This is a genomic window from Prevotella veroralis DSM 19559 = JCM 6290 (assembly GCF_000377625.1).
GTDB lineage: Bacteria > Bacteroidota > Bacteroidia > Bacteroidales > Bacteroidaceae > Prevotella > Prevotella veroralis.
The window spans coordinates 1-57671 of sequence record NZ_KB898332.1 but is presented as its reverse complement, the minus strand read 5'-3'; the positions used below and the strand labels follow the sequence as shown (position 1 = coordinate 57671).

At 42.8% G+C, this 57671-nt stretch carries 49 protein-coding genes and 3 tRNA genes (1 of these 52 running past the window's edge); 25 read left to right on the top strand and 27 right to left on the bottom strand.

Annotated features, from left to right (window positions below):
- Positions 1 to 932: the 3' portion of a KUP/HAK/KT family potassium transporter gene (locus D464_RS0108215; protein WP_018910978.1), read on the top strand. 1057 nt of this gene lie to the left of the window's left edge; the window shows 932 of its 1989 coding nt (coding positions 1058-1989); its start codon lies off the left edge, out of view; its stop codon occupies positions 930 to 932.
- A gap of 183 nt (positions 933 to 1115) precedes the next feature.
- On the opposite strand, the gene D464_RS0108210 is transcribed toward D464_RS0108215, so the two are convergent.
- The 5 genes from D464_RS0108210 to D464_RS0108190 all read right to left on the bottom strand — a co-directional run bounded on the left by D464_RS0108210 (position 1116) and on the right by D464_RS0108190 (position 6184).
- The gene (locus D464_RS0108210; protein ID WP_018910977.1) at positions 1116 to 2375 is read right to left on the bottom strand and encodes a porin family protein; all 1260 of its coding nucleotides are present in this window, start codon (positions 2373 to 2375) and stop codon (positions 1116 to 1118) included.
- 14 nt (positions 2376 to 2389) lie between these two features.
- Positions 2390 to 2944 carry an RNA polymerase sigma factor gene (locus D464_RS0108205; RefSeq protein WP_004384590.1) on the bottom strand — a complete coding sequence of 185 codons (555 nt, stop codon included), beginning with the start codon at positions 2942 to 2944 and terminating at the stop codon, positions 2390 to 2392.
- A gap of 28 nt (positions 2945 to 2972) precedes the next feature.
- Positions 2973 to 3653 (bottom strand): NigD1/NigD2 family lipoprotein, encoded by a 681-nt coding sequence (locus D464_RS0108200; RefSeq protein WP_018910976.1) that lies wholly within the window; start codon positions 3651 to 3653, stop codon positions 2973 to 2975.
- A gap of 125 nt (positions 3654 to 3778) precedes the next feature.
- Positions 3779 to 4339 (bottom strand): pilus assembly protein N-terminal domain-containing protein, encoded by a 561-nt coding sequence (locus D464_RS0108195; RefSeq protein ID WP_018910975.1) that lies wholly within the window; start codon positions 4337 to 4339, stop codon positions 3779 to 3781.
- A gap of 147 nt (positions 4340 to 4486) precedes the next feature.
- Positions 4487 to 6184 (bottom strand): RluA family pseudouridine synthase, encoded by a 1698-nt coding sequence (locus D464_RS0108190; RefSeq protein WP_018910974.1) that lies wholly within the window; start codon positions 6182 to 6184, stop codon positions 4487 to 4489.
- 201 nt (positions 6185 to 6385) lie between these two features.
- Here D464_RS0108190 and D464_RS0108185 point away from each other — a divergent pair, with 201 nt between their 5' ends.
- Positions 6386 to 7381: a patatin-like phospholipase family protein gene (locus D464_RS0108185; RefSeq protein WP_018910973.1), complete on the top strand. Its 996-nt coding sequence runs from the start codon at positions 6386 to 6388 to the stop codon at positions 7379 to 7381.
- Here the strand turns inward: D464_RS0108185 and D464_RS0108180 are convergent.
- The 3 genes from D464_RS0108180 to D464_RS0108170 form a co-directional block, all read right to left on the bottom strand.
- Positions 7344 to 8153: an ADP-ribosylglycohydrolase family protein gene (locus D464_RS0108180; protein ID WP_018910972.1), complete on the bottom strand. Its 810-nt coding sequence runs from the start codon at positions 8151 to 8153 to the stop codon at positions 7344 to 7346. The two genes, D464_RS0108185 and D464_RS0108180, sit on opposite strands and share 38 nt — an antisense overlap.
- Positions 8154 to 8178: 25 nt before the next feature.
- Positions 8179 to 8250 (bottom strand) — tRNA-Arg (locus D464_RS0108175).
- 146 nt (positions 8251 to 8396) lie between these two features.
- Positions 8397 to 9839, bottom strand: a complete 1443-nt coding sequence (locus D464_RS0108170) for a C69 family dipeptidase (RefSeq protein ID WP_018910971.1) — start codon at positions 9837 to 9839, stop codon at positions 8397 to 8399.
- Positions 9840 to 10468: 629 nt separating this feature from the next.
- Between D464_RS0108170 and D464_RS0108165 the strand changes: the two genes are divergently transcribed.
- From D464_RS0108165 to D464_RS0108155, 3 genes are all read left to right on the top strand, one after another.
- Positions 10469 to 12409, top strand: a complete 1941-nt coding sequence (locus D464_RS0108165; RefSeq protein WP_018910970.1) for an AAA domain-containing protein — start codon at positions 10469 to 10471, stop codon at positions 12407 to 12409.
- Positions 12410 to 12506: 97 nt separating this feature from the next.
- A complete protein-coding gene (locus D464_RS0108160; RefSeq protein WP_018910969.1) occupies positions 12507 to 12920 on the top strand; it encodes a hypothetical protein in 414 nt (137 codons plus the stop codon).
- 75 nt (positions 12921 to 12995) lie between these two features.
- Positions 12996 to 14285 (top strand): L-cysteine desulfidase family protein, encoded by a 1290-nt coding sequence (locus D464_RS0108155; RefSeq protein WP_018910968.1) that lies wholly within the window; start codon positions 12996 to 12998, stop codon positions 14283 to 14285.
- A 4-nt stretch (positions 14286 to 14289) separates the two neighbouring features.
- Here the strand turns inward: D464_RS0108155 and ribD are convergent, their stop codons facing one another.
- Positions 14290 to 15270: a bifunctional diaminohydroxyphosphoribosylaminopyrimidine deaminase/5-amino-6-(5-phosphoribosylamino)uracil reductase RibD gene (gene ribD, locus D464_RS0108150; RefSeq protein WP_018910967.1), complete on the bottom strand. Its 981-nt coding sequence runs from the start codon at positions 15268 to 15270 to the stop codon at positions 14290 to 14292.
- Between the two features lie 27 nt (positions 15271 to 15297).
- Between ribD and prmC the strand changes: the two genes are divergently transcribed.
- The 9 genes from prmC (at position 15298) to D464_RS0108105 (ending at position 22312) form a co-directional block, all read left to right on the top strand.
- Positions 15298 to 16161: a peptide chain release factor N(5)-glutamine methyltransferase gene (gene prmC / locus D464_RS0108145; protein ID WP_018910966.1), complete on the top strand. Its 864-nt coding sequence runs from the start codon at positions 15298 to 15300 to the stop codon at positions 16159 to 16161.
- Positions 16158 to 16664, top strand: coding sequence for a regulatory protein RecX (locus tag D464_RS0108140; RefSeq protein WP_004384607.1), 507 nt, complete (start codon positions 16158 to 16160; stop codon positions 16662 to 16664). Before prmC ends, D464_RS0108140 begins: the two co-directional genes overlap by 4 nt.
- The gene (locus D464_RS0108135) at positions 16661 to 17368 is read left to right on the top strand and encodes a ComF family protein (protein ID WP_024985890.1); all 708 of its coding nucleotides are present in this window, start codon (positions 16661 to 16663) and stop codon (positions 17366 to 17368) included. Before D464_RS0108140 ends, D464_RS0108135 begins: the two co-directional genes overlap by 4 nt.
- Positions 17369 to 17454: 86 nt before the next feature.
- Positions 17455 to 18090, top strand: a complete 636-nt coding sequence (pyrE, locus tag D464_RS0108130; protein ID WP_018910964.1) for an orotate phosphoribosyltransferase — start codon at positions 17455 to 17457, stop codon at positions 18088 to 18090.
- Positions 18091 to 18112: 22 nt separating this feature from the next.
- Positions 18113 to 18562 (top strand): polyketide cyclase, encoded by a 450-nt coding sequence (locus D464_RS0108125; protein WP_018910963.1) that lies wholly within the window; start codon positions 18113 to 18115, stop codon positions 18560 to 18562.
- Positions 18563 to 18572: 10 nt separating this feature from the next.
- The gene (locus D464_RS0108120) at positions 18573 to 19157 is read left to right on the top strand and encodes a hypothetical protein (protein WP_026284666.1); all 585 of its coding nucleotides are present in this window, start codon (positions 18573 to 18575) and stop codon (positions 19155 to 19157) included.
- A gap of 503 nt (positions 19158 to 19660) precedes the next feature.
- Positions 19661 to 19746, top strand: a tRNA-Leu gene (locus D464_RS0108115).
- 17 nt (positions 19747 to 19763) lie between these two features.
- Positions 19764 to 20759: a DUF4369 domain-containing protein gene (locus tag D464_RS0108110; RefSeq protein ID WP_036908819.1), complete on the top strand. Its 996-nt coding sequence runs from the start codon at positions 19764 to 19766 to the stop codon at positions 20757 to 20759.
- 11 nt (positions 20760 to 20770) lie between these two features.
- Entirely contained in the window at positions 20771 to 22312 is a 1542-nt protein-coding gene (locus D464_RS0108105) for a YifB family Mg chelatase-like AAA ATPase (protein WP_018910960.1), read from the top strand.
- Positions 22313 to 22886: 574 nt separating this feature from the next.
- Here the strand turns inward: D464_RS0108105 and D464_RS14180 are convergent.
- The 9 genes from D464_RS14180 to D464_RS0108060 form a co-directional block, all read right to left on the bottom strand.
- Entirely contained in the window at positions 22887 to 24428 is a 1542-nt protein-coding gene (locus tag D464_RS14180) for a hypothetical protein (RefSeq protein ID WP_018910959.1), read from the bottom strand.
- Between the two features lie 41 nt (positions 24429 to 24469).
- On the bottom strand, positions 24470 to 24685 hold the full coding sequence (locus D464_RS0108095) for a hypothetical protein (RefSeq protein ID WP_018910958.1): 216 nt from the start codon (positions 24683 to 24685) through the stop codon (positions 24470 to 24472).
- A 563-nt stretch (positions 24686 to 25248) separates the two neighbouring features.
- Positions 25249 to 26004, bottom strand: coding sequence for a toxin-antitoxin system YwqK family antitoxin (locus D464_RS0108090; protein WP_024985921.1), 756 nt, complete (start codon positions 26002 to 26004; stop codon positions 25249 to 25251).
- Between the two features lie 20 nt (positions 26005 to 26024).
- The gene (locus D464_RS0108085) at positions 26025 to 27416 is read right to left on the bottom strand and encodes a TFIIB-type zinc ribbon-containing protein (protein WP_018910956.1); all 1392 of its coding nucleotides are present in this window, start codon (positions 27414 to 27416) and stop codon (positions 26025 to 26027) included.
- Between the two features lie 33 nt (positions 27417 to 27449).
- Positions 27450 to 28862, bottom strand: coding sequence for a TFIIB-type zinc ribbon-containing protein (locus D464_RS0108080; RefSeq protein WP_018910955.1), 1413 nt, complete (start codon positions 28860 to 28862; stop codon positions 27450 to 27452).
- 22 nt (positions 28863 to 28884) lie between these two features.
- The gene (locus D464_RS0108075; RefSeq protein ID WP_018910954.1) at positions 28885 to 29220 is read right to left on the bottom strand and encodes a hypothetical protein; all 336 of its coding nucleotides are present in this window, start codon (positions 29218 to 29220) and stop codon (positions 28885 to 28887) included.
- The gene (locus D464_RS0108070; protein ID WP_018910953.1) at positions 29217 to 30203 is read right to left on the bottom strand and encodes an SPFH domain-containing protein; all 987 of its coding nucleotides are present in this window, start codon (positions 30201 to 30203) and stop codon (positions 29217 to 29219) included. Before D464_RS0108070 ends, D464_RS0108075 begins: the two co-directional genes overlap by 4 nt.
- 938 nt (positions 30204 to 31141) lie before the next feature.
- Positions 31142 to 31214, bottom strand: a tRNA-Pro gene (locus D464_RS0108065).
- A 77-nt stretch (positions 31215 to 31291) separates the two neighbouring features.
- The gene (locus D464_RS0108060; RefSeq protein WP_018910952.1) at positions 31292 to 32614 is read right to left on the bottom strand and encodes a UDP-N-acetylmuramoyl-tripeptide--D-alanyl-D-alanine ligase; all 1323 of its coding nucleotides are present in this window, start codon (positions 32612 to 32614) and stop codon (positions 31292 to 31294) included.
- 332 nt (positions 32615 to 32946) lie between these two features.
- Between D464_RS0108060 and D464_RS0108055 the strand changes: the two genes are divergently transcribed.
- The 4 genes from D464_RS0108055 (at position 32947) to cdaA (ending at position 39951) form a co-directional block, all read left to right on the top strand.
- Positions 32947 to 36030 carry a SusC/RagA family TonB-linked outer membrane protein gene (locus D464_RS0108055; RefSeq protein ID WP_026284665.1) on the top strand — a complete coding sequence of 1028 codons (3084 nt, stop codon included), beginning with the start codon at positions 32947 to 32949 and terminating at the stop codon, positions 36028 to 36030.
- 25 nt (positions 36031 to 36055) lie between these two features.
- Complete coding sequence (locus D464_RS0108050; protein ID WP_018910950.1) at positions 36056 to 37591, top strand: RagB/SusD family nutrient uptake outer membrane protein; 1536 nt, start codon at positions 36056 to 36058, stop codon at positions 37589 to 37591.
- Positions 37592 to 38314: 723 nt separating this feature from the next.
- Positions 38315 to 39157 (top strand): dihydropteroate synthase, encoded by an 843-nt coding sequence (gene folP, locus D464_RS0108040; RefSeq protein WP_024985922.1) that lies wholly within the window; start codon positions 38315 to 38317, stop codon positions 39155 to 39157.
- 20 nt (positions 39158 to 39177) lie between these two features.
- Positions 39178 to 39951, top strand: a complete 774-nt coding sequence (gene cdaA, locus D464_RS0108035; RefSeq protein ID WP_018910948.1) for a diadenylate cyclase CdaA — start codon at positions 39178 to 39180, stop codon at positions 39949 to 39951.
- Between the two features lie 365 nt (positions 39952 to 40316).
- Here the strand turns inward: cdaA and D464_RS0108030 are convergent, their stop codons facing one another.
- Positions 40317 to 42062: a GNAT family N-acetyltransferase gene (locus tag D464_RS0108030; RefSeq protein WP_018910946.1), complete on the bottom strand. Its 1746-nt coding sequence runs from the start codon at positions 42060 to 42062 to the stop codon at positions 40317 to 40319.
- A gap of 176 nt (positions 42063 to 42238) precedes the next feature.
- On the opposite strand from D464_RS0108030, the gene pta reads away from it, so the two are divergent.
- Together pta and D464_RS0108020 are read left to right on the top strand one after the other, a co-directional pair.
- Positions 42239 to 43285 (top strand): phosphate acetyltransferase, encoded by a 1047-nt coding sequence (gene pta / locus D464_RS0108025; protein ID WP_004384635.1) that lies wholly within the window; start codon positions 42239 to 42241, stop codon positions 43283 to 43285.
- A 226-nt stretch (positions 43286 to 43511) separates the two neighbouring features.
- Positions 43512 to 44717, top strand: a complete 1206-nt coding sequence (locus tag D464_RS0108020; protein ID WP_004384636.1) for an acetate kinase — start codon at positions 43512 to 43514, stop codon at positions 44715 to 44717.
- Between the two features lie 644 nt (positions 44718 to 45361).
- Here the strand turns inward: D464_RS0108020 and D464_RS0108015 are convergent.
- Together D464_RS0108015 and D464_RS0108010 are read right to left on the bottom strand one after the other, a co-directional pair.
- Positions 45362 to 46126, bottom strand: coding sequence for a UDP-2,3-diacylglucosamine diphosphatase (locus tag D464_RS0108015; protein ID WP_018910945.1), 765 nt, complete (start codon positions 46124 to 46126; stop codon positions 45362 to 45364).
- A 46-nt stretch (positions 46127 to 46172) separates the two neighbouring features.
- On the bottom strand, positions 46173 to 46493 hold the full coding sequence (locus D464_RS0108010) for a metal-sulfur cluster assembly factor (protein ID WP_009433903.1): 321 nt from the start codon (positions 46491 to 46493) through the stop codon (positions 46173 to 46175).
- A gap of 212 nt (positions 46494 to 46705) precedes the next feature.
- Between D464_RS0108010 and D464_RS0108005 the strand changes: the two genes are divergently transcribed.
- Complete coding sequence (locus D464_RS0108005) at positions 46706 to 47473, top strand: hypothetical protein (protein WP_018910944.1); 768 nt, start codon at positions 46706 to 46708, stop codon at positions 47471 to 47473.
- 33 nt (positions 47474 to 47506) lie between these two features.
- On the opposite strand, the gene radC is transcribed toward D464_RS0108005, so the two are convergent.
- From radC to D464_RS0107990, 3 genes are all read right to left on the bottom strand, one after another.
- Entirely contained in the window at positions 47507 to 48205 is a 699-nt protein-coding gene (gene radC / locus D464_RS0108000) for a RadC family protein (protein WP_018910943.1), read from the bottom strand.
- Positions 48206 to 48281: 76 nt separating this feature from the next.
- Positions 48282 to 48674 carry a four helix bundle protein gene (locus D464_RS0107995; protein WP_018910942.1) on the bottom strand — a complete coding sequence of 131 codons (393 nt, stop codon included), beginning with the start codon at positions 48672 to 48674 and terminating at the stop codon, positions 48282 to 48284.
- 129 nt (positions 48675 to 48803) lie between these two features.
- On the bottom strand, positions 48804 to 49844 hold the full coding sequence (locus D464_RS0107990) for a glycosyltransferase family 2 protein (protein ID WP_018910941.1): 1041 nt from the start codon (positions 49842 to 49844) through the stop codon (positions 48804 to 48806).
- A gap of 169 nt (positions 49845 to 50013) precedes the next feature.
- Here D464_RS0107990 and D464_RS0107985 point away from each other — a divergent pair, with 169 nt between their 5' ends.
- Entirely contained in the window at positions 50014 to 51213 is a 1200-nt protein-coding gene (locus D464_RS0107985) for a 1-acyl-sn-glycerol-3-phosphate acyltransferase (RefSeq protein ID WP_018910940.1), read from the top strand.
- Between the two features lie 6 nt (positions 51214 to 51219).
- Complete coding sequence (locus D464_RS0107980; RefSeq protein WP_018910939.1) at positions 51220 to 51906, top strand: NigD1/NigD2 family lipoprotein; 687 nt, start codon at positions 51220 to 51222, stop codon at positions 51904 to 51906.
- Positions 51907 to 52210: 304 nt separating this feature from the next.
- Here the strand turns inward: D464_RS0107980 and kbl are convergent, their stop codons facing one another.
- The gene (gene kbl / locus D464_RS0107975; protein ID WP_004384645.1) at positions 52211 to 53398 is read right to left on the bottom strand and encodes a glycine C-acetyltransferase; all 1188 of its coding nucleotides are present in this window, start codon (positions 53396 to 53398) and stop codon (positions 52211 to 52213) included.
- A 184-nt stretch (positions 53399 to 53582) separates the two neighbouring features.
- Between kbl and D464_RS0107970 the strand changes: the two genes are divergently transcribed.
- The gene (locus tag D464_RS0107970) at positions 53583 to 54536 is read left to right on the top strand and encodes an NAD-dependent epimerase/dehydratase family protein (protein WP_018910938.1); all 954 of its coding nucleotides are present in this window, start codon (positions 53583 to 53585) and stop codon (positions 54534 to 54536) included.
- A gap of 109 nt (positions 54537 to 54645) precedes the next feature.
- Here D464_RS0107970 and D464_RS0107965 read toward each other — a convergent pair whose 3' ends face one another.
- Entirely contained in the window at positions 54646 to 55575 is a 930-nt protein-coding gene (locus D464_RS0107965; protein ID WP_026284663.1) for a M48 family metallopeptidase, read from the bottom strand.
- Positions 55576 to 55709: 134 nt separating this feature from the next.
- Positions 55710 to 56438: a Bax inhibitor-1/YccA family protein gene (locus D464_RS0107960; protein ID WP_018910936.1), complete on the bottom strand. Its 729-nt coding sequence runs from the start codon at positions 56436 to 56438 to the stop codon at positions 55710 to 55712.
- Between the two features lie 455 nt (positions 56439 to 56893).
- Here D464_RS0107960 and D464_RS0107955 point away from each other — a divergent pair, with 455 nt between their 5' ends.
- The gene (locus tag D464_RS0107955; protein WP_018910935.1) at positions 56894 to 57370 is read left to right on the top strand and encodes an arginine repressor; all 477 of its coding nucleotides are present in this window, start codon (positions 56894 to 56896) and stop codon (positions 57368 to 57370) included.
- Positions 57371 to 57671: the final 301 nt, after the last annotated feature.

Sequence of the window (57671 nt, the reverse complement as noted above, 5' to 3'; positions counted from 1 at the left end):
TTCTCTTCTTCGAGAGTTCTGAGCGAATGGAGGCTGCTTATGGTTTGTCTATCACGATAACCATGCTCATGACCACCTTCCTCTTGAGTGCTTATCTTACTATTCGTCGGGTAAATCTTTGGCTAATCTCCTTGTTCCTCATCGTCTTTGTGGGGTTAGAGAGTATCTTCTTTATAGCCAATATGGCAAAGTTTATGAATGGTGGATGGGTTACCATGCTTCTTGCCAGTGTGATGATCATCATCATGTATGTATGGTACAATGCCACAACCATTCGTAACGCACAGATTCAGATACGTGATATTCGCAAATCATTTAGTATCATCTCCGATATAAAGAACGATGATTCTATTCCCAAGTATGCCACGAATATAGTCTATCTAAGCAAACTTGGTGGTAAATATGACATCGAACAGAAGATTCTCTATTCGATAATTAATAAGCACCCAATGCGTGCTGACCATTATTTCTTGCTGCATATAGACTATCAGGACAGCCCTTCAACACTGGAATATGATGTTACGATGCTGATTCCTGATGCCCTTTACCGCATCAACTTACGTTTAGGATTCCGTGTTCATCCACTTGTTAATCGTTATTTTAGGCAGATAATCGAGGATATGGTGGCTAAAGATGGCTTTTCACTAGCGTCATCTTATCCGTCATTAGCTAAGCATGATGTTATGGGAAACTTTGTCTTTGTACTGATTAATAGGATCTATGCCACTTTCACCTCTTTCTCTTTTAAGGAGCGCCTTATCATGGATGCCTATGAATGGATCGACCGATTGAAACTAAGTATGATCCGTTCTTTAGGATTGAACACCAGTAATGTTTTAATAGAGAATGTTCCACTAGTGGTGAGGTCACATGCAAAACAAGCGAAGAATGGTATTCCTAGAGTTGAAAGGATAGAGGAAGACGCAGAGTAACTTGCTTTGATAACTTTGAGGATTCTAGAAAGGTGTTTAACACCCTTGGACAAGAGTGTTTTTAACAGTTACGCCCTGGAACTTAACAGTCTTTTATATTTTAGGTATGAGGATAGATTCGGAAGGTCCTGTAAAGAGATTCGATCTACAGCGAGGAAGACATCATTCAGCCTCTTTAACGCATTACTTATTTAGGTTGACTCTGATTCCAATATTGAGATTGAGGTTGGTGGGCTTGGCTTTATAGATATTCTCCACGTCGCTACCATTGTTGAAATGGTGGCTAACTCCAGGCTCTATATAGGCGCTGACATCCTTTGTAACCTTGTATTCTGCACCAATGGCGGCATTAACAGAGAAGACGGGGCGATGCTCTTTGATTGTCGTGTTGGGTGAAAGGGCAGGATTGGTTCTATCTACCGCTTGCTTTAACTCACCTTTTACGAGCTTCTCAACCTCGCCACCCACAGTGGCATAAACATTAAAGTTGTTTTTCTTGACGAAGCTGTAACTTGCATTTATTGGCAAGCCTACATAATGTAGCTTTTGTTCTGCTACACGTCTCTCGCCCTCGTTACCGTGCGAGAAATCCGAACTAAGGTAACTGTAGGTTAAACCTGTTTGTACGCTCCAATGCTTATCGATGTTGTATCTTACAGATATGCCGTATTTAATGGGTTGGTGATGCTTCGTGTGTGTTCTCGCCCCCTCGGTTCCTTGTATGTTATTCCCAGCGAAAACAGGGTTGTAGTCACCGTATGGATTGGCAACAGGCAGGAATGGGCGTTCAGCACTGGTGGTTGTCCCAGCGGTGGCATTGTAGGATGTCCCGAAGCTGAATCGAGACGAATGGGTATTGTTTCCTGTATGTGATATGCTGCTTGTTCCTTGTCTTCCCCGTGACTGTTGCTTTGTAGGTTGATGGTTGTCAGTAGTTACTGGTATTTCCTGTTCCGTGTTATTGGTCGCTTGCTGACTTTCAATAACCTTGTCATTGGCTGTTATTCCCTCTTCAATCGTGTTGATGGAGACGTATGCAAGTTGAGTATGATGCGTTAAATGCTTTGGGGTCTCTTTGAAGATAGATGCAACAAGTTTGGCGATACTTGGCGTAGGGTTGTTGATGCTTGAACTTATGGTTTGTGCTTTTGAAGCAGGTGTTGTATTGCTTCCAAGTGTAGTTGCTGTCTGTTTAGGCAAATAGGAATGGTCAACGAGTATATACCCTAGGTACAAGCCAATGACAACTATGGCGGCAACGGAGGCGGCACGATAGCCCCATAGAGGGATTATACGTGCATGCTTCTGGGTAGAAGAATGCGCAGGAGTAACCCCGCGACGTGCCATCTCACGTTTGATGTCGTCGAGTAGACCTTCTGGTGCCTTTACGTCATATTCATGTTGAATACGAGTCTGCAATTTGTCAAGCCATTCTTCCTTCATTGCTTACCTCATTATTAGTTTTGTTCTTTTCGTTTTAGCATTCGTGCAAGCATGTTCCTTGCTTTGTGGAATTGTGAAGCAGATGTGTCTGGTTTTATATTGAGGAGTTCTGCTATATCCTTATGACTTTTGCCTTCTATGGCAAACAGGTTAAACACAGTTCTGTATCCTGGTGGTAATTTAAGAATAGTATCGGTTATCTGCGTTATGGACAGGCTGTCTATATCTGGCTCGCCTGCAACAACATCAGGTAAATCAACTTCTTTATCAATAAAAGCACTTGCATCATTCTCTCTGAGAAAGTGTAGAGACTCGTTAATAACAATCCTCGTGAGCCAGGCTTTCAGAGACCCTTTTCCTCGATATTCAAAAGTATGAATCTTGGTGAAGATCCTGATGAATGCTTCTTGCAGTACGTCATGCATGTCCTCTCGGTTGCCAATATATCGTAAGCACACCTTTGCTAAATAATCTGCATACTCGCCATAGAGTTTATCCATGGCGAGAGTATCACCCTTTGCGAAAAGGCTTATGATATGTTGTTCTTTGTTGTTTCCCGGTAAGATCATGCGTGTTTATGAGCAGACGTTGCAATCACTATTGTTTACGACTCTTATATTTGAAGTGAACACTCTTAGCTCCCGAGAACGACTGCCATTTCAATGTCAAGTCAACAGTCTTCCCTTGTGTGTCGGGGAGATCACTAAGGCGGAACGCTACAAGTCCATCACGAACATATCCTTTCGTGTCGCCCATGGCGTTATGATGGAGTATCACCTCGTAAGGTTGAGCACCTTTAACAAGATTTATGACATGCTTTGTTCCATTGCCGAAATATGTGCGGAAGCGTAATGTGAGGTAACCATCTTCTACAGATGTAGTCCAGTTCTTGACTATTTCCAGGGGATCCTTTCCATATACTTCGTCATCCTTAGCCCCCATGCTACGCACCATGTTCTTTGTTAATATGGTGTCTATCCAATTCACATACGCACTTTTTGAATAGTGCCCACCTTGTCCATCTTGAATCTTCAGATTTGTTAGTGCGCGCAATTCCTTGTTTCCATAAGGCGAAGTCTTCATGTTTGTTGGAAGAACTGTAGTTTCATCATCCAACTGGAGATACATCTGTCCTGTGGAACTATTGGTCTTGATTGTGACAAGTGCATTTGGGTAATTGACGGAATAGTCGTAATTATCATCGTTTTCGCACGATTGCAAAGACAACGAACCTATCACTGCTCCTAAAACGAGAAGATAACTTAAAATGTGTCTCATAATGATTCCTCCATCTTATTTATATTACCAAAGTATGAATATTTATGAAAAGCTTTAGCCTTGTAAGGTACAGGGAAGGTGAGTAAAACAGCTTCCCTGTCCTGCTATAATTTAGAAGATTCGGTTTACCTTACGGTAACAGTGATCATTCCTGCTTGCTTATCCTTGTCAAGGATACTGATAGTTGTTGTTCCAGCCTTTACTCCTTTGATGGTAATTTTAGCATCTTTTACAGTGGCTGTAGCAATCTTTGTATCCTTTACCTGTACTGTATAAGGAGCCTTTCCAGACTTGATGTTAACCACTTCCTCTTTGCTGGTAGAGACGGTCACCTGTGGCTTGTCAAAAGAAAGAGGTTTTACCACGTTTACCACAACAGTACCTGTCATCTTGTTCTTGTCCGTAACGATGATAGAAGCCTTACCCTCTTTTACACCAGTAATGGTCATAATGTTCTTGTTGATTTTGACCGTAGCTGTCTTATCATCAGTTGACTTTACTGTAAAAGGTTGGGCTCCGTTGCCAATGGTTACATTGGTAGTAGCACCTGGTGCAAGCTCAACTTTAGCAGCACTAAACTTCAGGTGAGAATCTTTGTTGTCGTCTTTGTCGCAAGAAGCGAACATTGTAGCACCAAGGCAGCATACTGCCATCATCATTGTTTTGAAATTCATTTTCATTTCCATGTTTGTAATTATTTATCGGTTTAAAACTAAAGATTTATCATCTCATGTCGCTTATTAAAAGCAGAGAGTCATAATATCTTGCCTCGTTAAAGGCTAAAAATACGTTAAATAATTACGTCACACTTTAATTTATCTTTTGTCTTATTCTTATAAAGGAGCATTGAATGTCATTCTTTCTTGAGTAACGGGATGAGTAAACTCTAAGTGCTCAGCGTGTAGCCAAAGGCGTTCCGCATGTTGTCCGTAGAGCCTATCACCAATGATGGGTGTATCTAATCCATCGGGATGAGCACAATGGATGCGTAATTGATGGGTGCGTCCTGTTAGTGGATGGAGTTCTATCTTTACAGCTGGTAGATTCTCTTTTCCATATAAGGTTTCGCCAATTACACGGTAATCGGTGATTGCTTGTTTTCCATATAGATAGTCGACAAACTGCCGTGGGCGGTCATTAACATCGGGGGAAAGCGGCAATTCTATTCTACCCGATGTTGGGAAAGATTTATTGAGAAAAGCTATTGGTAGCAAAGCAACGTATGTCTTCTTCACAGAACGCTGTATAAACTGCGCCTGTAAAGCCTTATAAATCTCCAACGAACGTGCCACAACGAGCAAACCACTCGTCGCCATGTCCAATCGATGCACGATGAATACATCACTCTTACCGCTCCAACGTGTCTTTAATAGACTATAAACAGAAGGTTGATCGCCTTTCCCTGGAACAGAAAGTAAGCCTGATGGCTTTATGACAACAGCCAAATAATCATCCTCGTAAAGTGTTTCTAACTTTATCCGTTCAGCTTCTTTCTTATTACTCGGCACTATCTTCTCTTCAAACAAAGGCGTTTGTAAACCCTTCAACATCCATTCTAATATAGGTTTACACTTCCCGTTGCAGGCTGGGTAATAGTTTCTATGCTGTCGAATCTCCGTCTTTGGTGATGCTCCCCACCAAAACATAGCCATTGAGATAGGCTTATATCCGTGTAGAAAGGCATATTGTAAGAGCTTTGGTTCACAACATTCTCCTGCACCAGCAGGTGGAAGTAATGATGGAGCGAGGCTCTCGGTGGCTGGCGATAGATGTGCAGCCTTTGTACGTGCTGGACTATTCTTTAGATAATACTCACGGAAGATTGTGAGTAAGTTCTTCGTCTCTCCGCAAGCATTGAGCAAATTGAACTGTGAGAAGAGCCACTGTTGTAGGTGGTCCGACTTCATCTTTCGCTCTCTTTTCCACGCTGTTATCCTCTCTTGATAGTGAGCCAGTCTCTCCTTGGCAGCCGTGAGTTTTTCCGTATATAACACCTTTGTTCGATGCAATTCAGCCTTTAGAAACTGACTTTCTCTTATCATTTCAGCTTGTTCAACATCGGTTATTACAGCGTTCTCATTACGTCTTTTTTCACGCAATCGTTTAGCTTCTTGCATTGTCTTGCGTGCTTGTTCAATAGCTTCTGTCGCCTCTTTCTGAAGTTGATAGAGCTTCTTTTTTGTCTCCTTATAGACTGTTGAGGCTTTCAACTGCGCTATTCTCTTGTTGAGAAGAGTTATTTCTTCCTCGTGGACTTTGAAGTATTCTCCTGGTTGTAGATAGTCGAATACTGCGGGAACATAGTCTTCTCCACCTTTCTCCATCTGTCCTGAATAGGCTTGTAGGTATCCTATCTGTCCTTGATGTTCAACAACTAATACGCCATACATCTTTCCCTCAATAGGTGCCGGGGGCAATGTAGCCTGTAATTGAGCAGCAGCAGCACGACAGAGTGCGTCTGGTTCATAATCAAAAGGATTATTGAAGCAGGTGGGGAGAGGTGTGTCTATTACTAACGGGTGGAACTTCATGCTGCAAAGGTAAGGAAAAGTTGGCAAGTAAACGGGTTTACAAGTAGACAAGTTGATGGGGAGGTAGACAAATGGACAGGTTTACGAGGAAACGAGTTGTTGGTAATTGGGGGTGTTGATAGGTTTTAATTAGAACTAATAAAACGAAGAATAAACTCGTAAAATACGCTATTCTTTTAGAAAAACATTACTTTTGCCCTTATGAAGAAGGTATTTTTTGTATTTCTAATGATAATATGCTGTGGACTGAACAGCATTGCCCAACAGTCAGCAAAAGCTCCCGTAAGTCGTCCAAAGATAGGACTTGTACTCGGAGGAGGCGGTGCGAAAGGAGCTGCGGCAGTAGGAGTATTGAAAGAGATAGAGCGTGTGGGCATTCCTATTGACTATATCGCAGGGACAAGCATAGGCTCGATTATTGGTGGGCTATATGCTGAGGGCTATCGAGCGAATGATATTGACACCCTTTTCCGTTCTCAAGATTGGCTTTCATTGATGGCTGATCGCGATACAACTCTTATGGGAAAGGTGTTCAAAGAAGAAGATGGTGTGTACTATCTGTTCGGCTTTCCCGTTCGTCGAAAGGCTGGAACAGGAGCAAATGAGGCTTTCGGACTATTGCATGGTGACCATATCTATAATTTCTTAGATACCCTTGTCGCTCATTCCCCCGTGCAACGTGGATTACAGCAAAAGGCAATTCCCTTTGCTTGTGTGGCTTTCGACATTCGGAAACAGCAAGAGATAGTGCTCGATACAGGTTCTTTGGCTCGTAATATGCGGGCTAGTATGGCTATCCCAGGAGTGTTCAAACCGATACCATTAGACACTATGACGCTTGTTGATGGCGGTATGATCAATAATCTCCCAGTAGATGTTGTGCGCAAGATGGGTGCCGACATCGTTATTGCCATTGATCTCCAACAGAATAAACACGATGATTATCATTCGCCATTAGCCTTTTTGAAAGGAATGGGTGGCGTGCTGGATTGGTTGGCGGAACGCCCGGATATAAAGAAATATAATGTTAATCGTACCCAAGCCGACATCTACATCAATCCCAACTTAGGCTCTTATGGTGTAAAGGACTTCAATGCTAAGGCAATAAAGGATATGATTCGCATTGGAGAAGAGACGGGGAAGCAGTATCAACCACAGCTTACCGAGTTGCTTTCCAAGGTTGGCAAAGGTTCTTAACACGCTCGTAAAACTGCCCCAAGATATCTAACATATCGGCAGGGAGATAGTCGATTGCTTTCTCAATCATCCATTCTGGCACCTGATAGTAGGCTTCTGCAATAGAACCAGCTATACATGCTTTAGTATCAGTATCGCCTCCGCACATAACAGCTAAGCGTATCGTCTCTTCAAAATTATTGGCATTCATGAAGCAACGTAACGCCATAGGAACAGTTTCCTGACAGGTTGCATCGAAGTGACCTTCAGCCCCAATCTTGATGATGTTACGCATGGATGGCAGCTCATAACCATAGAACTTGTGTACTTTCTTCTCAACATCTGCCTTGGAGAAACGCATTAGGCGCAACCAACAAATAGCCTCGGCAACACATTGCGCACCCTTTATTCCTTCTGGATGATTGTGACTAACTCGTGCACTCTTAGCCGCTTCTTCGATCACATCTTCCCATTCATCAAAGAGCCAGCCTATCGAACTGACACGCATTGCCGAACCGTTTCCATAGGAGTTCATAGGCTGTGGGTGCTCGGCATGTAACCACTTGTCAAACCAAGTACCATAGCCTCCCATAGGGTCAGGATAGCGTTTGCACCAATCGAGTAAGCTATCTTGATAATCACGACCATTTAGTACCGCATCGGCAATAGCGATAGTACAAATGGTGTCATCTGTATATGAGCAATCTTCTGTGAATAGGTCGAATCCTTCTTTTGGAGCCGCTCCGAATTCGAAGCGAGAGCCTACTATATCTCCAATAATAGCGCCAATCATAATAGTCTAGGTTAGTCTTTAAGAGTACTCCGACCGGGAATCGAACCCGGATCAAAGGTTTAGGAAACCTCCGTTCTATCCATTGAACTATCAGAGCAAACCATTAATAGAGATGCCTCTTATAGAATGGTTGTCCTATAAGAGGGCATCTTCTTTATAGCTGCAAAGGTAGGAAAAAAAACTTATATACCTTTGTAAATAGTTCTTTTATTTATTTCCGATGCACAAAAGTGGCTTTTTCTCTTATGCACCATGGAAGAGATACTCCTGTTGGATGTCCTGAGTAAGCAGTGTAAAGAGCTTCTCTTGTAATTGATCGGCTAATGCTAAAGCATCGTTGAGAACCTTATCTGAGAAGGCTTGCAACATATCCTGTGCATGGAAAGGTTGTGTCTTATAGATACGAAGATACTCCTCTTCCATTTCGCGTTGACGCTGGTCTGTCTCTGATTCAAAGGCTGCGTAAGCCTCTTTGATGACTGGTGCATACTTGTTATAGTTGGTCATTCCCAGTGTCATTACCTTGCGGAACTTCCAATAAGCAGAGTCTTCACTTGACTCATTGGTGCCCTTTGTATAGGCTTCAGGGTATGACGTCACCCCCTGATAGAGTGGAAGGAAGACTCCAAGATCAGCCATTCCCATTGCGACATAGTTAATACATCCGATTGCTTGAGGCAGTTCTGGGCGTACCTGTAAGAGGTGAGTTTGAGTCGTACGGAAGATAGATACAGGGCGATAAACCTCCTTTGGATTACTATGGAGATATGGGTCATGCTCTGTATTATCGTAGTGGAAGCGGAAAGCAGTGCGTAGATCGGTCAGTGAAATCTTATGTGCTGGCTTCGCAAAGACAGGGAAGGTGTTCTTCGTAACATCGTTCTTTATCTCTGGAGAGAATAACTGTTGCAAGCCCCATACACGTGGGTAATTATAAGTGGTATCCAACTCTACATCACGAGCATAAGCCTCATGGAAGTCGAACTCGCCCTTAGCTGGATCGTAGAGATGATGTTTCTCGGCAAACTCTATGAGGTCGGCTGATGCTAAATAGTTGTCCTTGTCGTTTGGATCATACTTGCGGAAACGACTCTGATTACCCGTAACGAAGTATTGATCACGTGGCATACGACAGGCTAACCAACGGTGCCCACAAGCTGTTTCAAAGTACCAGATCTCATCCTTATCGACGAAACCTATACCGAAACCTTCGGCTATTCCGTACTTTTCAACAAGCATTCCCAGACGTTCAACACCCTCTTTTGCAGTATGAATATATGGTAAGGTGATATTGAAAACAGAGTTTTCTGCAACGCCATTCTCCACCAATGGATCGTATTTTAACGCCTCATCGCTACTGAAGATACTCTCAGTTGCACTCATGCCAACGCCTGCTGTATTGAAACCAGCACTTCCCCAATGGTGGTGGAGATGGTGAGGAGAGAGTGCGTGATAGCCTAATGCCTTAGAAGGAAGCTCACAACGGAACGGACTATCAAGTGCCACGAACTCTTTAGAGCCGTTTTCTGTATCCTTAAAGATCTCATAGTTCTTAGCTACCATAGCGTCCCAATCCTCTGAACGAGCTACTATCATAGAGCCATCTGCGGTCTGTTCCTGTCCGATGATGATGGTTGTACACTCTGATGGAAGGCTCTGCTTTTGTTGCATGTTAGTCTTTTTCATAAGCTTAAAAGTATTTAATTGCGAATTTCTATCTAATGGCAAAAGTAGTAATTAATTGATAGAAGTAACGCAAAAGGTCATACAAAAAACTATAAAAGAGGCTTTGCTTTAATTCAAAATTCATATTAGGGAGAGTTGACGAGTGGACTGGTTAACAAGTAGACTGGTTATTCGTTCTGTGGAATAGAGCACCACAAAGTAGGGACAGATGCCCTCGTTGGAAACCCCACCCAGCCTCCCCTTGGGGGAGGCTGGGTGGGGTTTCAAGAGGGCGTTTCCTTGTTTTGTCTTCATCGTTTCTGTGTACCGAATCATAGCCTCGTTATACATCAACCCTGCCTCTCCAAGTTAGCTTCCGTTAGGCACTCCTCCCCTTTGGGGAGGCTGGGAGGGGTTTCAAGAGGGCGTTTCCTTGTTTTGTCTTTATCGTTTCCGTCTACCGAAGCATAGCCTCGTTATGCATCACCCCAGCCTCTCCAGGTTAGCTTCCGTTAGGTACATTCCCTCCTTTGGAGGGGCTTGGGGAGGCTTTTAATGACACTATTTTGCCTTATTGGAATATTATGTGTATCTTTGTAATGTTCGTCTTGTAACGAGCAGAAATATGTTTTTAACATAATAGATAATCGATGACACAGGAATCTCCGATACAAGCACTACAACGGCAAAAGATGCTACTTCAGATGGAATACTACGCTGAGAAGGAAGCCTTCAGGAAGCAGACTGAGGCGACAGGTATGCATAGGAAGGTGAAAAGAGGAGATGCTTGGTTCCCGTTAAGAGTGGGTAAACGCTTTTATAATGGGCTCAACCAATTATGTATTGAGGTGTTTCGAACGCAAGACGGAGATATTGAACATAACTTTGAAAGCGGTCGCCCTGTCTTGTTCTTCAAGTTTCTTGCAAAAGGAGTGGGCGTTGGTACGAACGCAAATAAGCTGGAATATTTCCGTTTTACAGGCTCTGTTTCTTATGTGGATGGCGATAGAATGGTTGTTGCAGTGCCCGAATCGGCTCCTTTACTCGAACTCCAATCAGCACAGCAGCAGGTTGGTTGTCAGCTAGGATTTGATGAGACGAGTTATCAAATGATGTTTGATGCCTTAGAAAGAGCGATGAAAGCTAAAGGAAATAGGCTTGCTTACTTGCGTGACTTGTTCTATTCTCGACAAAAAGTGGGTAAGTTCTCTTTTGCTCCTATCCGTCTCCCGTGGTTGAATCCAACGCAGGAAAGAGCCGTTAATGAAGTGTTGTGGGCAAAAGATGTAGCCATTGTGCATGGTCCTCCAGGCACAGGTAAGACCACAACAATGGTTGAAGCAATCAATGAAACACTCATGCGTGAGAGCCAAGTGTTGGTTTGTGCGCAGAGTAACATGGCTGTCGATTGGATATCGGAGAAGTTAGTTGATCGTGGAATCAACGTCCTTCGCATAGGTAATCCTACTCGTGTGAATGATAAAATGCTTGGTTTTACCTACGAAAGGAAGTTTGAGGCGCATCCAGACTACCCTCAATTATGGTCTATCCGTAAGGCTATTCGGGAATTAAGAAACCATCGTAAGCGGAGTTCAGAGAATTATCATCAGAAGATGGAACGCCTGAAAAGTCGTGCCACAGAGCTTGAAATTAGGATCAATAGCGAACTCTTTGGTGAGGCGAGGGTGATTGCTTCGACCTTAGTAGGGGCAAATAGTAGGATAATGGAGGGTCAGAAGTTCACCACCTTATTTATAGATGAGGCTGCACAAGCACTTGAGGCGGCATGCTGGATACCCATTCGTAGGGCATCAAGAATTATCTTTGCAGGTGATCATTGCCAATTACCACCAACGGTGAAGAGCTTAGCTGCCTTGCATGCAGGACTGGGTAAGACTTTAATGGAGCGTATCGTAGAGAACAAACCAGAGGTTGTAACGTTGCTGAAGGTGCAATATAGGATGAATGAAGAGATTATGCGCTTCTCGTCCAATTGGTTCTATGGGGGGCAAGTAGAGAGTGCGCCACAGATAAAATACCGTGGTATCCTTGATTACGATAACCCAATAGTGTGGATAGATACGTCCGATTCGAGTCTGGAGAATCAATCAGAAGGGGGACAAAAAGAGGATAAATCTATCTTTAAAGAGCAGTTTGTTGGTGAGTCATTTGGGCGTATTAACAAGGGAGAAGCCGAATTGACATTGCAAACACTACAATCTTATTTTACGAAGATAGGCAAACAACGCATCTTAGACGAGCGTATTGATGTAGGTGTAATATCGCCTTATCGTGCGCAGGTACAGTACTTAAGGGGGCTAATTAAGAAGCGCGAGTTCTTTAAACCATACCGTTCTTTGATTAGTGTAAACACAGTTGACGGCTTTCAAGGGCAAGAGCGAGATGTGATACTCATCTCTTTAGTGCGTTCAAATGACGCTGGACAGATAGGATTCTTGCGTGATTTGCGTCGCATGAATGTGGCTATTACGCGTGCAAGGATGAAACTTATCATCCTTGGAAACGTACAAACAATGACGCAGCATCCGTTCTATAAGAAGCTATGGGAGAGCATAGAGCAGGTGGAGTAGTGCTGTTCTCCTTTCAAGTTATTTGTATATTCTCTTCGAGAAAAGAGCTTTTATATGTTTTTTTTATTTACTTTTGTGACATAAAAAGAAGTACACTATGTTGCAACGAGATTATTTCATTAGACTAATAGAGGAGTTTAGCGCAGCAATCTCACGCTTTCTAACGAAAAAGGAAGATGACTTGAAGCGTGATAAAGAGCTAAAAGACCTTTATAAACAATATGTTGGTGAATATGAAGACTTGCGTAATCTCTCCGTTGATGAGCTTTTGTTGTATGCGAAAGAACAATGGGCTGAGAACGAGAGGATAGACCGCATTGATATGGTGGCAGAGCTTCTTTATGCTGAAGCAAGCTATAAGAGTGATCCTTTGCGCTCTCTTTTACAGAAGAAAGCCTATCTGTTATTCGATTACGTAGAGGCTCATGGCACTACATTCTCTATAGATAGACAACAGAAGATGGAGGCTATGAGCCATGAATTGGGGAATCTCCTCTCTGAGAATTGTTAGTGAGAAGAATGATAAAAGGGTGTGCTTTTCATTTAAATCAGATGCTATAAACAGGCTAAACCGATATAAATCATTATGCTAGAAACAAACATTAGAGAACAAATTATCAGCTTGATACATCATCAAGTGGTACCTGCTGTGGGCTGTACAGAGCCTATGGCTGTGGCATTATGCGTCGCTCGTGCCGCCGAACTACTAGGTTCTAAACCCGAGAAAGTGCGTGTGTTGCTTTCTGCGAATATCCTTAAGAATGCCATGGGAGTGGGTATTCCTGGTACAGGGATGATAGGCTTGCCTATTGCTATTGCCTTGGGAGCATTGATAGGGAAGTCCGAATACCAATTGGAAGTCATTAAGGAGCTTACTCCAAAGGGATTGGAAGAAGGCAAGAAGTTTATTGGTGAGAACCGAATAGACATTAAGTTGAAGGAAGGAATCACAGAGAAACTATACATCGAAGCGATCTGTGAGGCTGGAGAACACCAATCGGTTGCTATCATCTCATGTAGCCATACGAACTTTGTTTACGAGTGTGTCGATGGCAAGGTATGTATGGATAAGCGTGGTCCGAGTGGTTCTGTTGCTGCTTGCAAAGGTGTTGATCTGAACTTACGAACAGTCTGGGAGTTTGCAACAACTACTCCTGTAGAGGAGATAGAGTTCATTCTTGAGGCGAAGCGATATAACCTTCGTGCTGCAGCAGAGGCTTTGAAAGGTAATTACGGGCACTGCCTTGGGAAGATAATGGACCGTCCTTTGAGTCGAGGAATATTCGGGAACAGTATCTATTCACATATCATCTCAAAGACTGCATCAGCCTGTGATGCTCGTATGGGAGGTGCATTAATACCTGTGATGAGCAATAGTGGCTCTGGAAACCAGGGTATTTGTGCAACGAATCCAGTAGCTGTTTTTGCTAAGGAGAACGAGAATACGCGTGAAGAACTAATCCGCGCGCTTACGTTAAGTCACCTAACTGCTATTTATATAAAGCTGAGCTTGGGTGCTCTCTCAGCCCTTTGCGGTTGCGTAGTGGCAAGTATTGGATCCAGTTGTGGCATTACTTACCTCATGGGAGGCGATTACGTGAATGTCTGTCATGCGGTGAAAAACATGATCGCAAACCTTACTGGGATGATATGTGATGGTGCGAAGCCTAGCTGTTCACTGAAGATTTCATCTGGAGTATCCACTGCTATACTGTCAGCAACGCTCTCCATGGAAGGCAAACATGTGACAGCTGCGGAGGGAATCATCGATGATGACGTTGATAAGTCTATCCTTAACCTTACAAGCATAGGCAAGGAAGCGATGTGCAATACCGATGATATGGTGTTGAACATCATGACTCATAAGTGTGACTAAGGGCTTATCTCTCTTCCCGATGATAGGTTACAATCTTGTTGCCATCCCATTGTTCGATACGAGTTATGCGTATATTCGAAGGTAATTGAGGGGCTTTTACACCCTTATCAACCAATAAGGAGCCAGTCTCAACACGTATCTCATCCCATAAACCAGCATCTAGAAAGCTCTGTAAAGTACTTGCTCCACCTTCAACAATGAGGCTTTGTTTCTTCTCTTGATATAGGTGTTCAAGGACGGATTGGGGACTTGGGTATTGTGCAGATGAGGTGGATTTCTGTTGTGAAAGAACTATCTTTTCAGGGTTCTTACCGCTCCACTCCCTTACAGTAAGCTGTGGATGCTCTAAGTTGTCAGTAGTTCTTCCAACGAGAATAGCGTCATTCTCCGCCCTTAACTTATGCACCAATATCTTTGTGAAAGGCGTTGATATGTTCAAAGGATGGTAATCTTTGCTTGGCAGATAACCTATATATGCAGGATTACCCATCGTTTGTGCCCACTTCAAGATGACGTAGGGACGATGGTGCGTGTTGTATGTTATGAAGCGTTTGTTTAGTTCCAAGCACTCTTTCTCGAGTACTCCAACAGTCACTTCTATGCCTGCGTCACGTAGTTTCTGTACTCCTCTGCCATGCACTTCAGCAAAGGGATCTATACAACCACACACTACTCGGTGTACACCCTTGCGTATGATCAGGTCGGCGCAAGGTGGAGTTTTACCATAATGTGAGCATGGTTCGAGGCTAACATACAATGTTGCATTATGTAAGAGATGGCTGTCAACCTCCTTAACAGAGGCAAACGCATTCACTTCTGCATGCCCCTTACCGCATTGCACATGGTAACCTTCACCAATAATCTTACCCTCTTTGCTTACAATAACAGCCCCCACCATAGGGTTGGGTTTAGCTTTTAGCATCCCATTGTAGGCTAATTGCAAACAACGACGCATGTATTTTTCGTCAATATCAGCTTGTTTCATATCATTAAAATTCCTATCTTTGCATCTATGACATACCAAGATTTATGGCACAGACTTGTTCCCTTATATGGAGAAGGCGAAGCACAAGCTATCATCCGATTGGTTTTGGAAGTGAAGTTTGGGCTTTCCTTAACCGATATATATATTGGCAAAGTTAATGAAATATCCCGAGAAGCTGCGGAGGAACTCGATAAAATCATGCAAAGACTTGCTTCTTCAGAGCCTGTTCAGTATGTGTTAGGCATGGAAACATTCTGTGGTCGCAGCTTTAAAGTTGCCCCTGGTGTATTGATTCCGCGCCCGGAAACGGAAGTGTTGTGCCATTGGATAGAAGCAGATAACAATCATCCGTATTGCGCCTTACAACCTCCTGTCCCCCTGCAAGTGCTAGATGTGGGTACAGGTAGTGGTTGTATCGCTGTGACACTGGCTTTAGATCTGTATAACTCGGCTGTTACTGCATGGGACATATCGGCTGATGCACTCCTGATAGCACGTGACAATGTACATAGATGGGACTCTTCTGTGGTGCTACAGATGGAGGATATCTTATCGATTTCGGCTACTACTAAGGAACAGAAGTGGGACATCATCGTCAGTAACCCACCTTACATCTGCGATAAAGAACGCTCTTCTATGGCGGAAAATGTGCTGAAGTATGAGCCAGAAACAGCCCTCTTCGTTCCTGATAACGACCCAATTAAGTTTTATAGGGCTATTGCAGAATATGGTGTGACGGCTTTGACCGATGAAGGAACACTCTATTTTGAGACCAATCCACTATATATATATAAGGTGAAAGACATGTTAAGCAATCTAGGATATAAACAGATAGAACTGAAGGAAGACCAGTTTGGCAAACTGAGGTTCGTTAAAGCGATGAGAGGATGATACAGAAACGACCTATACTAGAGCCTCAAGCCTTGAAAAAACTTGCCGATCTTTGTGCGAAAGGAGAGCATTGTTCAGGTGAGATGATTGAGAAGATGCGCAAATGGGGGCTTTCCGAAGATGCACAAACACGCATACTTGAGAAATTGATAAGCCTGAAGTATGTTGATGACGAGCGTTACACGCAGTTCTTTGTACATGATAAAATACGTTACAACAGGTGGGGTAGACGTAAAATAGAGCAGGCTCTCTGGTTAAAGAAAGTGGATAGTAACATCGCTTCAAGCGTTTTGGATGCTGTTGATGATGCTGAGTACTTAGAGGTTCTACGCCCATTAATGGCTAGTAAGTACCGCACTATTAAGGCAGAAAGCGATTACGAGCGTTCGATGAAACTGATTAAGTTTGCCATGGGACGTGGCTTCACGATGGACTTGATACGGCGGTGTATTGATGAAGGAGTGGTTGACAGCGATGGAGATGTAGACTTCATAGAAGAATGAAAAGGACAATTAGCTTTCTTTCCAGACTATTAGACACCTTTTTCCCACGTGCCTGTGCAGTGTGCGGAGAGCGTTTGTCCATGTCAGAAGAGATCCTTTGTGGGGCTTGCAACCTACGACTTCCCCGTACAGGATATGTCCATTCACCTTATGATAATGAGCTTGTTCGTCTGTTTTGGGGGTTAATTCCAATAGAGAAAGGGGCTTCTCTCTTCTTTTATAAGCCTCATTCCGATACAAGCCGACTGATTTATAAGCTTAAATATGGGCATCATCCCGAGATAGGAGAGGCTTTGGGACGCCTTATCGCAGATGAGTTCAATGTTGATCAATACTTTGATGGAATTACAGCTATCGTTGCTGTACCCTTAGCCAAGCAACGTTTACACGAGAGAGGATACAATCAAAGTATGGAGATTGCGCGTGGCATTAGTGCTGTTACAGGTATTCCGGTCATAGAGAAAGCTCTCCAACGCGTTACATTCCATGGTAGTCAGACACAAAAAGACCACTGGCAACGCAATGAGAATGTAGAGAAAGCCTTTCAATTAACAGACTCCTCCAGCATAGCAGGGCACCATATCCTTTTGATAGATGATATTATAACCTCTGGTGCAACCCTTGTTTCGGCTGCTCAAGAGCTGCTCAAAGGAGAGAATGTGAAGTTGAGTGTACTCTCATTAGGCTTTGCCAAGAACAATTAAAGAGCTATTCTTTTTCCTATCTTTAGCCCTTTAATATCAAAAAAATGCGTAAGTTTGCATTTAGAATATAACCATAAACTATCAAGATGAGCGATTTAAAGAAAGCCTTTGCAGGTAAGTTATTAAGGATCAAAGCGATCAAGTTGCAACCAAATGACCCTTTCACGTGGGCGAGTGGATGGAAGTCTCCCTTCTATTGTGACAACCGCAAGACACTATCATACCATGATGTGCGTTCGTTTGTGAAGTTAGAACTGGTGCATGCAGTGCTGAAGAACTTCCCAGAAGCTACTGCTGTTGCTGGCGTGGCGACTGGAGCTATTGCGCAAGGTATGCTTGTTGCTGATGAACTAGCATTGCCTTATGCTTATGTAAGACCAAAGCCAAAGGATCACGGAATGAAGAATCAGATTGAAGGAGAGCTTCCCGCTGGTGCTAAGGTGGTTGTTGTTGAAGACCTAATATCAACTGGTGGCTCTTCTTTAAAGGCTGTTGCTGCTCTTAGAGAGGCTGGTTTTGAAGTTGTAGGTATGGTTGCCTCTTATACATACGGCTTCCCCGTCGCAGAGAAAGCATTCCAAGAAGCAGGTGTGAAGCTCGTCACCTTAACCGATTATGAGCATGTTGTTGAAAAGGCATTAGAGACTGGTTACATCAAAGAAGCCGATGTCTCTATGCTACATGAGTGGCGCAAGGATCCTGCGAATTGGCAGAAAGACTAAGAAAAAATAATCAATAAACACAATGACAAAGTTTGAAAGCAGTATAAAACAAATCCCTCACTCACAGAAAAGCGTGTATGCTATGTTGAGTGATCTTAGTAACATACAACGTTTGAAAGACCATCTTCCAGAGGAGGCAACCGATAACGACGAGATGAATAAGGTAAAGGATAAGCTTAAGAACCTTAGTTTCGACCAAGACTCCTTATCGATAAAGGTTGATCCTGTTGGGCAAGTTTCAATGCGTATCATAGAGCGTGATGAGCCTAAGACAATCAAGTTTGAGAGTGACAACTCGCCCTTCTCTTTTAACTTCTGGATACAAATATTACCTGTAACAGAGGCGTCTTCTAAGATGAAGCTAACTATTGACGCAGACATCCCATTCTTTGCTAAGTCGATGGTTGCAAAGCCTTTGCAAGGGGGCATAGAGAAGATTGCTGATGCGTTGGCAATGATTCCTTTTGAATAAAACAGAGCCTATGAAAGGTATTATTAAGTATGTTGTGTTCATGATCTTATTGTCTTTCTCTTCTTGTGGAGACAACTTCGATTACGAATACAGCAACTATCATCCTTACTTCACGTTCAACAATGGCACGCATAACGATGCTATCCTTGCAACTGCCATGAATGCTTTTTCACCGGGAGTGTTCTGTGTTATCAGGTCGTCAGAGACGAGTGGAAAGTATTGTTTTGAGTTCTCGAACAATCAAGGACTACGCTCTTCTGCACCCGTATGGTTCGATGCCATCGATATGAAACTAGAGTCTTGGAAGCATGTAGGGATGAACAATGGACTCATAGTTGGTTATGGGAATTTAGACAACCCAGCCGTTTTCTTCGCCTATGACCTTCAATGTCCTAACTGCTTCGACATGCACGATTTGCCCCTACGAAGCTATGAGTTAACAATCAGCAACACGGGTGTTGCCACTTGTAATCACTGTCATCGCAAGTATAATCTCAATACGGGTGGTAACATAGTAAGCGGTGCATCGGGTAAAAAACTAACCCGTTATCGTGCCAACAGCACTGGTCCTTTTGGGGTATTAGGCGTTAGTTAGAATCGTCCTAATATGAGTGATAAAATAAGAAGAGCCTCTCTTTGATTCGAAGAGAGGCTCTTTTCATATCAAAGAGACGCCCTCTTGACCATGAAGAGACGCCCTCTTTGAATGGAAAAGATACAAACCTGTAGGGACAGACGCCCTCGTTGGAAACCCCACCCAGCCTCCCCCAAGGGAAGGAGTGCCTACCGGTAGTTGGTTAGAATAGGTATTTCCAACCAGAGATGATGCCTTGAAGTAGGGACAGACGCCCTCGTCTGTCCGCTATAAAAGTAGGATGTTTCGGACAGACGAGGGCGTCTGTCCCTACTTTGTGGCACCATTTGGACAGGAGTTAAGTCCTGTCTGTCCCTACATTAATACAATATTTCAAATGCTTTTGATTGATGAGTAAGACCTTGATTAACCTTTATCAGAGTTCAAAAAGACAGCTTCTAATCAAAAAAACAAGTAAATCTTTTGTCAGTTCGGAGATTTAGCCTTATCTTTGCAAACGGTTTGCCGCAATGGTGGAATTGGTAGACACGAGGGACTTAAAATCCCTTGGCCAGTAATGGCTGTGCGGGTTCGAGTCCCGCTCGCGGCACTTCTTCTTAAATCTCTATGCGCATGAAGCGAATAGTTTATATGTTTTTACTCTCCTTACTGTTGGTCTCTTGTGGTACTCGCAGTGGTTACTTCAAGATGGAGGGGCGCTTCCTGCATATAAATCAAGGCGAACTTTACGTGTACAGTCCAGATGGTGGTATCAAGGGAGTAGATACTATCAAGGTGGAAACTGGGCGTTTTTCTTATGAGATACCATGTAGCAGGTCTGCCACTCTTGTTATAGTCTTTCCCAATTACTCAACGCAACCTATCTTCGCAGAATCAGGTGAGGCTGTGGAGGTGAAAGCCGATGCTTCACATCTTAAAGAGATGGAGGTGGAGGGCACGGAGGCTAATGAACTGATGACAAAGTTCCGTAAGCAGATTGCGAGTGTGGCTCCTCCTCAAGAACTCAAATACGCTATTCAGTTTATTAAAGACCATCCCGAGTCGCCTGTAAGCGCATATTTATTAAACCGATATCTTATTCAAACAGAATCTCCCGACTATAAGTTGGCAGCCCAACTGCTCCCTCTTTTGATGAAGGAACAACCCGAGAACACTGCTTTGAGTCGTCTTAACCGACAAATAAAAGACTTAGGTAATGTGATGGTGGGTAGTAAGTTGCCTCGTTTTGCAGCTAAAGACGTGAACGGAAAGGCTGTGAATGATGCAATGTACAGCAATAAGAACGTTGCAATCATCAGTGTTTGGGCAACGTGGAGTTATGAAAGTTTGGACATACAACGAGCCTTGAACGATGCTGTAAAGGCTGATAAAATAGCCGCATTAAGCATTTGTGTGGATGCAAACCCTAAGGAGGTGCGCCAATCACTGGTACGTGATGACATCCAGTTTCCCAATGTCTGCGATGGAAAAATGCTGAGTTCGCCATTGTTAAAGACGTTCGGACTGACTATGATACCTGATAATATCGTCATACGCAATGGTAAAGTAACAGAGAGAAACATTACTGCCAATACCATACGTCAGCGTTATGGCGTTGAATAAAAACTACTAACGTGCTTGTAAAAACATTCTGTGCAGCTGTCAACGGAATGGAAGTTACCACCGTGACAGTCGAAGTAAGCATTACGCGTGGCGTCTTGTTTCATCTTACCGGACTTGCTGATGCCGCGGTAAAGGAGAGCCACGACCGTATTGCAGCAGCCCTTCTCAATACTGGTTACAAGTTTCCTGTAGCCGACATTACGGCTAATCTTGCGCCAGCCGACCTCAAAAAGGAGGGTTCCAGCTTTGACCTTCCATTGGCAATAGCCATCCTTGCCGCCAATGATAAGATGAGTAATGACCGCTTGAAGGCCTTTATGCTGGTGGGGGAATTAAGTCTTGATGGTACGTTGCAACCTGTGAAAGGAGTGCTACCGATTGCTATTAAGGCACGAGCAGATAAGTTCCAAGGTATCATTGTGCCAAAAGCTAACGAGCACGAAGCGGCTGTTGTGGATAAATTAGAGGTCTATGGCATGGAGAACATATTGCAGGTTATCGACTTCCTGAATGGTACAACCAGTCCAGAACCTTGTTATGTCGATACGAGAAAAGAGTTCTATGAACATCAATATGCCTTTGATCTCGACTTTGCTGACGTCCGCGGGCAAGAGAATGTGAAGCGTGCTTTGGAGGTAGCAGCCGCTGGTGGGCACAATCTCATTATGGTTGGACCACCCGGAAGTGGTAAGAGTATGATGGCAAAGCGCCTCCCCTCCATCCTTCCTCCGCTATCCCTTGCAGAGAGCCTGGAGACAACTCAGATACACTCCATTGCTGGGAAGTTAGGTCGAGACGCTGGATTGATTACGCAGCGTCCCTTCCGAAGTCCGCACCACACCATCTCTGAGGTCGCACTCGTTGGTGGGGGAGCCAATCCAATGCCTGGTGAAATCACCTTAGCACATAATGGTGTACTCTTCTGCGATGAGCTTCCTGAGTTCAATAAACATACCTTAGAAGTGCTTCGACAGCCTTTGGAGGATCGCCATATAACGATTTCTCGTGCCAAATACACGGTCACTTACCCTTGTAGTTTCATGTTTGTAGCGAGTATGAATCCCTGTCCTTGTGGCTACTTTGCCGATCCTACGCATCATTGTGTGTGTACTCCGGGGCAGATACAGAAGTATCTTGCGAAGATATCAGGGCCTCTCATGGATCGAATTGACATCCAATGCGAGATAGCTCCGCTCCCTTTCAAAGACATCTCACAAGCAGCTGCGGGCGAATCGAGTGCTGTTATTCGTGAAAGAGTTATCCAAGCGCGAGCCATACAGACGGAGCGTTTCCGCGAATATCGCAATGTTCACTGTAATGCACAGATGTCCGAGCGGCTCATCCACACGTTTGCAGAACCAGACAAAGCCTCTATGGAGTTGCTTCGGAATGCTATGGAGCGGTTGAAACTGTCGGCTCGTGCATACAACAGAATACTAAAGGTGGCTCGTTCGATAGCCGACTTAGAAGGTTCGGAGGCTGTCCTTTCACAGCACATAGCCGAGGCGATAGGTTATAGAAACTTGGATAGAAGCGATTGGGCAGAGCGTTAAGAAAAGAAGTAAAGGATTGTTAAGCTAAGAGGAGTAACTGACTTGTACTAATTAACATAGAACGGCATTTGGGATGACTTACATTATTCTAAAGTAATCTGTTTTTATTACTCCATTTAGTTTCATCAAAATATTAAAACAGAAGAATATTATAATAATTATTCTGAGTTCTGTTTAATAGAGCTGAAAGGCAACGTAATCGACAGGCAGATTTATTTAAATGCGATATTCCTTGCTTTCTTTTCTGGCAGCCGGATTGGAAGTTTGTAGGTTGCTGTCACTGCCGTCATGTGATGATATGCTGTAAGTGTCTCGTAATTTGGAGTTTACGTAAAATGTTAAAGATGACAGCAACTAAAGATGAAAATATAATAGGTATTATAAGGTAAGAGGAGAAAAGCGCAAGTTAGGAGTTTCGTAAGCAATGATAGTAGTTATTCCTTCTTTCTTTTAGCTTTTACTCTTAGAAGTACTTGAGCAGAGGCTTGTCTGTTTTGGGAAATAACAACAGGTGTGCAGATGGGGATATTCCCATTTTTGCACATCTGTTGTCTATGTTGTATGAAAGGGTTGCTTATTCAGTCTTCCACAGGCGGAGACCGTTCTTCTTTTCGATGAGGTTGCTTACAACAACATCATTCGAATAGAAATAAAGGCTGTAGGAAACATCCTTATTCCATTTATATGGTGTACTCGTCCAGTAACGTCCATACGAACCGAACTCTATAAGTTCGCCATTCTCATAGCGTCCCATGGCAGGCAGGAAGAAATAATTGCTGCGGTTGTCCGGAGCCTTCTGCTTGATGTTCTTGTTATCCGGAGGAGTTATAAAGGGCTGATTGTGAACATAGTCTGTTCCACTTGGTGCTTTTTCTTTTAGTTTATCAGCACTGCTCTTGCCGTTATCCGAGGCGATAACGCTTGCCTTCTTGAACCACATACCGCCTGTGTACAGATGTCCCCATACGGTCCAAAGCGTCTTGTTGTCCCAGTGCGGGTCGCCTTTTAGACAGTACCATACGAGTTCATTGGCATTCGGACAGGTCTTGGCGGTGTTGGCGGTGGCATTCGGGTCTTTGGAAGTGTTGTACCAGCGGTTGCCATCCGTACTGGTAGGATAATTGCTGTCTGGTACTCCCGTTTTCTTCGGCTGGTTGTTCTTGTGTCCGAACCAGTATTCCTTCTTGGCATCCCAGGCATAGTAATCATCTCCATAGTTTCTGATGGACAGTGCTGCCGGCATATCATAGTAGCCGTTGGCATCATACTGGAACTCGCCGAACGTCTTTGTGATGATACCCGAAACGCCTGTCTCTTTGTCCCTGACGTAGTATTTTATGGTGAGTTTGTACTTTCCGGGCATGATGACCATGAACATCCGGCCGGCCTCGCAGCCTGTGCCGTCTGCTTTGTTCTGCATGGCGAATCCGTCACTGCTGCCTGCCGTCTTGGGTGTCAGTGTGATTGTCTGGCTGCTGCCTGTCCCGGTGAGCCGTCCGTCCGTGCCCAGTGTGTAGGTGCCGGCGATGTTCTTATTGGCGGTCACTTCAATCTTCGTGACATAGGTGCTTGCAAGCGGATGGCTGTACGTGGGCTTGAAACAGAGATAGGCGGCGGCATGATTGAGCTGGAACTTGTACTGTCCGTTGGGCTGGCGGGTAGCCGTGCCTGTACCGCAGTCGCCTGATATGCCGAAGTGGAGGGTGTTATCCAGTCCGTTCTGGGTCTGGGCGGAAGCGATTGTCACGTTGTTTCCGGTGCCGTTCTTGCCGGGGTAGTAGACCAAGTAGCTGTTTTGGGTGTATGTGCCGGGCATCATGAACTTGAATGTAGCCTGTCTTGTCCCTGTTACGGCATTACTGCTGAGCTGGAAAGCGTTGCCGTCGTCTTTCACATAGATTCTGTCGCCATCCTCCCAGTAGAAGTCTCTTGTGTCATAATTAAGCGATGTACGTGTTGTGCTTTCCTCTTCTGTGACGAAACTTGTCTGTGCTGTTTCCGCAGTTTCTTTTTCAGTATTTGTGCTGTTCGCTGTCTGTATATCGTCGTTTGAACAGCCTGCAGCTGTTAGCAGCAGAGCTGCCATAGTCCATTGATAATATGATTTGATATTCATTTTGGTGTTTTATGTTTCTTGTTGTCTCTAGCTTTGCCTTTTTAGTCTTCCCATGTCGTTGATGCATTCTCTTCGCCACTTCTGGAGAAGAAGGAACGCTTGGCACCCTCGCTTGATTCTTCCGCAGGACCTGGTTTGTGTTCGCCTTTTTGGTGGTCTCCAGGGTAGGAGGCTTCCAGTATCGAACTGTCGATACAAGCATACATCACTTCAATTTTGGGTCTCTGATAAATTTTCTTTGTTTGTTCTTTACTCATTGTTATCTTGGTTTAAATGGTTATAGTGGATAGTTTTAGTATAAATTACCTGTGGTGAAAGGGAGGACTCTCCCTGATCAACATAGAGGCATCATTTGTTCTTATCATGTCATAACGACATTCCTCTTTTAAAGAAACTACTTCAAATAGTTATAATTCGGCTGCAAAAGTACGTATATTCTTCTTGTTTTACCCCCCCCCGATTGTTAAATTATCGAAATAATATAAAATAAGTTGTGAATAAGAGAAAGGGTAAATGCCATGATTGCTTTATCTTTTCTTTGTCGAATGCGTATTGCGCTGTCGCAGGATGCGTATTCCCACGCTGTTAGATGCGGTGAGCGTTGTTGCCAGATGCGGTGAGTGTGGCGACAAGATACGCATCTGTCAATGGTTAGATACGTATCTGTCGGCAGCGTAATGCGTATCTGTCAGCGACTAAATACGGTGATTACTGTGTGTTGTAATGTAAGAAGGTACTTTAACAAAGGGTTTTTTGTATTGTCAATAGTGGCAAAGTATTTAGGTTAGATGTATTCCAATTACACCTTATTATATATGTGCTAACCCATTTCTATTGTCCCATCCTTATTCACTTTCAATCGCGGCTTGGGCTGTGGTGCAGCTGGTTGAGGCTTCTGTTGTCTTACAGGAGCAGGCTTATGTTGTGGAACAGGCTTAGCTTTAACAGGTTTTGGTGCCGTTGTCCGTTGTCTAGCGGGAGCTTTCCTCGTAGGTTGATGAGTAGCTGCATTCTTCTTATTGGGTACTATTCTGCTCTTCATCTCACCACCAACATAAGTACCATTAGGTCCTTTCGTCCGATACGCATAGAATGTGCCTTTAGGGAGATACACAGTATCTTCGATACATAGACCATCATCATAACGTGCGTGTTCGATAATCTTTTGCCCAGTATCATCGTACACGTAGGTCATTCCCTGTAGTAGTCCATTCTCGTAGTTCTCAATGTATTCAAGATAAGGAGTTGCACTGGGACGATTCATCTTTTGGTACTTGATGAGCTTACCCTGCTTCTTCCCTTTGCTGTAACTCACGATACTTTCGATGTTACCAAACGCATCGTAATACTTCACCTGCCCATCCCTTAGACCGTCCTTATAGTCTTCTTCCATGGAGAGGCTCCCGTTCTCCTTATATGAAATACAGTGCCCTTCTAATAACCCCGTCTTCTTATCCCTATAAGTAATCGACTTTATCTGTCCGTTGTCATAGGTTTCTACGATCTTCTTCACCTGTGCGTTACACGCTAAAGGTAGTGCGATAAGGAGGAGCAGAAGAACTTGAATCTTTCTCATACTATACTCGTGCTTAATACTCATTGCTTTAGTATCTTGTGTTCAGTCGCAAACTTATACTCATACTTCAGGTAGCCTTCCTTCAAAGTAAGGCTTGCGATGTAGTGTTCATCATCAGTATTACTGTTCTTTTTGGTCGCTCTGAACCATATCTTCTGATTGTCTCTTATAACGCCACCTATCTTCATTGGAAGCTCAAGAGAGTGTGTCCAGAGAATCACCCCATTAGTGTTTCGAAGTTGAAGAACCGTTGGTGCATCCTCCGAGATACTAGCATTATACTCTATAAGGATATACTTCGAGTCTTGGTAATCAATCTTTGAATTGAAGCCAGCAAACCAATCTGTTATTGCGTTATGACTAATCATTCGACCGTCACCACGCGGAGTATCTGTCACACCATATAGGAAGTAACCAGCGTCTTGAGGGTCTCCTAAGTGATACATGAAGCGTATTCTCCATAATCGGTTTAGGCTTTTTTGGCTAGAGGATTCGCTTGCTTCCTTTCGATCTAATATATAGAACACACTATCGCGAACCTCCCCATTGAGTTCAGAAGCTGGTAGTTGCTGGGCGTATTCATAGGCTTCCTTCGTATAAAGACGGTCTGTGGCGGGAAAGTAATAATAGGTCTCTGCCATATTGTTGGTGACCTTGAACCCCTCACCTACGCCCGCCGTACTAGCGTGGTCTTCGTAGGTATCAGAGATAAACTCTACTGATGAGATACCACTTGACATCGCTTTCTTCTTGGCGAAGATAGTCTTTGAGACATTCTTTAGCGTGAGTGTCTGTGGGTCAATCTCGAGTATAAACTGGCTAGGAATCGTGATATACCACTTCTTGGCTTGGTTCAGATGTTGTATATCAAGCATGTGGAAAGCTGTCATACCAATCTTCCTCGCATCGTCATCACTGATGAGAAGTTTGTCAGCTAACACCTTTCCGCTATCCGGATCGATAAATCCATAATAGTAACCATTCGATGAGGTTCTATTGTTGTAGAATGTGTTATGGAAACGGCGATCGGTTAGATAGAAGAAGCAAACACGTCCGTCATGCTTCACAGGGACGATGGCTTTATAAGTGTCATCTACATCGAGGGAGTCGTCTGAACTAAGGTCTGGACTGGAAGAGTGGAACCCGAAGAGCATAATACAGAACAGAAAGAATAAGACACCACCGATGATGACGAATGCTTGTATCGCATTGCTCATAGAGACGTTAGCGTCTCCTTTAATGCGCGTGAAGCCCCCATCGTCAAAATGATGCTTAACATGAATGGTTATATCATCGTCATCTAAGAAGTATTCCGTTCCACAGTTTTTACAGCGATAGAGCTTTTCATCCAGTTGAATATGCTTTTCACTACCGCAGTTCGGACACTTTATAGGTCTTATCTTTGTTGACATTGTATTGCTTTTTTCTGTATTTGTTTTATCTACTTATTGCTTCCTTACGTTGTGACTAGTTGCAAACTTATATTCGTATTTTATGTTACCTCCTTTTAACGTAAGGCTCATGATATATTCATCATCATAGCGATCGGTGTTCTCTCTGGTTGCTCTGAACCATATCTTCTGATTGTCTCGTAGAACACCACCAATCTTTATTGGACAATCAAGAGAGCGTGTCCAAAGAATCTTTCCATTAGTATTTCTTAGCTGAAGAACAGCTGGTGCGTTCTCCGAGATATTGCTTTTATACCAAATAAGTATGTACGTTGAATCTTGTAAAATAATGTTTGCATCGAATCCTGTGAACCAATCTGATATTTGCTGACTACTAACCACTTGTATGTCTTCAGCCACAAAATCGTATTTCTTGTTTGAGGGATTGCTAAGGTATTTAGGATTCCCAAGGTGATACGTGAATTGTATTCTTGTTAGTCTGTTTTGACTATCTTTGCTTGAAGAGGCATTAGACTTCTTGCTTTCTAATATGTATAATACGCTATCACGCATCTCTCCTTTTAATTCAGATGATGGTAGTTCCTTTGCGTAATTATAGGCTTCTTCTGTATATAGATGGTCTGTGGCAGGGAAGTAATAGTAAACTTCTGCCAAGTTATTAGATATTTCTAAGCCCTCATCTCCCTCTAATGAAAAATCAAAGAAATTGCTTGTTCGAGAGATAAAATCCACAGATGAGATCCCACTTGACATTGCTTCCTTATTAGCAAATATAGTCTTAGAGATATTGTTCATCGTGAGTGTTTGCGGATTAATCTCATAGATAAACTGCTTCGGAATGAGGCATAACCACTTATCTGCTTGGTAAAGATGCCATATCTTAAGTTCATTAATCGATGTCATATCAACTCTTTTGCTCTCTTCATTACTGATGAGGAGCTTATCAGCTAACACCTGTCCAGTCTGCGCATCGACGAATCCATAATAGTGACCATCTACTAAGGTCTTATCATCGTTAAGCCCGTAATCGTACCTACGATTCGTTACGTAGAAGAAACAAATACGTCCTTTATGCTTCATAGGGTAGATGGCATCGTAGTCATCTGCCACCTCTACAGAGTCGACAGAGAATAAATCACTTACACCAAAGAGCTTACTTACTTTGATATCTCCGCCCCAAAAGTGCTTAGCTGCATACAGAAAGAGAAAGACAATAAGTACAACCGCTAGGTTTCTTAGCGCATTGCTCATGGTGATGCGGGGCTCTTCTTTGGGCTGCGTGAAGTTTTCGTATTCGAAATTATGCTTGACATTAATGGTTATATCATCGTCATCCAAGAAGTATTCCGTCCCACAATTTTTACATTGATAGCGCTTTTCATCCAGTTGGACATGTTTCTCGCTACCACAGTTTGGGCACTTTATCGGTTTTATCTTTGTTGACATTGTATAACTCTATCAGTACTTTTTATTGTTTCTTATAATGTATGGTTAGATAACACAAGATAGCTTCTATGGCCGTAAAGATAGCGAAGAGGATAATCCACCAGTTGTCTTTTACGCTGCTCGGAGCCACTAGTCCACTGCCAAACTCTATGATGCTGGCAAAGAGGAAGAGCATTCCTAGGCTCAAACGATGTGTTCGTTCTGCACCAAAAGCAAACAACATGACCACCAACAGGGTGTTAACAATGATGGCAGCACTCGTGTAGAGCATGTTTGCTAAGGGGTAAACAGAGAGAACCAGACCTGCAATGATATTGACAAAGAGGACGGCTATGGCGGGAATTAGGACTTTATTCATAATTTAGAAAGTATTTCGTTCTTCTTTTGTTCGTATTCTTCTGCTGTGATGAGCTGCTCGTCAAGTAACTTTTTGAGCTTCCGCAAGCGTTGAGAGGGGTCACTGCTTGCACCTCCCGACTTGAATATGTCTTGTGCTAACTGCAGTCCGGCACCCATTTGCAAACCAGCTCCTGCCAGTCCACCTTGGTTCTTTGCAGCATCACGCAAGGCTCCTAACTTCTGCAACTCGGTGTAGTCTAGGTCTACTTCGGCTGCTGCTTGCTTTTCTGTAGCCATATTTGCAATGCGCCCAATACGTTCCATCGTATCGTCATCGAATGTGACTGATGCAATACGGAAGTCGGTTAACTCTAAACCAAGGCGTGATAACTCCTCTGACGTCTTCTCTCGTAGTTCATTAGAAAGCTCTTCTAAGTGCGTATCCACCTCTTTGTAAGGGTATGCTTTGACTGCCAGAAAGTTGGTGAGTGGCGTTATGATGCGTGAAGAAACAAGTTCCTGCACATCCTCTACATAGTAGTTTGCGACGGTACCAAGCACCGTAACAAACATTTGTGATGCGTCTTGAATCCTTACGGAGAAGTTTCCGCAGGCTCCAAGTGCCACAGGTATGTTGTAGTAGGGTTCTATATACTTCACTGGCGAGGCTGTTCCCCAAAGGATATTCACCATCTCTGCCGTGCGGAAGAAGTAGAACCTCATCTTGTGTTCGCTCTCTGCTTGCTGCGCAATGTTAAGCAGTGTGGTGATAAAAGGATGATTATCGGTCTCCATCTCATAGATTCCAGGCTCGGTAAGCGTACCTTTCACTTGCCCATCATAGACGATAATGCAGCCCTGACCGGGTGCTATAATGAGCTTACTAGCATCCTTTATTTCGTCAGTCGTTGTCTCCAACTGATGGAAAAGTAGCCTGCTGTCTTGGTCTTTCCACTCTATGACAGTTCTTAATTGCCGTTTAAATAAGTTCTTTATACCCATAGCCTCTATTGTTACTTATCAATAAATTACATTCTTTCTTATCGTATAATACGTTGTAGTAAAACCTCCTAACGTTCTGCAAATATAATGATTTGTATTGAAAACAGCAAGAGATTCCTAAAGAATGAAGGGGTTATTTAAGTTGACGGGTTGACGAGTTGACAAGTAAACAAGTTGTTAGTTCAAGTTGACAAGTACACGAGTTAACGGGTTGTTAAGTTATTATTCGAGTTGACAAGTACACGAGTTAACGGGTTAACAAGTTATTAGTTCGAGTTGACAAGTACACGAGTTAACGGGTTGTAAGTTGTTTGTTCAAGTTGACAAGTACACGAGTTAACGGGTTAACAAGTTATTAGTTCGAGTTGACAAGTACACGAGTTAACAGGTTAACAAGTTATTAGTTCGAGTTAACAAGTACACGAGTTAACAGGTTGTAAGTTATTAGTTCTGTTAGATGTAGCCCCACAAAGTAGGGACAGACGCCCTCGTTGGAAACCCCACCCAGCCTCCCCCAAGGGGAGGAGTGCCTAATGATAGTTGGTTAGGATAGATATCTCCAATCAGAGATAATGCCTCAAAGTAGGGACAGACGCCCTCGTCTGTCCGCTATATAAGTAGGAAGTTTCGGACAGACGAGGGCGTCTGTCCCTACAGGTTTGTATCTTTTCCATTCAAAGAGGGCGTTCCTTTGTATCAAAGAGAGGCTTTCTTCATTGCAAGGAAACGCCCTCTTCAAAGCGAAGAGGGCGTTTCCTTGTTTTGTCTTCAGCGTTTCCGACTAATGAGGCATTGCCTTGTTACACATCAACCAACCATCCCATGGTTAGCTTCCGTTAGGCGCTCCTCCCCTTTGGGGAGGCTGGGAGGGGTAGTGGAGGAGGTTGTTAGGAGACTCAAAAAGGGGAAGAACCATCATAGCTCTTCCCCTTTTCGAGTCGGGATGACCGGATTCGAACTGGCGACCCCTACGTCCCGAACGTAGTGCGCTACCAACTGCGCTACATCCCGATAGCCTTTGCAAGCAGTTGCAAAGGTAGTTATTTTTTCGGAATTAGTGCAATGTTTTATCCTCTTTTTATACTGACTTAGAGCAAGTCTGGCAGTTCGAAGAGTCTTATTCCATTGCTTCCTTTGATAAGGATATAGTGGTTCTCTGGTTGATGATGGGCTATTTCCGCTTTCACCTCATCGACATTCTTAAACTTACGGAAGTCTGTATTGGTCTTCAGAAATTCCTCTCCTACGAGCCAAACATTCGTTAACCCCGCAGCTTTGAGCAGTTCTACAACCTTTTGATGTTCCTCTGCTGAAGCTGCACCAAGCTCTCTCATGTCTCCGAGAATAGCCATCTTGTGTTCAACCTCCATAAGTCGGAAGTTCTCAATAGCAGCTGCCATGCTGGACGGGTTAGCGTTATAAGCATCCACAATGAGCTTGTTGTGGGCTGTTTCTGTGAGCTGTGAACGGTTGTTATGAGGGATGTAACTCTCTAAAGCGTGGTTTATCTGCTGTGGAGTTACACCAAAGTGTAGACCGATGGTGATAGCTGCCAACATGTTATCAAGGTTGTACGAGCCGATGAGATGAGTCTGTACTTCGTATATTGTATTGGCTGGTTGCTGCTTATTGAGGCTTGACGACTGCCATTCGAATTTGAGGAATGGAGCACAACTGATTACCTTTCCTTGTACGTCGGCAGTATCATCTTGCCCGTAAGTGATAATGCGGTCGAATTCACGTTGTGCCGCCATTTCTGTGAGGTCGGCGTTGCTTTCATTCAAGAAAAGTAAGGCGTCATGTGCTTTTAAGAAGTCGTAAAGCTCGCCTTTGGTACGTTTTACACCCTCAAAGCTGCCGAATCCCTGTAGATGAGCACGACCGACATTTGTAATCAAACCGCACGTTGGCTCTACATAAGTTACTAATTTCTTGATGTCACCGGGGTGAGATGCACCCATCTCAATGACAGCTATCTCATCATCAGAGCCTATTCCGAGCAATGTGCGAGGCACACCAACATCGTTGTTATAGTTCGCTTCGGTGTGATGAACCTTATATTTCTCAGCTAAGACAGTAGAGATAAGCTCCTTACTGGTGGTCTTTCCGTTCGTTCCTGTAATGCCAATGACGGGGATAGAGAACTGACGTCGGTGCTCGCGAGCGAGTTCTTTGTAAGTAACGAGAGCATCCTCCACTAAGATAATACGCTTATCAGTGGGGTCGGCATACTCTTTTTCGTCAACAATAGCATAACTGCAACCTTTGTCCAAAGCAGCTTTTGCAAACTTATTACCGTCGAATGATGCTCCTTTCAATGCTATGAAGATACTTCCTTCAGGGCAGTTTCGACTGTCAGTAGTCACTGTTGGGTGACTTAGATAAATCTTATAAATCTCCTGTATGTCCATGAATTCAACTTTATTCTATGGTGCAAAGATAGTCTAAAAGGCAGACAATGCAAAGCAAAGAGAACCTTTTTAACAGATAGACAATTATTGTTCTCCATCAGTGTTAGGCTTTGGCAAGAGTGCTGTTCACCGATGTCCTATATATATAAGGTGTAACAACTGTGATGCAGCTAAGCTTTTGAAGTATCGTTATAAATCGAATATTTATAATGTTTTGTAACGCTTTTTGAGTTTAAAGTACAATTTAGTTACGATTTTTTGGTTTGTTAAGTAATTCTTTATACCTTTGCACTTATTTAATAAGAAATGGTCACATTTTATATATTAAGCTTATGGTAAAAAGATTGTCAATGGTTTTGTTTGGCCTGTTCTTATGCTTAGGCGTAGCAATGGCACAGACTGAGATTTCAGGAACTGTTGTGTCTTCAGAAGATGGAGAGCCTGTTGTAGGTGCATCCATACTTGTTGTTGGGACACAGATGGGTACTGTTTCCGATATTGATGGTAACTTCCATCTATCGGTTCCAGAGGGTAAGAATCAGTTAAGAGTACAGTATGTTGGACTCAAAACAGTGGTTGTTCCTGTAAAAAATGGTATGAAGGTTGTGTTGAAACCAGACGCTGGCTCGCTTGAAGAAGTTATCGTTACTGGTTATGGAAACTTTAAGAAATCAAGCTTTACAGGTGCTGCTGCAAACGTAGACCCAGGTAAGTTGGCAGACGTACCAGTAGCCTCTGTGCAGGATAAACTGTCTGGTTCTGTACCTGGAGTAACGGTTACTAGTTCATCAGGTGCGCCTGGTGCTGTAAGCAATATACGTATCCGTGGTATGGGATCTATCAATGCTGGCAATGATCCATTGTATGTTATTGATGGTACACCAATGGTATCTGGTGATATTAACGCATTCGGTCAGGGTCAGTTCAATGATACTGGTACGGACATCTTAGCCACTTTGAACAGCAATGACATTGAGTCAATAACGGTCATCAAGGACGCTGCTGCAGCTTCTTTGTATGGTTCTCGTGCTGCTAATGGTGTGGTAGTTATCACAACCAAGAGCGGTAAGAAAGGTAAGACGCATGTAGACTTCCGTAGTGACTGGGGCTTCTCTAACATGGCTATCAATTATCGTCCAATGTTGGATGGTGACGCTCGTCGTGCTGTTCTCTCACGTGGTTTGGAGAACTATGCCATATATAAAGAGGGCAAATCAAAGGCAGCTGCAGCTGCATTCGCTAAGGATCAGATTGATGACTACGCTGCTAAACCAGTTGTAGGATACGATGCTAATAACAAACCAATCTATGGTTGGACCAATTGGAAGGATCTTCTCTTTAAGACGGGACGCCATCAGAACTATCAAGTAAGCCTTAGTGGTGGTAGTGATAACACACAGTTCTATACCTCTCTGTCATATATGAAGCAGACAGGTATCACCGCTAACCAAGGTTTGGAACGCTTTACTGGTAATGCAAACCTTACTCATAAGTTCGGAAGATTTACTTTGTTATACTCTGGCTTGTTCTCTAAAATAAACCAGCAGTTGGCTAATGAGAGTACTTCCTATACCAGCTCAATTGCGCATTATGCGTTCTATGATAGCCCTTCAGCTGTTGCCTATCTTCCTGACGGCTCATTGGCACCAGGTACGAAAACAGGCTCTTATGTACAACTTAACCCTTTGTATGAGTACAAACATTCAAGTGATAAGAACGATGTAAGACGTGCTTTCAACTCTCTGAAGCTCGATTGGAACATCTGGGATGCACTCCACTTGAGTGAAAAGTTCACTTACGACTATACGTCATCAGTAGAGGATGTCCTCTGGGATCGCTACTCTAACGATGGAGCTCCTGGTGGTTCTCTACAGCGCGTAGTGAGTGCTATCACTCAAATGAATGGTCAGACGCAGCTCAGTTATGCGAAGTCTTTTGGCTTGCACAACGTTGATGCGCTCTTAGGATACGAAACAGAGAAGTTCACTTACAAGTACAATTACATCCAAGGAACCAATTATCCGGGAGATCTCTACGAGCTTTCTAATGCAGGAACAACGAGTGGATCTAGTAATGCACAGGGTTACACGATGGCAAGTTGGTTAGGTCGTTTGAACTACAACTACGATAACAGATACTATGCAGGTGTCAGTTTCCGTCGCGATGGCAGTAGTCGTTTGGCAAAAGCAAACCGTTGGGGAACCTTCTGGTCAGTGTCTGGTGCATGGCGATTCGGTGCTGAGAAGTTCATGGAAACGGCTAAGAGCGTCCTAAGTGATGGTAAGTTGCGTATCAGCTATGGTGTGAATGGAACCTTGCCAAACAGCTATTATGATTATATGAACCTCTTCCAGTTCGGTCAGTATTATGATGGTAAGTCTGGAATGGGTATCGTTGGCATTGGAAACCCAGACTTGAAATGGGAGAAGAACCGTGCTTTTAACGTTGGTTTAGACCTCACTTTCTTCGATAGAATCTCGTTGACTTTCGATTACTACACGCGTAACACCAGTGATCTTATCTATGACTTACCAGTGTCAGCTGTGCCTGGCTATTATTCTGGAGATACATATAGTACGACCACACCAAAGAACATTGGCTCCTTACGCAACACTGGTTATGAGTTTACGATACAAAGTAATAACATTAACACAAAGGACTTCACATGGACAACCATGCTGAACTTCGGTCATAACCACAATAAGATTACCAAGCTTAATGGTTCTCAGGACGAGATTATCAGTGGTAGATTGATTCACAAGGTGGGGCATACTTACTACAGCTATTACGCTCTTGAGTATGCTGGGGTAGACCCAACTACAGGTAAGGAATCCTATTACATCAATGATGGAACAGCCAATGCACGTAAGACAACAACCGATCCTGCAGCTGCAAAGAAGGTTATTGTAGGTGACCATGAAGCTACTTTAGAAGGTGGTTTGACGAACAATATCAAATGGAAATTCATCGACTTCGGTTTGAACTTTACCTTCTCATTCGGCGGAAAGGCTTACGATGCAGCAAGATGGCAGCACAGTAACGGTGGTAACTTCCTATATGGTGGTGCTGTCCCAGCCTATTATGACATCAACAAGATGTGGACAGGTCCTGGCGACACAAAGGCTACTCTCCCTGCTTTCCAATATGGAAACGAAGCTACGATAGAGTCTTCTCGTTGGTTGATGCCTACAGACTACTTGCGCTTAAAGAGCCTAACACTTGGTCTCACTGCACCTAATAGCTGGGTATCAAGGATTGGTTTGGCAAAGGCAAGACTTTACTTCTCTGCTTCAAACCTCTTTACTTTGAAGTCAAAAGATCTCTATGTTGATCCCGAGATGCCAGTAAGTGGTCTATGTGTATTCGAGACTCCAGCCTTGAGAACATTCACATTTGGAGTTGAGTTAGGCTTCTAATTTATTAATTGTAGAATTTTTGTTTATGAGAAAATATAATAAGAACATATATGGCTTGGTGCTCGCAGGCACCGTCCTGTTGGGTATGTCATCTTGTGGTGATGACTTCTTCGAGCAGAAACCAGCTGATTCTGTTCCTGCAGATAAGGCTATACAGAATAGTAGTGACCTTGGATCGGCTTATACGGGAATGTATGCTGCCTTGAAAGGAAGTAGTAAGTTGGTTGATTACTATGGGCAACAAATGTTCCTATATGGCGATCTGCACGGTGAAGACTTACAGTATAATACGTTCTACGGAAGTAATCGTGCGAACTTCTATTATTTGATGAGTTACACCACAGCATCCGACTTTAACCGTGACAATGCGATATGGCGTACACCTTATATCGTCATAGGTCGCGCTTGTCGAATCATTGAGGCTGCTGAAGGAGGAAAGCTGACTGATAAGACGGATGCGGCAGCTGAGATTGCTAAAGATCGTGCAGAAGCATTGGTACTACGTGCTATGGCAACCTTCGATCTGACCCGTGTTTACGGCAAGACCTATACAGAGGATAATGGTGCTTCATTGGGAGTTCCAGTGGTAACAAGCTCTTTGGAATCGAATGTAAAGCCTGCTCGTAGCACCGTGGCAGAGTGTTATACACAAGTCATCAAGGACTTGAATGAAGCAATTAGCTCTGGCGCATTGTCAACGGAGGTTACTCCCGGATACGTTAGTCTCTATGCGGCGAAGGCTCTCTTAGCACGTGTTTATCTGACAAAGGGTGATTGGGCTAATGCACTTAGCACTGCGGAAGACGTCATCAATAACTCTGGTAGGAGTTTATGGACTACTAATGAGTATGTCAAGGCATGGAAGAAAGACGATGCAGCACACGCCAAAGAGATGCTTTTCGAGTTATCTATCACCAATACGAGCGACTGGAATGACCGTGAAGGTATAGCCTATATGTATGCCGAGAATCGCTCTGATATCCCCGGTTATGGTGATGTTGTCGCAAGCAAGCAGTTCGTTGATCTCCTTGCTCAAGACCCTAAGGACGTTCGTGCAGATGTTTTCCTTGCGCCAAGCAAAGATGCTGCAAATAAGTTCAATGGTGCAAAGGTTTACTTGAATAAGATACCTGCTTACAATGGTGATGTTCGTTATGCAAATGTCCCATTGTTGCGTCTCTCTGAGGTTTATTTGATAGCTTCCGAAGCGGCATTCAAGGTCGGAAACACTGCAAAAGCTGCCCAGTACTTAAATGAGTTACTGAAGAATAGAACCACAGATGCGTCTCGTCTTGTTACAGCAGCTACTATCACGGCAGCCCGAATATCACTCGAACGTCGCAAGGAATTGGTTGGCGAGGGGCAACGTTTCTTTGATGCTATCCGCAACAATGAGACGATCACACGTTATACTAACGAATCCGACCGTGGTTGGAACTCTGTTCTTCCAGCGGAGGTACGCAGTTACAACCGTGATTACTACAAGTCTCTTGCAGCTATACCAAGCTATGAGACGGATGCAAACAAGAATATTAAGCAGAACGATGGTTATGGTCAATAACCGGTTTTGATGCCACTTAACCACTTATTATAAAACGCCGAGGATGTGTCCAATTGGGCACATCCTTCTTTTTTCCCGGATTCTTCTATCATTTGTTAGGAATATCTTTTACAAATTTAATTATCAATATAGAGCCAAATAGGAAGCGATATTCTTCAAAATAAAAACGTATATACCTTTTTTAGAAAACGTACCTCCGTTTTTATGAAAATGTACCTCCGTTTTTGGTGAAACGTATATACGTTTTGGTGAAATGTATATACGTTTTTAGTGAAACGTATATATGTTTTTGGTGAAAAGTACGTACTTTTTAGGTAAAAATAGGCTATTTTTTCGATTGATGGTCGGTTACTTCCGATTGAAAAGAATGTAAGATTTACGTAAAACGTTGGTTATCAGTGAGTTACACGATAGTTCGTAAACTTCTTCAAAACGCGCGTATTTGACCCAAAGGAGGGTGCTCTTCGATAAAAACGCAGTTATAAGCATAGATTTTAGCAGTATTTCTTTACAAATGTAGTAGGTCATTTCCGCTGGTTTCGTCCTATCTATACCATTGGATCAAATGCTCTTTTCGCCCTTTCTGAACGTTCTATTGAAGTTGAATCGTTGGTGAAAAGCATTGGAACTATCGCCTGTTTGCCTACTGAAACTTATGCTTTTCGCTAAAAAGGTTGGGCTTTTCTGATATAAATGTGCAATATTTACATTACCTTTGTGCCTATGGAGAAGATGAAAACATTGGGTGATGGAACGCCCATAAGCTATACTATCAACGTTCGTGGGCGTCTCATCGACTTGGGCGAACCGCTGGTGATGGGAATCATGAACGTTACGCCCGACTCATTCTATGCTAATAGTCGAGTGCAAACAGCTGAGGCTATCCGCCAGCGAGCCCATCAGATTGTTGCTCAAGGGGCTAAGATTATTGATATCGGAGCCTGTTCAACACGCCCCGGAGGCGTTGTTGTCAGTGCAGAAGAGGAGATGCAGCGATTAGCCTTTGCTCTCCCGATTGTCAAAGAAGCCGAGCCTGATGCCATACTATCCATTGATACTTTCCATGCTGATATTGCCCGAAGGACGATTGAGGAGTTCGGTGCAGATATAATCAACGATGTTGAGGAAGGTAAAGACCCTGAAATGTTCCGTACCGTAGCCGAACTTGGGGCACCTTATATCCTTATGTCTACCGCAGCTAACCTTCATGACATGCTTATCGACTTCTCTCGTGAGGTGCAAGAATTGCGCGATTTGGGGCAAAAAGACATTATTCTCGACCCTGGTTTCGGCTTCGGTAAGGATCCTGTAGCGGGCAATTACGAGCTATTAAGCGTCATGGAACGGTTGCAAGTAATGGAACTTCCCATCCTTGTAGGCATTAGTAGGAAGCGAATGATTCATCAACTTTTGGGGATTACGGCGGCTGAAAGTCTGAACGGAACAACCATTTTGAACACAATCGCCCTGCTGAAAGGTGCAAACATACTGCGAGTGCACGATGTTCGTGAGGCGGTTGAGGCTGTGAAGATCGTTGGTGCAATGCGACAAAATACTGTAAAGTGAAATAATAAAGACCCTCTTTTATGTTTTTTCCATTTGGTATAAAGGATGTAATCGACATCGTGCTCGTAGCATTGATGCTCTATTATATCTATCGAGTGATGAAGGAATCGCGTTCTCTGAACGTCTTCATCGGAATCATGTTGTTTGTTATTTTATGGCTTATAGTAAGTCAAGTCTTAGAGATGCGGCTCTTGGGTAGTATCTTGGATAAGCTGGTTTCTGTGGGAGTTATTGGTCTTATCGTTCTTTTCCAAGAAGATATTCGCCACTTCCTGTATAGCCTTGGCGCACATCGGAAGGTGAAAAGCATTATCAAACTATTCACGAAAACAAATAAGGAGGAGGTCGATAAGGAAGCGATTATGCCTATCGTCATGGCTTGTATGAGTATGAGCCGTGGAAAGGTGGGGGCTTTGATTGTTATTGAACGCGGTGTGATGCTGCAGGATATAGTGGAGACTGGCGACTTGATAGACGCTCGTATCAATCAACGACTCATCGAAAACATCTTCTTTAAGAACTCGCCTCTGCACGATGGGGCGATGATTATCTCCAAACGACGCATTAAGGCGGCAGGATGTATATTGCCAGTAAGCCACAAGCAAGATATTCCTAAGGAGTTAGGTCTGCGTCACCGTGCAGCCATGGGAATCTCACAAGATTCAGACGCATTGGCTATCATCGTTTCAGAAGAGACTGGTCGCATTAGTGTTGCCATACATGGTGAGTTCCAACTGCGCCTCTCTGCCGAGCAACTGGAGAGTATCTTGACAAAGGAGATGGTGCTGTCTTGAATTCAAAATTATGATTAGGTAGAGTTGACGAGTACACGAGTTAACGGGTTAACAAGTTATTAGTTCTGTTGGATGTAGTGCCACAACGTAGGGACAGACGCCCTCGTCTGTCCGCCCAATACCCCTGTTATTCATTGATATGTAGCTCATTTATCGGACAGACGAGGGCGTCTGTCCCTACTATATTACTCTGTCTTTCTTACTTTGTTACTCTGTCTTCCCTTCTTATTATGCTGTCCCTCGTTGGCAAGAACCGCTGGAACGAAAACAAGGAAACGCCCTTCTCAATGCGAGAAGGGCGTTCCTTTGTATCAAAGAAGGCGTCTCCTTGTAATGAGGAAACGCCTTCTTATATTCGAGCTAACCTAATTCAGCATTAGATTCATCTCTAATTTATCATCTTTGAAGATATAGTCTACCAGCTCATTGATTGTCAATGAACGTGTGTTCGGCAGTGGTTGATTCGTATGACAAACGTGCCCTTCCTTTATTTGGAAGTACATGTTATTCTTCGGAATATCCGAGTCATTATACACACGGAGGTTCTCTATGCGATCAGGATGCCGTTGAGCATAAAGCTCCAACGCCTTTTCAGCATTGATAATACGTATCATTCCTTGTATATTCTCCGTCTGTCTTTTAGCATTCGGGTCGATAGAAAGCTCAATACGATAGTCCTCCTTGATAATATCGAAACCCTCCGCATCATGCAATAGAACGCAATCTTTGGAACGTTGCCACTTATCGAACGAATCAAAGTCCATGTTGTCAACATCAGTAGGCGGTGCCGTTACCATGATACGCCGTGCATATCCGCACCGCTCATACCATTCATATAACCACTCTTCGGCAGGTATCAATGTTGCAAACACAATGTCCTTATGATAGAGGCGGAAGTGAGCTTGCGACATCAAATTGCCTCCCATGTTCTTCTTTCGGTACTCCTCACGCACACTAACACCAGAGATATAAGCCGTGCGCACCTCCTTGTCGTAGTATTTCATTGTATAGGGTAAGGCTTGAAGGGCTGCAACAGTATGCTTATCAGCCTGACAAGTGATGTTATATTCGGGCTTGAATACGCGGGAGAAATATAGCTCTATGAATGGTTCCACATCGTGGAAAGTGTCTCGCCATAGGCTGATAGTCTCCTCTTTAATGCGTTGCTGATCCTCTTCCTGTGCCAAGGGATATTTCTCCATGACTGCACTTTTCTCTAAAAGAATATCTGGCTTGTATGAAAGTTTGGCATATCTCAAGCCCTCAATACCAAGGTCTTCCTCACGATTCATGTATTCGTATTGCTCGGGGAGGTGTCTGGCGAACTCCTGATTGATGATAGAAAAAGCTCCTTCGTAGCTTGTGTCTGCCTTTTCAACGCATACATCGAACACCTTGTTGGTGATAGGCGAACCAAAGGTAAAGGCTATCAACTTATCATCTACCCATATTGTGCCACCGATAGCACCGATTTCATCCCATAAATCGAAGACACGTGTCATCGAACGAAGCTCTTCCGATAATTCTTCATCGCCCTCGGTATCCTCCTTTGTAACCTCTCGCCAGTTCTCTTCCACAGCTATACACTCTGGAATCATATCCTTTGTTAAGTCCTTATATACGTAGTTTGGGAATGTTTTACGAAACTTGTTACAGTGGTTTCGCTTACCTTGTAACTTCTTACCGGATAGTGTTGCGAGCTTTTCACGTGAGTAGATATAATCGAAGTGGTCACGGTCTGGTTTGATATCAAAGGTGTTGGGGAAGGTTGTCTCAAGTATTTCCGCCATATAACTGCATACACCTAGCATTAAGAAAGGGTGCCCTAAGGTGATAGAATCGTCCCTCATCTGTCGGACAACGGCAGCAAATCGGTCGCGCATAGCCTCGTCCCATGCACATTTCCACACTGGTGCCATATATGCGAGATGGTGCCCTGTATAAAAGCGGAACACTAAGAAGCCATCGACTTCAGCGATTTGTGTATTATAAAGAAACCTCCATGAGATGATATTTGCAAAGCTTAAATCACAGTTCTGACGGTCTCCACAAAGAGTATAGCTTTGTATTAGTTCGCGATCAGACGTCTTTACATCGTGGAATTTAATCATGTTGTCTATATTATTGTTAGGCTACAAAGATATGTAGAAAAGCTGGGATAGCCAAGAGGATAGCTCTTTTCTGATATAAAACAAGGGTCTTGTTTGGGATTCTAAGTTAATTTAACTATCTTTGCAGGTAGACATTTTAAAGACCGAAATACATTTATTACAATATAAAAAGAACTATGGATTTATTAGAGCAAATCGTTGCACGCGCTAAAGCCGATAAGCAACGTATCGTGCTCCCCGAGGCAGAAGAGGAGCGAACCCTTAGAGCGGCTGATAGGGTATTAGCCGATGACATTGCCAATTTAATCCTCATTGGTAACCCCACCAACATACATAAGCTCGCCACAGAGTGGGGACTTAAGAACATTGATAAGGCAACCATTGTTGACCCAGAGAATAACCCTAAGTGCGAAGAATATGCTGCTAAGTTAGCCGAACTACGCCAGAAAAAGGGTATGACCATCGATCAGGCACGTGAGTTGGTGACGAAGAATAATCTCTATCTGGGTTGTATGATTATTAAGACAGAAGGTGCTGATGGACAGATCTCAGGTGCACTCTCTACCACTGGTGACACGCTTCGCCCTGCTTTACAGATTATTAAATGTGCGCCAGGTATCACTTGTGTGAGTGGAGCTATGCTCATCCTCACCCACGAACAACAGTATGGTGAGAATGGAATTGTCGTTATGGGTGATGTAGCTGTTACTCCTAACCCAACTGCCGATCAGTTGGCTCAAATAGCCTATACCACTGCTGAGACCGCAAAGAGCGTTGCTGGATTCCAAGACCCACATGTTGCTATGTTGAGTTTCTCTACTAAGGGATCGGCAAAAGATGCTATCGACCGTGAGACGGGTAAGAGTGTTTACATTATAGATAAGGTTGTTGAGGCAACAAAGATAGCCAAGGAGAAGTTCCCAACACTGAAGGTTGATGGTGAATTACAGGCTGATGCAGCTCTAGTCCCTGCTGTTGCCGCTAAGAAGGCACCAGGTTCGGAGATAGCAGGTAAGGCTAATGTACTTGTTGTTCCCAACCTTGAAGTAGGTAACATCGGCTACAAGTTAATCGAACGTCTTGGTGGTGCAAAGGCGATTGGACCTATCCTCCAAGGTATTGCTCGTCCTGTTAACGACCTGTCTCGTGGCTGTTGTGTAGATGATATCTATTATATGGTAGCTATCACTGCATGCCAAGCTCAAGATGCAAAAAAGCTATAAAGAAGCCTCTCCTCTGCTCCTCTCCCAATGGAGAGAGGAGTAGTATGTATAGAGGGGGATGCTCCTAAGTAATTAAGTAATCAATAAAGAGTAAGGGAAGATAGTAAATTAGTGGGTTGTTTTTACCTATCTATAAGCAATGTTAGCGTATTATCCTATATCCGACAAAGCATTTGTCTTAACTCCATTTCACTTCCTTCACTCCTTTAACTCCTATAATCAAAATATGAAGATATTAGTTTTGAACTGCGGAAGTAGTTCTATTAAGTACAAGTTGTACGATATGAAAGACGAGTCAGTGTTGGCTCAAGGTGGTGTAGAACGCATTGGTCTTGATGAGGCTTTCATAAAGGTTAAGCTCCCTAATGGTGAGAAGAAACAAATCATGGCAGACCTTCCTACACATAAAGAAGGTGTAGCGCTTGTGTTCAAGGTATTGCTTGATTCTGAGATTGGTGCTCTAAAGAGTCTTGATGAGATAGACGCAGTTGGACACCGAGTAGTGCAAGGAGGTGACCTCTTTGAGAAGAGTTGTATCGTTACAAAAGAAGTAGAGGACGGTATTGAAAGTCTCATAGATTTAGCTCCAGTTCATAATGCTGGTCACTTGCGCGGATTGCGTGCTGTGGACGCTTTGATGCCTCACACGCCACAGGTAACAGTGTTTGATAATGCTTTCCATAGCACTATGCCAGATTATGCTTACCTATATGCTGTTCCTTATGATCTATATAAGAAGTATCATGTTCGTCGCTATGGTTTCCACGGAACAAGCCACCGTTATGTGTCACACCGTGTATGTGAAATGTTGGGTGTAGACATCAAGACACAGAAAATCATTACTTGTCATATTGGTAATGGAGCCTCTGTTGCAGCTGTTAAGAACGGTAAGGTCATTGATACATCAATGGGTCTAACGCCATTGGCAGGCTTGATGATGGGTTCTCGTTCTGGTGATATCGATCCTTCTGCTGTAACTTACTTGATGGAAAAACTCGGTAAGCAACCGCAGGAAATGGCAGACTTCTTGAATAAGGAAAGCGGTGTCTTGGGCATTACTGGTATCAGTTCTGATATGCGTGACATTGAGAATGCAGACAACGAGGGTAATAAGCTCGCTCATTTGGCACTACAGATGTATGCTTACCGCATAAAGAAGTACATCGGTGCTTATGCTGCTGCTATGAATGGTGTAGACATCATTGTATGGACAGCAGGTGTTGGTGAGAATCAGACCGGATTGCGTTGGGATGTTTGTCAAGACATGGAGTATCTTGGTATTAAGTTGGATAAGAAGCGCAATGAGGTGCGTGGCGAGGAGCAGATACTCTCTACTGATGACTCAAAGGTAAAGGTTGTTCTCGTCCCAACTGACGAAGAGATCGTTATTGCACGTGATACTCAAGAGCTTGTTAAGGACTTGAAGAAGTAATATTTGAGTTTTCTCTCGGATATATAATATTAGCTGATAGGCTATATCAAAAGTTGAGTTACGATTGTTGTGACTCATCCATAGTTTCATTCATAGTGTGTTTGCACAATCATGTTTCACTATGACTTGTTGTGGATAAGGACTTTTTGTATAGCCTATCATTTTTATTTTTGCTGTCATTCCTGTCATTCTTCCCAGCCCTATAAACGGTTTGTAGACAGCCAGTTAACCGAAATGTTAAAAGTGACAGCAACTGAAATAAAAATAAAACTATGATATGGTTGGATTCTTTTATATTATTTGTTGTTACCAATAGATGGATGCTAAGAATGAAGAAGACCGTTTTGTAAGATGAAGTTATTATAAAAAGCGAAAGGTAGTTATCTCACGACAACTACCTTTCTTTTGACTAAACTTAATCTACAAACCTGAGTTTTAATTTTATATTATGAATATCTTATAGTCTACTTAACTTATCAGTTATGTATAATTGATAGATCTCTTTATGTGAGAAGATTATCTCTTAAGAGACAATGCAAAGATACGAGATTGTTTTGTAACATCCAAATACTTTCTAAAGAAAATGAGTTTTTATAGCTAAAAAATAACTTTTTATCTTGATAATAGCCTTATTTTTGCTTTTGTTAAGGTTTGCTTTCGCCTTCAACGTACTCTTCCAGGAATAAATGCTCACCATCGAAGACAACATAAGTGAACTGATTTATCCAGTCGCCAAGTATCAGCATGCGCACTTTTCGTGATAGGGTGAGGTCTAATTCGATGTGGCGATGACCATAGAGGTAATAATCTACGTCTTTATGCGTGCGCATGTAATCTTTTGTGTAACGCACTAAATATTCTTTATCTTCGCCCATGTAGGGTGCTTCTTTCCCATCGGCACGTTTCAATCGGCTCTTTTTTGCCCAATTTAATCCCAACTGCATACCCCACCAAGGGTGGAAGAAGTTGAGTAATCGTTGGCATCCACGATTGTGAAAGACCTTCCTCAAGAACCGAAACATTGGATCTGGATCACCTAGTCCATCGCCATGTGCAAGATAGAATACCTTATCATATATCTCGGTAGTGATGGGTTGACGATGCAGGATGACGCCACATTCCTCTTCCAAGTAGCCGTAAGTCCAAAGATCATGATTGCCAGTAAAGAAGTGCACCTCTACTCCCATGTCTGTTAACTCTGATATTTTCCCTAAGAAGCGGGTGAATCCTTTTGGAACAACATACTTATATTCGTTCCAAAAGTCGAACATATCCCCAAGCAGGTAAATAGCTGCTGCTTTGTTCTTAATGCTATCCAAGAATCGAACCAAGCGACGTTCTTGTGTACGCCTGTGCTTGATGGCTAGCGAACCAAGGTGTGCGTCAGATAGAAAATAGATATTTTTCATGTCTTTGAAATTTATGTGAACGGGGTGTCAGGAGTGTTGAGAGGCTTTATTCAAAGCCTAGTTCAACACGTGCCTCTTCGGACATCATACTTTGATCCCATACTGGGTCAAAGACGAGATTGATGTTAGCTGACTTTATTCCCTCAACACTTTCCACCTTTGTGCGTACATCTTCAAGGATGAAGTCGGCGGCTGGGCAAGAAGGAGCTGTGAATGTCATATCCATGTCAAGATTACCTTTCTCGTCTACATCTATCTTATAGATCATACCGAGATCATATATATTTACAGGTATTTCTGGGTCATAGACGGTCTTCAAAACATCAACGATTTTCTCCTCAATCTGCGTCTTTTCTTCTTGTGTCATATATTTAATTGGGTGTTTATTAATAATGTTTCTTTTGCAAAGATAGTGCCAATGAGTGCAATAAAAGCTTGCTTTTAAATTGCCGAATGCAGCCTATCTTCTGCAAAGATAGTAATTTAAAACAATAATCACAATAGCTTGCTAAGGAAAGAAGGTCATTTATCTTGGTTTTACAAACATATTATTGTATATTTGTGCAATGATAAAGAAGGATGATTATCATGGGCGATTGGTATAGTTGGAATATCACTTATCAAAATAAGAAGCCTGTAAGGATTACTGTTCGGGACGCTCTCGGAACACATGAGGTACAGCCTGGCAGTGCTAAGTGGAATGCTATCTTGGCTGAAGCTAATCAGTGTGCGCGAAAGAGTAAGGCTACTTCTAAAGTACAGAGAAGGAAGATTTGGGGACAACTTAATTTTAATGAAAAGCGTACCAAACTGCTTGTTTCGCTTGGCGTAGCACTCTTTATTTTCTTATTACCTCTTTGTATATATCCAAGTTACTTCGGTTTACATACACGAGAAGGTTATTGTGGACTCTTTTTGACAGCTCTTCTGTTCTCTTTCGGAATAGCTGTTAGCATCTTTGGCATCTTTTGTTGGCGTGTTAAGGAGTATAAATGGTATACCAAGATTGGTTTTACTATTTTGGGGATAACTTCTCTTTTCCTTATTATTAGGGGTGTTACAGCTTATATAAAGGACTTTGTGGATAATGATGCTGTTACTTATGAAGGCTCATTTACGCTAGACACAATAGTTCACAGGCGTTCTTTTACCAATTATGTTATTACATGGGAAGGTGACACCATATCCTCTTCTCCAGAGCATCTTATTAGCTATGCACATTACTTGGAACTAGAGCATTATAATAAGGTGAGAATTACTTATTGGCGGAACTCTGGTCTAGTTTGGAGTGTAGAGCCCTTAGGTGAGTGGCACGAGGTGGAAAGAAAGAACTGGTGGGAGTGGTAGACTATTGTTTGTTTTTGTGCTTCGATAGAATTCTTACAGTCTTCCCTCTTCACGATAAGAGTAATATTTTCCATCAGTGAGGACTACATGATCAGCAAAGTGGATGCTTAGTAGTTCGCAAGCTTTCCGTATGCGATTGGTGAGAAGATCGTCCTCATGGCTGGGAGAAGTGTTCCCGCTGGGATGGTTATGGCAAAAGGCAAGGATGGTAGTGTTCTTCATCAACGCCTCTTTCATCATAAGTCTAATGTCTATCGGAGCCATTGTCAGTCCACCAATCGAGATACGTTTCGCCTCAATGAGACGGAAGTTTTGCTTCATCATCAGTATCCAACCCTCTTCGATGTCGAGGTCTTGAATGGTCGTGTACATATAGTTGTAAATGGCTTCGGCACTATTCAGTAAGGGTGCATCTTCTACTTTTGCACGTTGCCTCCGTTTACCCAATTCGCATGCAGCAAGTATCGTTATCGCCTTTGCCGGACCAATTCCTTTGTATTCTTCCAAGCGATGCAAGGATAGCTTCCCCAATGTGTTTAGATTATTATTGCAGTCCTTTAGGATTCGTTTCATTAGATCGACAGCACTTTCATTTGCCGTTCCGGAACCAATAAGGATAGCCAACAGTTCGGCATCACTAAGCGCATTTGCTCCCAGTCTCTCCAGTTTCTCACGTGGGCGGTCAGCCTCTGCCCAGTTGTTAATAGCGATGTTCTTTAATTCAAAATTCATAATTCAAAGTTCAAAATTATGATTACTTCTGATGCTTATGATTTATATAATCAACTCGAAATCAGGATTAGTTACGTTAGTATTTTACATCTTCTCCGTTCCTAATGTTCCTTTTTTTCGTAATAATGATAGCTGATAAGAGCTTGATAAGTTCTATGTTGTCATTGCTTATCGACGTATGTCCATAGTCACTAATATAATTCCCAACAAGTAGTTTATCGATCCAGTATTTCGTTTCCTGTGCTTCTTTTAGTGCGATCTCGAGCTTGTGAATAAAGTCAGCAGAGCTTTGTGCACTTTGACTTTCTATAAAGTTAGCACCTATATTTGTACCACTTCGCAAGAGTTGTTTTGATAGTATGTATTCTTGTTTACTATCTTTCAGGTATTGATATAACCGTATGATTCTATTGGTGAAGGCGTTAACTTTCTCCATTAGAATGTTTTTCTCTCGTTTTAGCATAGTCATTTTCGGTTTTTAGTTATATTCCGGTAGTTTATAGAAAACTGATTAATGAATTAATCTTATCAATCATTTCCCTCCATCTTAAGCATCAGAAGTAATCATAATTTTGAACTTTGAATTATGAATTTTGGATTAACTATAGAAGTTCCGTTCGTAGGCAGCGAACTCATCGTGGCTACATACGCATCGTTTCCACCATGCGTTGAGGAAGCCACAGCCGTAGCCCATGAGCTGATAAAAGGCTGCACGGATGCTTAAGAAGCCTATCTTCAAGCTGTGGTTTTGCTTTGTTGAGTCAATGCAGATGATGGTGCTGTAAAGGAATAGGGGCAATATGCCTAAGACGAAGAGGCTCCAACCCAAAGTTTTAGCTGATGTGCAAACCATTGTGAGAAGCCCACAAAGGATCATCAAAGTAAGGAAGATAACCCCAAGCGTGAATACCATTGGCAAGAGATGGACAATCTTCAGCGACTCAGGATACTTCTTGTAGAGATTGATGCGAGCGATCCCCGAGTTGTAAACCTGTCGCCAGAACTTACGGAAGTCGGTGCGTCTTTTATGCCACACCCATGCTTCTGGGAAGAGACGACAGCGTTTCCCTGCCTTGAAGATACGTATGGAGAAGTCGATATCCTCACCAAAGCGCATCTTGGAGAAACCGCCTAATTCCCTGTAAACATCACGACGAATACCCATGTTAAAGGAGCGTGGATAAAACTTATCCAACTTCTTCTTTCCTCCACGAATGCCCCCTGTTGTGAAGAAAGAAGTCATTGAGTAAGAGATTGCCTTCTGCGTATCTGTGAATGAGTCATGTGCTTTGTCTGGTCCTCCGAATGCATCAGCAGGTTTCCTCTGAAGTTCCTCGTCAATAGCTTGTAGATACCCCGTTGGAAGTACAACATCGGAATCGAGGATGAGTAAATACTCCCCCTTCGCCCGTTCAGCACCATAGTTTCGGCTCTGACCGGGACCTGAATTCTCCTTATAATAATAATGTAGATCGAGCTTATCAATATACTTGTTGCAAACGTCCTTACATGGAACTTTCGAGCCATCTTCGACGATGACCACCTCAAAATCAGTCTCTTTTTGATGGAGAAGACTCTCTAAAAGCTCATCAACCTCGTCTGGTCGGTTGAAAACGGGTACTATAATGCTGTACTTCATAACGTTGCAAAGATAACACTTTGTTTGTGAACTGCAAGTGAATTGAGCTATTATATGCTTTGAAAGAATTGTTAATCTTCTGTTAAACGATGGTCTTCTGTTTTAGAGATTGGTCTGTTTTACTTATATTTGTACAAGTTAAATAGAAACAAACAAATTACTTATAATTATGAAGATACCATCGGAGTTTGATCCTATTCGCCCCTTTGAACCAGAAGAGTTACCGGCAGTCTATGATCGTATTCTTGCTGATAAGCAGTTTCAACAGGTGTTAGCATATCTTTACCCTGATGTCCCTATGGCAATACTGGAGCAGAAGATGCGTGCTTGCAAAACGAATCTTGAGTTCCAGAAAGCCTTTTGCTATCCTTTCTTGCAGCGTTTGGTGACAACCTTGAGCTTAGGTTGTAGCATGGACGCAACTAACATTGACATTCATAAAAGGTACACTTTCATTAGCAACCATCGTGATATTGTCCTCGACTCAGCCCTCTTGGACAAGTTACTGATTGATGTTGGCTTCTCAACGACATGCGAGATTGCTATCGGAGACAACCTCCTCTCTGCTGATTGGATACGTGATTTGGTGCGTATCAATAAGTCGTTTACAGTTGAAAGAGCCTTACATTCGGTAGAGATGTTGCGTGCCAGCAAGCGAATGTCCGAATACATCCACTTCGCAGTGGCTGAGAAAAACGAGAATGTATGGATTGCGCAGCGTCAAGGTCGTGCTAAGAACTCTAACGATCTCACCCAACCTGCCATCTTGAAAATGATGGTTATGGGCGGAGAAGGGAGTATCATCGAGCGTTTGAAGCAGTTGCATATCGTTCCGCTATCCATCTCTTATGAGTATGACCCATGTGATTACCTCAAGGCAAGAGAGTATCAATTGCGCCGAGACATACCTTTCTGGAAGAAAACAGCCGAAGACGACTTAGAGAGTATGTTGATTGGAATCAAAGGTTTTAAGGGTCATATCTTCTATAGTTGTGCGCCGTGTATTGACGAATGGCTCGATACTTTGGATACGGATTTACCAAAGAATAAGCTCTTCGATGCGATCGCTTCGCATATTGATCACGAAATCCATTGCAACTATAAGCTCTATCCTGTCAATTACATAGCCCTTGATATGATTCAAGATACAAAGGCTTACGAAGAGTATTACACGCAAGCTGATTACGAGAAGTTCGATGCTTACATCGCAGGACAGATTGAGAAGATCAATATCGAGAACCGAGATGATAAGTTCTTGCGCACTTGCTTGCTCACTCAATACGCTTATCCTGCTAAGAATTACATTGACGCATCTTCTGAAAGCGGGCGTTTGAAGTCGTTGTTGAATCGTCTTACTTTTAAGAAATAAACCTCTGTGAGCACGAGAGCCAATAGTAAGATACAGGGCACAATGACCATGGTAATGTTGCTTGTAACATTACTTATGGTTGTTGCCTGCAAGCATGACTTCTTTGAGAAGGGTGATTCTGGCTTGTCATATCTCAACACTGACTTTGTAGAAGTGCGTACAAATGAGGCTGCCGAATTGGTTGAGGCTGTCACTGATAAGGGTGAACTCTTGAAGTTGCAACCTCATTTGAAGAAATTGTGGGCGATGACATCTGATACAACTTATCGTGCTTTGCTTTATTATGATAAGGTTGTTGATGGCAAGACAAAGGCTATTGAGGTGAGTCAAGTACCTGTTCTGCGCATGAAATTAGCTCTTAATGTTGATGTTGTGCATACTGATCCCGTTGTTTTTGAGAGTGCTTGGATAAGCAAGAATCGCCGTTATCTGAACTTAGGATTATCTTTGAAGACGGGTAGGGCAGAGGATAAGAAAGCCGTACAATCGTTAGCAATGGTTGCTGATGCGGTGAGGAAAAGGGCAGATGGCGGTCGGAACTTCTACTTACGATTGTATCATGCGCAGAACGGAGTACCTGAGTATTATAGTTCACGTGTGTTTGTTAGTATGCCAATGACGGACATTCAGTCCGGAGACTCTATTATTTTAGACATCAATACATATAAGGGGATGGTCAGAAAACGCTTCTGATAACATCCCTTTTGGTATGTCTTTCTGTCGCACCACATTGTTTCTTATTGTTTACGAACTATCCTTCTTTTATCCTCTGAACCCTATTCTAAATATAAGATAAAGGTTATCTCTGCTTGAAAACATACTTTCTTGCTCAAAAAAATAGACTAAAAGTTATTCTGAATTAAACTATTCCTCTGAAAAAAATAAACTAAAAATTAATTCAAGGAAGCCTTTTTTCGGACATAAGAAAAGCTGTATCGTAATTGAGATACAGCTTTCCTTGATTTTAATATATGGTTTTCTGTATGCGTATATACGTTTACTTCAGTACGCCCAGTTCCTTACCAACCTTGATGAAAGCGGCGATACACTTGTCAAGCTGCTCTCGGTTGTGACCTGCGGAGATTTGAACTCGAATGCGAGCTTGCCCCTTTGGAACCACTGGATAGTAGAAACCTGTAACGTAGATACCCTCTTCGAGCAATTTAGCTGCATATACTTGAGACAGCTTGGCATCGTAGAGCATAACGGCACAGATGGCACTTTGTGTCGGTTTAATATCAAAGCCGGCAGCCAGCATGTGGTCTCTAAAGTAGTTAACGTTCTCTACCAGCTGGTCATGAAGGGCGTTGCTCTCTTTCAACATCTTAAATACTTCAAGGCTCGCACCGATGATGCAAGGTGCAAGAGAGTTGGAGAAGAGGTATGGGCGACTGCGTTGACGAAGCATTTCAATGATCTCCTTTCGTCCAGTAGTGAATCCTCCCAATGCTCCACCGAATGCTTTTCCTAAGGTTCCAGTGTATATGTCCACACGACCATAGGTCTTGCACAATTCGCTAACACCATGACCAGTAGCACCAACAACGCCCGCTGAGTGTGATTCATCAACCATTACGAGGGCGTCATACTTCTCTGCAAGGTCGCAGATCTTGTCTATTGGAGCCACATTACCATCCATTGAGAACACGCCATCAGTAACGATAATGCGGAAACGTTGTGCTTGTGCCTCTTTCAAACAACGCTCTAAATCGCCCATATCTGCGTTGGCATAGCGATAACGTTTAGCCTTGCAAAGGCGCACACCATCGATGATGGAGGCATGATTTAACGCATCCGAAATGATTGCATCTTCGTCTGTGAACAATGGTTCGAACACACCTCCATTAGCGTCAAAGCATGCTGCGTAGAGGATAGTGTCTTCTGTCTTGAAGTACTCGGAGATAGCTTTCTCAAGCTCTTTATGTGCATCTTGTGTACCACAGATAAAGCGTACTGACGACATACCGAAGCCTCTCTTGTCCATCATCTTCTTGGCACCTTCAATCAGACGAGGGTGATTGGAAAGCCCCAAATAGTTGTTAGCACAGAAGTTAAGAACCTCTTTGCCTTTTACTTCAATCGCTGCACTCTGTGGGCTTTCAATGATTCTTTCCTGCTTGTAAAGCCCCGCTTCTGTTATCTCTGCAAGTGAATTGCTGAGATATTCTTTCATCTTTCCATACATAACATTAGATTCTTTAATTGTTATTAAGGGCAAAGTAAGGTATAAAAAACGAGAATAAGGATGTTTTACAATGCTTTTTTGTCATAGAATCAGTATTTTTTATAATTTTAAGATATCGATGAGCTCTATTCGACAAAAATATGTTTACTTTGCATCAAAATAGATTATCAACTTATCTATATATATGAAAAATGTTTTGGTGATAGGCTCTACTGGGCAGATAGGCTCAGAGCTTACCAGGGAATTGAGAACGTGTTATGGCAGTGAGAACATCGTCGCTGGTTATATTAAAGGGGCTGAACCTACGGGCGAACTAAGGGATGCTGGTCCTTGTGCAGAGGCTGATGTTACAAACCCGCAAATGATTGCGGAGGTTGTAAAGAAGTATCATGTTGATACGATCTATAACCTTGCAGCATTGTTATCTGTCGTGGCGGAGAATAAGCCACAGTTAGCTTGGAAGATTGGTATTGATGGTCTTTGGAACATCTTGGAAGTGGCACGTGAGAATCAATGTGCGGTCTTCACACCGAGTTCTATTGGCTCTTTCGGTTTGAGTACACCTCATACGAAGACGCCACAAGACACGGTGCAGCGTCCGAGAACCATCTATGGTGTATCGAAGGTGACCACGGAGTTGTTGAGTGACTACTACTTCAATAAGTATGGAGTAGATACTCGTTCGGTGCGTTTTCCAGGCTTGATCTCTTATGTGACACCTCCCGGTGGTGGTACAACTGACTATGCCGTTGATATCTACTACTCGGCTGTTCGTGGTGAGAAGTTCGTGTGCCCAATTAAGAAAGGTACACTTATGGATATGATGTATATGCCTGATGGCTTGCGCGCAGCGATCTCTTTGATGGAAGCTGATCCATCCCGTTTGGTTCATCGTAACGGCTTCAACATTGCTTCGATGAGCTTTGATCCTGAAGAGATATTCAATGTCATTAAGCGTCATAAGCCCGACTTTGAGATGGAATATAATGTTGATCCACTCAAGCAGAGCATTGCCGACAGTTGGCCAGACAGTTTGGACGATACTTGCGCACGTGAGGAATGGGATTGGAAACCACAGTTTGATTTGGAATCCATGACGGTTGATATGCTAAAGAACTTAGAATTAAAATTGAAATAGTCCTTTTAAAGATAAAAGAGAGGCAGATTATCATCCTGATAACTGCCTCTCTTTCTGTTAATAAATTAATGTATAAGCATACTGCTGACAATGTCAGAATATACTTTTATTATCTTCTTTTTCCTTTAGAAGCTGGTTTCTTGCCTACAGCCTTCTTACCAGTAGAAGTCTTGTTTGTACCTTGCTTGTTGGTTGCCTGACTATTAGATGTAGTATTCTCTGGTTTTATCTTCTCTGGCATCTTATTCTCTGGGCGAGCGAAACCATCCTTCATTGCGCGCTTACTCATAGTCTTGATGCGCTTGTCAAGGTCAGGATGTGACGAGAACATACGCTTCCATTTACCCTCCTTTTGGATGCCTTGGTCTTCTTCGAGCTTCTTTAACTTCTCGAAAGATAGTGCGATAGCCCATGGATTCTTGCCATTCTTCTTCAAAAACTCGTATCCGTAAGCATCGGCCTGACTCTCTTGTTTCTGTGAATAAGTGGCATTGAGGAGCGATTCTCCTAGTTCGCCAAGTTGCGAATCAGTCAATGCTGCAGCCTTACCATTGGTAGCTGCGAGTCCATCTTTGAGTGCTGAGGTGAGTAGGGAAGTGCGGAATCTCTTCTTAGAGTCCTTATGTGCAACGTGCCCAATCTCATGTCCAATAACCCCCAAGAGTTCCTCGTCGGTCATAATGTCCATCAGAGAAGAGAATACGCGTACACTTCCATCAGGGCAGGCGAATGCGTTTACGTCTGTGACATAATACACTTTGAAGTTCAAAGGTATTCCTTCAACATTAGTGAGACCTTGCGTTAGCTTGTTTAGACGCTTTGTGTAAGGGCTGCGAGCATCGCAAACTTTGTTGTTCTTATCCAACCAAGCAACATATTCCTTTACGTAATTTGCCATGTCAGCATCTGTTAAAGTGACGGCTTTAGCTGCTTTTACCGCTCCACTTGCTGCCTTCCCGATGTTGAACTGTGCTTTCATTGGTGTTGTTCCGGCAAGGAGTAATGTGGCAATACATACACTGTAAAATCTCTTTCTCATCATGAATTATTTTATTTGTTAAAGTTAAATTGTCACAAATATATGGATATTCTTTTGAATAGTCAAACCTTCATAGACTTTTTTTCATTAAAAAAGGACGACCTTCTAAATCGTCCTTATGATAGTTGAGTGGTCTAATCTCTGTTATTTCCAAAGAATCGGAGGAGATAGAGGAAGAGGTTGATAAAGTCGAGATAAAGACTCAATGAACCGAGGAGTGCTATCTTTTGAGCTGATTCGCCAGCGTCAGGTGCCATGAGAAGATTGCGTTTGATTGCTTGTGCGTCCCATGCGGTTAGCCCAGTGAAAACGATTACGCCGATGATGCTAACGATATAATCCATCGTAGAACTTTGTAGGAACATGTTGACAAGGCTTGCTATAATCAAACCAATTAATGCCATGAAGAGTATTCCGCCCATCTTTGTTAAATCCTTCTTCGTGGTTGATCCTATCAAAGCCATTGCCCCAAAGGTTCCCGCAGTGACGAAGAATGTTTTGGCAATGATGGCTATATTGTATACAGCGAATATCCATCCGAGGGTCAGACCATTGATGGCTGAGAAGAGGATAAACCATAGGGTTGCACTGGCAAGGGATAGTTTATAGATGCGGGATGATAGATACCATACGATACCAAACTCTACTAAAGCAGCAATAAGTATTGGTCCTTTGCTAATGTAGAGGGCTTGGATGAGTGCAGGAGAACTACCTGCACCATAAGCAACGATACCTGTAATGGCAAGTGCCATTGCCATCCATACATATACTTTACGCATCAGTGCTGGGAATGCACGTGACATTTCTAATTCGCGATCGTGGTTGTTAACCACATTTGAATAGTTGTTGAAATCCATATTCATGTCTCTTTTATTTTGTTTTCAGTTTATTTCTTGTTGATAGAGGAAGGTCTCTAATGGTTCTCAATGCTTTTCTCTATGCTTCAATTGATATACAAACGTTATGCCATTCGAATGCAAATATAGTTGAAAGAGGAGAGTCTGACAAATATAATAATTGTTTTTTGCATCTTTTAGGAGTGTGGCGACAGGCATTGTAATACACCTTTTATATATAGGGGCTTTAAAGTCTGATTTATAAGGAGGTCTTATGTGCCTTTGTCTTAGTTTTCTTTTTTATTGAGGAAGGGGTTTTATTACTTTGGAGAATACTATTTCGTGCTTTATGCATGTTGTTGGTAATCTTCTGTAATATTATGACTTAAAATTAAACTCTATCGTTACTTTTATGTAAATGTACTTGCTTTTTATAAATTAAATATCTATATTTGTTGCGTTAAAGGTATAAATATGCGCGTATGAAAGTAAAGAATAGTAGATTAGAAGCTTTGAAGATGTTGATATCCAGTATGGAACTTAGTTCGCAGGAGGAGGTCTTAAGAGCTTTAAAAACAGAAGGTTTTCAATTGACACAGGCAACACTTAGTCGTGACTTGAAGCAATTGAAGGTAGCTAAGGCTGCTTCTATGAATGGTAAGTATGTGTATATTTTGCCAAATGAAACTATGTATAAGCGTGTTACCACACCCCGAAAGGCTACGGAGATGTTGCAACGTAGTGGTTATATTTCTGTGAAAATATCTGGACAATTGGCGATAGTGAAGACTCGTCCGGGGTATGCGAGTGCAATTGCATACGATATAGATGCGAGTGATTCGGATCTTATTTTAGGTACAATCGCTGGGGATGATACGATCTTTGTTGCCATCCGTGAAGGTGTTACGCGTGGGCAAATTTTACGTGTTTTATCGTATGTTATCCCCGAGATTGGATAATATTTGACTTTTAGTAATTTATTTGCTTGCTATATATAATATGGTGTAATACTTCCTTAGGCTTGTATTTGTTACCTTGAAAAAGAAAATTACTATATTTTTGAAACTTTTTCTTCAAAAGATTTGGAGGTTTGCTTTAAAGTCCATACCTTTGCATCCGCTTTTACGAAATAGGCGGTTCGCTTATAACGTATAGAGTGATAAGAAAAGAGTTCTTTGAAAAGATTTACATAAACAGAGAAGTAGTACAAGAAGCGTCTGTTTGGTTATGAATCAAACAGATGGGTAAAAGAAACGAACC

What these genes read in the sequence shown, in the direction of transcription:
- D464_RS0108210 (WP_018910977.1), bottom strand. Translation starts at nt 2,375, where the DNA reads ATGAAGGAAGAATGGCTTGACAAATTGCAGACTCGTATTCAACATGAA.
- D464_RS0108205 (WP_004384590.1), bottom strand. Translation starts at nt 2,944, where the DNA reads ATGATCTTACCGGGAAACAACAAAGAACAACATATCATAAGCCTTTTC.
- D464_RS0108200 (WP_018910976.1), bottom strand. Translation starts at nt 3,653, where the DNA reads ATGAGACACATTTTAAGTTATCTTCTCGTTTTAGGAGCAGTGATAGGT.
- D464_RS0108195 (WP_018910975.1), bottom strand. Translation starts at nt 4,339, where the DNA reads ATGGAAATGAAAATGAATTTCAAAACAATGATGATGGCAGTATGCTGC.
- D464_RS0108190 (WP_018910974.1), bottom strand. Translation starts at nt 6,184, where the DNA reads ATGAAGTTCCACCCGTTAGTAATAGACACACCTCTCCCCACCTGCTTC.
- D464_RS0108185 (WP_018910973.1), top strand. Translation starts at nt 6,386, where the DNA reads ATGAAGAAGGTATTTTTTGTATTTCTAATGATAATATGCTGTGGACTG.
- D464_RS0108180 (WP_018910972.1), bottom strand. Translation starts at nt 8,153, where the DNA reads ATGATTGGCGCTATTATTGGAGATATAGTAGGCTCTCGCTTCGAATTC.
- D464_RS0108170 (WP_018910971.1), bottom strand. Translation starts at nt 9,839, where the DNA reads ATGAAAAAGACTAACATGCAACAAAAGCAGAGCCTTCCATCAGAGTGT.
- D464_RS0108165 (WP_018910970.1), top strand. Translation starts at nt 10,469, where the DNA reads ATGACACAGGAATCTCCGATACAAGCACTACAACGGCAAAAGATGCTA.
- D464_RS0108160 (WP_018910969.1), top strand. Translation starts at nt 12,507, where the DNA reads ATGTTGCAACGAGATTATTTCATTAGACTAATAGAGGAGTTTAGCGCA.
- D464_RS0108155 (WP_018910968.1), top strand. Translation starts at nt 12,996, where the DNA reads ATGCTAGAAACAAACATTAGAGAACAAATTATCAGCTTGATACATCAT.
- ribD (WP_018910967.1), bottom strand. Translation starts at nt 15,270, where the DNA reads ATGAAACAAGCTGATATTGACGAAAAATACATGCGTCGTTGTTTGCAA.
- prmC (WP_018910966.1), top strand. Translation starts at nt 15,298, where the DNA reads ATGACATACCAAGATTTATGGCACAGACTTGTTCCCTTATATGGAGAA.
- D464_RS0108140 (WP_004384607.1), top strand. Translation starts at nt 16,158, where the DNA reads ATGATACAGAAACGACCTATACTAGAGCCTCAAGCCTTGAAAAAACTT.
- D464_RS0108135 (WP_024985890.1), top strand. Translation starts at nt 16,661, where the DNA reads ATGAAAAGGACAATTAGCTTTCTTTCCAGACTATTAGACACCTTTTTC.
- pyrE (WP_018910964.1), top strand. Translation starts at nt 17,455, where the DNA reads ATGAGCGATTTAAAGAAAGCCTTTGCAGGTAAGTTATTAAGGATCAAA.
- D464_RS0108125 (WP_018910963.1), top strand. Translation starts at nt 18,113, where the DNA reads ATGACAAAGTTTGAAAGCAGTATAAAACAAATCCCTCACTCACAGAAA.
- D464_RS0108120 (WP_026284666.1), top strand. Translation starts at nt 18,573, where the DNA reads ATGAAAGGTATTATTAAGTATGTTGTGTTCATGATCTTATTGTCTTTC.
- D464_RS0108110 (WP_036908819.1), top strand. Translation starts at nt 19,764, where the DNA reads ATGCGCATGAAGCGAATAGTTTATATGTTTTTACTCTCCTTACTGTTG.
- D464_RS14180 (WP_018910959.1), bottom strand. Translation starts at nt 24,428, where the DNA reads ATGAATATCAAATCATATTATCAATGGACTATGGCAGCTCTGCTGCTA.
- D464_RS0108095 (WP_018910958.1), bottom strand. Translation starts at nt 24,685, where the DNA reads ATGAGTAAAGAACAAACAAAGAAAATTTATCAGAGACCCAAAATTGAA.
- D464_RS0108090 (WP_024985921.1), bottom strand. Translation starts at nt 26,004, where the DNA reads ATGAGAAAGATTCAAGTTCTTCTGCTCCTCCTTATCGCACTACCTTTA.
- D464_RS0108085 (WP_018910956.1), bottom strand. Translation starts at nt 27,416, where the DNA reads ATGTCAACAAAGATAAGACCTATAAAGTGTCCGAACTGCGGTAGTGAA.
- D464_RS0108080 (WP_018910955.1), bottom strand. Translation starts at nt 28,862, where the DNA reads ATGTCAACAAAGATAAAACCGATAAAGTGCCCAAACTGTGGTAGCGAG.
- D464_RS0108075 (WP_018910954.1), bottom strand. Translation starts at nt 29,220, where the DNA reads ATGAATAAAGTCCTAATTCCCGCCATAGCCGTCCTCTTTGTCAATATC.
- D464_RS0108070 (WP_018910953.1), bottom strand. Translation starts at nt 30,203, where the DNA reads ATGGGTATAAAGAACTTATTTAAACGGCAATTAAGAACTGTCATAGAG.
- D464_RS0108060 (WP_018910952.1), bottom strand. Translation starts at nt 32,614, where the DNA reads ATGGACATACAGGAGATTTATAAGATTTATCTAAGTCACCCAACAGTG.
- D464_RS0108055 (WP_026284665.1), top strand. Translation starts at nt 32,947, where the DNA reads ATGGTAAAAAGATTGTCAATGGTTTTGTTTGGCCTGTTCTTATGCTTA.
- D464_RS0108050 (WP_018910950.1), top strand. Translation starts at nt 36,056, where the DNA reads ATGAGAAAATATAATAAGAACATATATGGCTTGGTGCTCGCAGGCACC.
- folP (WP_024985922.1), top strand. Translation starts at nt 38,315, where the DNA reads ATGGAGAAGATGAAAACATTGGGTGATGGAACGCCCATAAGCTATACT.
- cdaA (WP_018910948.1), top strand. Translation starts at nt 39,178, where the DNA reads ATGTTTTTTCCATTTGGTATAAAGGATGTAATCGACATCGTGCTCGTA.
- D464_RS0108030 (WP_018910946.1), bottom strand. Translation starts at nt 42,062, where the DNA reads ATGATTAAATTCCACGATGTAAAGACGTCTGATCGCGAACTAATACAA.
- pta (WP_004384635.1), top strand. Translation starts at nt 42,239, where the DNA reads ATGGATTTATTAGAGCAAATCGTTGCACGCGCTAAAGCCGATAAGCAA.
- D464_RS0108020 (WP_004384636.1), top strand. Translation starts at nt 43,512, where the DNA reads ATGAAGATATTAGTTTTGAACTGCGGAAGTAGTTCTATTAAGTACAAG.
- D464_RS0108015 (WP_018910945.1), bottom strand. Translation starts at nt 46,126, where the DNA reads ATGAAAAATATCTATTTTCTATCTGACGCACACCTTGGTTCGCTAGCC.
- D464_RS0108010 (WP_009433903.1), bottom strand. Translation starts at nt 46,493, where the DNA reads ATGACACAAGAAGAAAAGACGCAGATTGAGGAGAAAATCGTTGATGTT.
- D464_RS0108005 (WP_018910944.1), top strand. Translation starts at nt 46,706, where the DNA reads ATGATTATCATGGGCGATTGGTATAGTTGGAATATCACTTATCAAAAT.
- radC (WP_018910943.1), bottom strand. Translation starts at nt 48,205, where the DNA reads ATGAATTTTGAATTAAAGAACATCGCTATTAACAACTGGGCAGAGGCT.
- D464_RS0107995 (WP_018910942.1), bottom strand. Translation starts at nt 48,674, where the DNA reads ATGACTATGCTAAAACGAGAGAAAAACATTCTAATGGAGAAAGTTAAC.
- D464_RS0107990 (WP_018910941.1), bottom strand. Translation starts at nt 49,844, where the DNA reads ATGAAGTACAGCATTATAGTACCCGTTTTCAACCGACCAGACGAGGTT.
- D464_RS0107985 (WP_018910940.1), top strand. Translation starts at nt 50,014, where the DNA reads ATGAAGATACCATCGGAGTTTGATCCTATTCGCCCCTTTGAACCAGAA.
- kbl (WP_004384645.1), bottom strand. Translation starts at nt 53,398, where the DNA reads ATGTATGGAAAGATGAAAGAATATCTCAGCAATTCACTTGCAGAGATA.
- D464_RS0107970 (WP_018910938.1), top strand. Translation starts at nt 53,583, where the DNA reads ATGAAAAATGTTTTGGTGATAGGCTCTACTGGGCAGATAGGCTCAGAG.
- D464_RS0107965 (WP_026284663.1), bottom strand. Translation starts at nt 55,575, where the DNA reads ATGAGAAAGAGATTTTACAGTGTATGTATTGCCACATTACTCCTTGCC.
- D464_RS0107960 (WP_018910936.1), bottom strand. Translation starts at nt 56,438, where the DNA reads ATGAATATGGATTTCAACAACTATTCAAATGTGGTTAACAACCACGAT.
- D464_RS0107955 (WP_018910935.1), top strand. Translation starts at nt 56,894, where the DNA reads ATGAAAGTAAAGAATAGTAGATTAGAAGCTTTGAAGATGTTGATATCC.